42 protein-coding genes and 2 pseudogenes (1 of these 44 only partly in view) are annotated in these 57,671 nt (G+C 55.3%); 28 read left to right on the top strand and 16 right to left on the bottom strand.

Annotation, left to right across the window (positions count from 1 at the left end):
• Positions 1-107 precede the first annotated feature (107 nt).
• On the top strand, positions 108-1,733 hold the full coding sequence (locus tag BDD14_RS25850; protein ID WP_130422503.1) for a UvrD-helicase domain-containing protein: 1,626 nt from the start codon (positions 108-110) through the stop codon (positions 1,731-1,733).
• 211 nt (positions 1,734-1,944) lie between these two features.
• Entirely contained in the window at positions 1,945-2,628 is a 684-nt protein-coding gene (locus BDD14_RS32055; RefSeq protein ID WP_165420254.1) for a class I SAM-dependent methyltransferase, read from the top strand.
• 32 nt (positions 2,629-2,660) lie between these two features.
• Here BDD14_RS32055 and BDD14_RS25840 read toward each other — a convergent pair.
• Positions 2,661-3,821 (bottom strand): annotated as a pseudogene (locus BDD14_RS25840) (IS30 family transposase).
• 104 nt (positions 3,822-3,925) lie between these two features.
• Here BDD14_RS25840 and BDD14_RS25835 point away from each other — a divergent pair.
• Positions 3,926-4,726, top strand: coding sequence for a HEAT repeat domain-containing protein (locus tag BDD14_RS25835; RefSeq protein WP_130422499.1), 801 nt, complete (start codon positions 3,926-3,928; stop codon positions 4,724-4,726).
• A 184-nt stretch (positions 4,727-4,910) separates the two neighbouring features.
• Here the strand turns inward: BDD14_RS25835 and BDD14_RS25830 are convergent, their stop codons facing one another.
• Entirely contained in the window at positions 4,911-5,147 is a 237-nt protein-coding gene (locus tag BDD14_RS25830; RefSeq protein WP_130422497.1) for a hypothetical protein, read from the bottom strand.
• A 77-nt stretch (positions 5,148-5,224) separates the two neighbouring features.
• On the bottom strand, positions 5,225-5,704 hold the full coding sequence (locus BDD14_RS25825; protein WP_130422495.1) for a ubiquitin-activating E1 family protein: 480 nt from the start codon (positions 5,702-5,704) through the stop codon (positions 5,225-5,227).
• A gap of 16 nt (positions 5,705-5,720) precedes the next feature.
• Here BDD14_RS25825 and BDD14_RS25820 point away from each other — a divergent pair, with 16 nt between their 5' ends.
• Positions 5,721-6,143: a hypothetical protein gene (locus BDD14_RS25820; protein ID WP_242618207.1), complete on the top strand. Its 423-nt coding sequence runs from the start codon at positions 5,721-5,723 to the stop codon at positions 6,141-6,143.
• Between the two features lie 140 nt (positions 6,144-6,283).
• Entirely contained in the window at positions 6,284-7,000 is a 717-nt protein-coding gene (locus BDD14_RS25815) for a hypothetical protein (RefSeq protein ID WP_130422493.1), read from the top strand.
• 110 nt (positions 7,001-7,110) lie between these two features.
• On the opposite strand, the gene BDD14_RS25810 is transcribed toward BDD14_RS25815, so the two are convergent.
• Entirely contained in the window at positions 7,111-10,710 is a 3,600-nt protein-coding gene (locus BDD14_RS25810) for a two-component regulator propeller domain-containing protein (protein ID WP_130422491.1), read from the bottom strand.
• A 428-nt stretch (positions 10,711-11,138) separates the two neighbouring features.
• On the opposite strand from BDD14_RS25810, the gene BDD14_RS25805 reads away from it, so the two are divergent.
• The 3 genes from BDD14_RS25805 to BDD14_RS32615 all read left to right on the top strand — a co-directional run bounded on the left by BDD14_RS25805 (position 11,139) and on the right by BDD14_RS32615 (position 15,630).
• Complete coding sequence (locus BDD14_RS25805) at positions 11,139-14,600, top strand: TonB-dependent receptor (RefSeq protein WP_130422489.1); 3,462 nt, start codon at positions 11,139-11,141, stop codon at positions 14,598-14,600.
• Positions 14,601-14,851: 251 nt separating this feature from the next.
• Positions 14,852-15,235 (top strand): IS5 family transposase, encoded by a 384-nt coding sequence (locus BDD14_RS25800; RefSeq protein WP_130422487.1) that lies wholly within the window; start codon positions 14,852-14,854, stop codon positions 15,233-15,235.
• Positions 15,235-15,630 (top strand): hypothetical protein, encoded by a 396-nt coding sequence (locus tag BDD14_RS32615; RefSeq protein ID WP_207231834.1) that lies wholly within the window; start codon positions 15,235-15,237, stop codon positions 15,628-15,630. Before BDD14_RS25800 ends, BDD14_RS32615 begins: the two co-directional genes overlap by 1 nt.
• On the opposite strand, the gene BDD14_RS25790 is transcribed toward BDD14_RS32615, so the two are convergent.
• The 6 genes from BDD14_RS25790 to BDD14_RS25765 all read right to left on the bottom strand — a co-directional run bounded on the left by BDD14_RS25790 (position 15,622) and on the right by BDD14_RS25765 (position 25,661).
• A protein-coding gene (locus BDD14_RS25790) for an IS3 family transposase (RefSeq protein ID WP_130420958.1) occupies positions 15,622-16,826 on the bottom strand; the annotation gives its coding sequence in 2 pieces (ribosomal slippage) (positions 15,622-16,559 and positions 16,559-16,826; 1,206 coding nt in all). The two genes, BDD14_RS32615 and BDD14_RS25790, sit on opposite strands and share 9 nt — an antisense overlap.
• Before the next feature lie 291 nt (positions 16,827-17,117).
• Complete coding sequence (locus tag BDD14_RS25785) at positions 17,118-19,178, bottom strand: alpha/beta hydrolase (RefSeq protein ID WP_242618206.1); 2,061 nt, start codon at positions 19,176-19,178, stop codon at positions 17,118-17,120.
• Positions 19,179-19,471: 293 nt separating this feature from the next.
• The gene (locus BDD14_RS25780) at positions 19,472-22,690 is read right to left on the bottom strand and encodes a TonB-dependent receptor (protein ID WP_130422483.1); all 3,219 of its coding nucleotides are present in this window, start codon (positions 22,688-22,690) and stop codon (positions 19,472-19,474) included.
• A 236-nt stretch (positions 22,691-22,926) separates the two neighbouring features.
• Complete coding sequence (locus BDD14_RS34725) at positions 22,927-23,166, bottom strand: DDE-type integrase/transposase/recombinase (protein WP_207231833.1); 240 nt, start codon at positions 23,164-23,166, stop codon at positions 22,927-22,929.
• 273 nt (positions 23,167-23,439) lie between these two features.
• The gene (locus BDD14_RS25770; protein WP_130422481.1) at positions 23,440-24,474 is read right to left on the bottom strand and encodes a Gfo/Idh/MocA family protein; all 1,035 of its coding nucleotides are present in this window, start codon (positions 24,472-24,474) and stop codon (positions 23,440-23,442) included.
• 104 nt (positions 24,475-24,578) lie between these two features.
• Positions 24,579-25,661, bottom strand: a complete 1,083-nt coding sequence (locus BDD14_RS25765; protein WP_165420252.1) for a LacI family DNA-binding transcriptional regulator — start codon at positions 25,659-25,661, stop codon at positions 24,579-24,581.
• Positions 25,662-26,130: 469 nt separating this feature from the next.
• On the opposite strand from BDD14_RS25765, the gene BDD14_RS25760 reads away from it, so the two are divergent.
• The 4 genes and pseudogenes from BDD14_RS25760 to BDD14_RS33320 all read left to right on the top strand — a co-directional run.
• Positions 26,131-26,931 carry a glucosamine-6-phosphate deaminase gene (locus BDD14_RS25760; protein WP_130422477.1) on the top strand — a complete coding sequence of 267 codons (801 nt, stop codon included), beginning with the start codon at positions 26,131-26,133 and terminating at the stop codon, positions 26,929-26,931.
• A 152-nt stretch (positions 26,932-27,083) separates the two neighbouring features.
• A complete protein-coding gene (locus tag BDD14_RS25755) occupies positions 27,084-28,400 on the top strand; it encodes an MFS transporter (RefSeq protein WP_130422475.1) in 1,317 nt (438 codons plus the stop codon).
• A 204-nt stretch (positions 28,401-28,604) separates the two neighbouring features.
• Entirely contained in the window at positions 28,605-30,548 is a 1,944-nt protein-coding gene (locus tag BDD14_RS25750) for a PQQ-binding-like beta-propeller repeat protein (protein WP_130422473.1), read from the top strand.
• A gap of 666 nt (positions 30,549-31,214) precedes the next feature.
• A pseudogene (locus BDD14_RS33320) lies at positions 31,215-31,414 on the top strand (IS3 family transposase); the annotation flags it as partial.
• 138 nt (positions 31,415-31,552) lie between these two features.
• Here the strand turns inward: BDD14_RS33320 and BDD14_RS25745 are convergent.
• From BDD14_RS25745 to BDD14_RS34720, 4 genes are all read right to left on the bottom strand, one after another.
• The gene (locus BDD14_RS25745) at positions 31,553-32,965 is read right to left on the bottom strand and encodes a Gfo/Idh/MocA family oxidoreductase (RefSeq protein WP_130422471.1); all 1,413 of its coding nucleotides are present in this window, start codon (positions 32,963-32,965) and stop codon (positions 31,553-31,555) included.
• Positions 32,966-33,016: 51 nt separating this feature from the next.
• Positions 33,017-34,075, bottom strand: a complete 1,059-nt coding sequence (locus BDD14_RS25740) for a DUF6807 domain-containing protein (protein ID WP_130422469.1) — start codon at positions 34,073-34,075, stop codon at positions 33,017-33,019.
• 20 nt (positions 34,076-34,095) lie between these two features.
• Positions 34,096-35,010, bottom strand: coding sequence for an amidohydrolase family protein (locus BDD14_RS25735; RefSeq protein WP_130422467.1), 915 nt, complete (start codon positions 35,008-35,010; stop codon positions 34,096-34,098).
• A gap of 266 nt (positions 35,011-35,276) precedes the next feature.
• Entirely contained in the window at positions 35,277-35,534 is a 258-nt protein-coding gene (locus BDD14_RS34720; protein ID WP_423201772.1) for a DDE-type integrase/transposase/recombinase, read from the bottom strand.
• Here BDD14_RS34720 and BDD14_RS25725 point away from each other — a divergent pair.
• Entirely contained in the window at positions 35,514-35,795 is a 282-nt protein-coding gene (locus BDD14_RS25725) for a hypothetical protein (protein WP_130422465.1), read from the top strand. The two genes, BDD14_RS34720 and BDD14_RS25725, sit on opposite strands and share 21 nt — an antisense overlap.
• 629 nt (positions 35,796-36,424) lie before the next feature.
• Here BDD14_RS25725 and BDD14_RS25720 read toward each other — a convergent pair.
• Positions 36,425-36,934 carry a hypothetical protein gene (locus BDD14_RS25720; protein WP_242618205.1) on the bottom strand — a complete coding sequence of 170 codons (510 nt, stop codon included), beginning with the start codon at positions 36,932-36,934 and terminating at the stop codon, positions 36,425-36,427.
• 902 nt (positions 36,935-37,836) lie between these two features.
• Between BDD14_RS25720 and cynS the strand changes: the two genes are divergently transcribed.
• The 6 genes from cynS to BDD14_RS25685 all read left to right on the top strand — a co-directional run bounded on the left by cynS (position 37,837) and on the right by BDD14_RS25685 (position 48,270).
• Entirely contained in the window at positions 37,837-38,286 is a 450-nt protein-coding gene (gene cynS / locus BDD14_RS25715; protein ID WP_130422463.1) for a cyanase, read from the top strand.
• A gap of 1,043 nt (positions 38,287-39,329) precedes the next feature.
• Complete coding sequence (locus tag BDD14_RS25705) at positions 39,330-41,234, top strand: tyrosinase family protein (RefSeq protein WP_130422461.1); 1,905 nt, start codon at positions 39,330-39,332, stop codon at positions 41,232-41,234.
• 49 nt (positions 41,235-41,283) lie between these two features.
• On the top strand, positions 41,284-43,995 hold the full coding sequence (locus tag BDD14_RS25700) for a LodA/GoxA family CTQ-dependent oxidase (RefSeq protein WP_165420250.1): 2,712 nt from the start codon (positions 41,284-41,286) through the stop codon (positions 43,993-43,995).
• A gap of 44 nt (positions 43,996-44,039) precedes the next feature.
• Positions 44,040-44,471, top strand: coding sequence for a hypothetical protein (locus tag BDD14_RS25695; protein WP_130422457.1), 432 nt, complete (start codon positions 44,040-44,042; stop codon positions 44,469-44,471).
• A gap of 2 nt (positions 44,472-44,473) precedes the next feature.
• A complete protein-coding gene (locus BDD14_RS25690; RefSeq protein ID WP_130422455.1) occupies positions 44,474-45,607 on the top strand; it encodes a tryptophan 7-halogenase in 1,134 nt (377 codons plus the stop codon).
• 461 nt (positions 45,608-46,068) lie between these two features.
• A complete protein-coding gene (locus BDD14_RS25685) occupies positions 46,069-48,270 on the top strand; it encodes a multicopper oxidase family protein (protein ID WP_207231832.1) in 2,202 nt (733 codons plus the stop codon).
• Positions 48,271-48,966: 696 nt separating this feature from the next.
• Here the strand turns inward: BDD14_RS25685 and BDD14_RS25680 are convergent.
• A protein-coding gene (locus BDD14_RS25680) for an IS3 family transposase (RefSeq protein WP_130420958.1) occupies positions 48,967-50,171 on the bottom strand; the annotation gives its coding sequence in 2 pieces (ribosomal slippage) (positions 48,967-49,904 and positions 49,904-50,171; 1,206 coding nt in all).
• A gap of 162 nt (positions 50,172-50,333) precedes the next feature.
• Between BDD14_RS25680 and BDD14_RS34715 the strand changes: the two genes are divergently transcribed.
• The 9 genes from BDD14_RS34715 to BDD14_RS25635 all read left to right on the top strand — a co-directional run.
• Positions 50,334-50,753 carry a heavy metal-responsive transcriptional regulator gene (locus tag BDD14_RS34715; protein ID WP_130422453.1) on the top strand — a complete coding sequence of 140 codons (420 nt, stop codon included), beginning with the start codon at positions 50,334-50,336 and terminating at the stop codon, positions 50,751-50,753.
• Entirely contained in the window at positions 50,666-51,070 is a 405-nt protein-coding gene (locus BDD14_RS34710) for a DF family (seleno)protein (protein WP_423201771.1), read from the top strand. The genes BDD14_RS34715 and BDD14_RS34710 overlap by 88 nt, the downstream gene beginning before the upstream one ends.
• On the top strand, positions 51,067-51,420 hold the full coding sequence (locus tag BDD14_RS25665) for a mercuric ion transporter MerT (protein WP_130422449.1): 354 nt from the start codon (positions 51,067-51,069) through the stop codon (positions 51,418-51,420). Before BDD14_RS34710 ends, BDD14_RS25665 begins: the two co-directional genes overlap by 4 nt.
• 25 nt (positions 51,421-51,445) lie before the next feature.
• Positions 51,446-51,727 (top strand): mercury resistance system periplasmic binding protein MerP, encoded by a 282-nt coding sequence (gene merP, locus BDD14_RS25660; RefSeq protein WP_130422447.1) that lies wholly within the window; start codon positions 51,446-51,448, stop codon positions 51,725-51,727.
• A gap of 6 nt (positions 51,728-51,733) precedes the next feature.
• Entirely contained in the window at positions 51,734-52,423 is a 690-nt protein-coding gene (locus BDD14_RS25655) for an outer membrane beta-barrel protein (RefSeq protein WP_130422445.1), read from the top strand.
• Positions 52,424-52,666: 243 nt separating this feature from the next.
• Positions 52,667-53,047, top strand: a complete 381-nt coding sequence (locus BDD14_RS25650) for a hypothetical protein (protein ID WP_130422438.1) — start codon at positions 52,667-52,669, stop codon at positions 53,045-53,047.
• A gap of 172 nt (positions 53,048-53,219) precedes the next feature.
• Positions 53,220-54,443 (top strand): TolC family protein, encoded by a 1,224-nt coding sequence (locus tag BDD14_RS25645; protein WP_130422436.1) that lies wholly within the window; start codon positions 53,220-53,222, stop codon positions 54,441-54,443.
• Complete coding sequence (locus BDD14_RS25640; RefSeq protein ID WP_130422434.1) at positions 54,440-55,651, top strand: efflux RND transporter periplasmic adaptor subunit; 1,212 nt, start codon at positions 54,440-54,442, stop codon at positions 55,649-55,651. The genes BDD14_RS25645 and BDD14_RS25640 overlap by 4 nt, the downstream gene beginning before the upstream one ends.
• Positions 55,652-55,653: 2 nt before the next feature.
• A protein-coding gene (locus BDD14_RS25635; RefSeq protein WP_130422432.1) for an efflux RND transporter permease subunit crosses the window boundary here: on the top strand, positions 55,654-57,671 show its 5' portion. It continues 1,078 nt past the right edge of the window; only the first 2,018 of its 3,096 coding nucleotides appear in the window; the start codon lies at positions 55,654-55,656; the stop codon falls past the right edge of the window.

The raw sequence follows: 57,671 nt of genomic DNA, 5'->3' as shown, positions 1-57,671 counted from the left end.
AATATCGAGATCGGAGTATGTCTTTTGTTCAGCCCAATTGTTTCCCTTGATGCCAGGATGGAATGCAGTTTGGATATGCTTAGGGCAGGCAGTTACGCAACACGACCATGAGCCTTCACCCAACCAATATCCATCCCAGTCCGGAGCAGCAACGCGCACGGGAACTGTTCCTCAAGCAGGAAGGTCTCCGCATCGATGCCTACGCAGGAGCGGGCAAGACCACGACTCTCCGTCTGCTCGCGTCGAGTACGAACGGGCGCGGACTCTATCTGGCATTCAATCGAAGCATCGCAGAGAATGCCCGAGGAAAGTTCCCCACACGGGTAGCTTGCGCGACCAGTCATTCCCTTGCTCTCCGCGCCATAGCCCGGAGTTTCGGATATCCGGCGTGGAAGCTGACAGGGACTCTCACTCCAAATACAGTGGTGGAAGCGTTCCGAATGCCGGAGAACTTGATCTTCCATTCGGGACTGACGCTTTCGAAGTGGTCGTATTGCTCCGTACTGCTCGACGCGGTGAAGCGCTTCCTGCTGAGTAATGACGAACATCCGCAGCAGGCGCATATTCCACGCTACGGGTGTCTTGAAGCGCTCGATGCCGTGGGCTTAGCTCAGTTCACTGGCCAGGCAATCTCACACGTGCAGGCTTTGTGGGATGCCATGCGCCACAAGACCGCCGGTCTTCCGCTTGGTCACGATGGCTACCTGAAGCTTTGGGCACTCTCTCAACCGAAAGCGCGGGTCGATTACATCCTCGTCGATGAAGCACAGGACCTGAATCCTGTTCTGGTCGGCGTCCTGAAGCGGATGGACTGTCCTGTCGTGTATGTCGGAGACCCCTATCAACAAATCTATGAATGGCGGGGAGCGGTGAACGCAATGGCTCAGGTGTCGACACCTCACCATGTTCTCCTTTCCCAGTCGTACCGGTTCGGCCCCGCAATTGCCAGCGCTGCAACTGCAATTCTTCGTTCACTCGGAGCGAAGCATCCGGTGCGAGGATCGGAAGCGATCCAGTCCCATCTTGCTGTGGTCCATCCTCAGGTCATTCTGTCCCGCAGCAACGCCGGCGTTATCGGGAATATTCTGAAGTGCCTTTCCTCCAGGATGCCCTGTCATGTTCTTGGTGGAACCAGTGGCCTGGAAATGCTGTTGATCGATGTCCGTCGTGTCAAGCAGGGACAAGGGGGACAATCGCCTGAATTACTGGGATTTGCTACCTGGAAGGACGTTATGTCGTTAAGCACCCGCACCGAGGGGGAATACCTTCGCGGTCTGGTCAACCTCGTCCAGGAGTACGGGGAAGAAACGATGCTCAGGGCGATCGGCGGTTGTGTTCCCAACGAGGGGAATGCCCGGATCATCTGCTCAACGACACATAAAGCGAAAGGCAGAGAGTGGGGGTACGTCGAAATCGAACCCGATTTCCTCTCCACGCGTCCACCATCGACACGTTCCGATCACCAGGAATCCATCGCGGCGGAGCTGCGACTCCTCTATGTTGCCGTGACGCGCGCAAAGTATGCAGTCGACCTACCGCAGAGCCTGCTCAGGCGTTTCGGACTGAACCGAACGACGAGTGAGGTCGGCGGCGCTCCATCTGTGGCTGAGGCCATCGTCGACAACGCTCCCACCTCGGAAGATCCACGCCTGTCCGGTGTAGTGTCTCCTTATCATTCGCCGGCTAAGGGAGAGTCGCGAGAGATGACATCACTGCGGCGGATCTTCGGCTGAACGTGCCGCTACTCACCTGCTGGGGCAGGCTGAGGGCGGCGGTTCTATTCGAAGGTCGGACAGAATAGCGCAATAGAGTAGATAATTAGGGAATTCCAACACCGTACTCTTTGATATGCGCCGCTTTGAGCTTTTCGAGATCCACGATCATCGTTGGTGCCCCGCTATTTTGCGGAATCTATTCACTGATGCGCTCCAGGCCATCTGGATAATGTTCGACTCCTATCGGCCAATCGTTCCGCTGCTTCGTCAGGCATTAGAAGAATCTGGAACAAATCACGTGATCGACCTTTGCTCCGGTGCAGGCGGACCTTGGTTGCAATTGGCGCGCAATTTCGAGGAGGAACAGGCTTACAAGATAACCGTCCTGCTAACCGATCTTCACCCCAATACCGAAGGGTTTGAGCGGGCCAGTTCTGAATGTAAGTATGTGAACTTTTACGCACAGCCTGTCTCGGCGCTAGAGGTGCCTGCGCACTTCAGCGGATTCCGAACCATATTTTCCTCGTTTCATCATTTTTCACCCAACGATGCGCGAAGAATACTCTGTGATGCAGCAACGCAGCGCCAGGGAATTGCTATCTTTGAGGGCGCAAAGAGAGATATGAGAGTCATGCTCGCGATCTGCTTTCTTCCCATGGTCGCTCTGCTTATTACGCCAGCGATTCGGCCTTTCCGCTGGCCACGAATTATCTGGACCTATGTCATACCACTTGTTCCGTTCATGCTCTGGTTTGACGGCCTCATGTCATGCCTACGTGCTTACTCGAAGGATGAGCTATTCCAGATGTCAAAGCGGTTACGAGTGAAGGACTATCACTGGCAAGCGGGAACGAAGAGGAATGGCTTTGTACCGATTACTTATTTGATTGGCTATCCAAAGAGAACTGAGTAACGTTTCCGTAGTTGCCGATAACCCCGGCGGTCTCAATCGGTCGATGCAACACTGGCTTGAAGTTTACTCGCCGGGGTTTCAAAGCCCAAGGTCTTTCGGGGGCGTTGATTTAGGCGCAGAGCTACCTTGTCGAGATCGGCTTGAGAGTAACCGGACAAGTCGGTTTTTTAGGGAGGTACTGTCGCAGCAGCCCGTTCGTGTTTTCATTGGTGCCGCGCTGCCAGGGGCTCTGCGGATCACAGAAGTAGACTTTCACATTCGTGTCCACCGTGAAGCTCTTGTGTTTTGCCATCTCCAGCCCCCGGTCCCAGGTCAACGGGCGCCGCAAGGACGCGGGGAGCTTACGCACGTGCTTGCTCAGCGCGGCGACGACCGTCGCTGTGTCTTTGCTGGGCACTTTGACCAGGATGGTAAAACGCGAATGTCGTTCCACCAGGGTTGCGATATGACTGTTCTTGGTGCCGCCGAGCAGATCGCCCTCCCAATGACCGGGAATGGCGCGGTCTTCAATTTCTGCAGGCCTTTCCCGAATGGAGATGGCATCGACGATCCGACCTCGGGACTGTCCGCCAGCCCGCGAGTGCCGTGAGCGACGTAACAGCCGCTTGGACCGCAGGTGCTGAATCAGCTCTTTTTTCAACACTCCCCGTGGCCTGGATGAATAAGCTGCGGTAAATGGTTTCGTGGGACACGCGCATGCTCTCGTTCTTGGGATACCGTACCTTCAACCATCCCGAAACCTGTTCCGGCGACCAGTCCTGGATCAGTTTACTGGCAACGATCGTCCGCAGCTTCTCGTCGATGGCAAGAAGGCACACCTTGGGTCGCAGAGCCGACTCCCAGGCCTGATGATCGGCTTCATTGGCTCGATAGAGTGGACGCCCGCCATGACGCGCCACCTCCCGGCTCACTGTCGACGCAGCCCGCTGCAACCCTTTGGCTATCTCACGAATCGACGAACCGGAAGCAATTCCTCGTGAGATGTCTTCCCGCTCGGCCAGCGTCAGCGTTCGCAGCGAGCGTCGACGAGCATCAGGAACTATCCCGCCGCGCTGCGTCAACAAGAACCGAATGGAACCATGGCCTTTACCGAAGGCGCGGCCAATCTCATGCAACGACTCGCCCGACTTCCAACGGCGCCACATGTCGATCCGCTGCTCGGTGGAAAGCCTGTCCCGTTTTCCTTGTGCCATAAACACCACCTTTAGAAAATGAATTCATATCAGATGGTGTTGCATCGACCGGTTGAGACCGCCCCGTTTCCCGGGAACTTGTAGGATTGCTTTGGGCAAAGCTAATGACTTCTTACGACATGCAGCAACTCTTTAGTCAAACTCTTCTCGGTGATTACGATGACGAGGCGCCGTGGGATGCGGTTTCAGCGTTACAGCGCGACGGGAATCGCGAGATCTTCGAAACCGCTGCCTTGTGGCTCAAAGAAAGCGTGCCGTTGAAAAGAGCGCGAGCCGCCGCGATCATGGCTCAATTGCAGATGTTTAGCAATACAGAGCTGGCGCCGAAAGAACCGAAATGGCTTTTCCGTGATGAAACATTTCCGCTACTTGTTGAGATGCTAGAGCGCGAGGAAAACCCAATGGTCCTCGGTAGCGGAATCGCGGCTCTTGGTCACCTCTATAACGAGGCTGGCGTTCCCATCATAGTTAAGTACAAGGATCACCCTGATCGAGATGTCAGGTTCTCCATCGCATTTGCACTGGGACACTTTCCGAACCATTCATTGGCAGTCGCTACCCTCATTCCTCTGACTCGTGATGAAGATTCCGATGTTCGGGACTGGTCTGTCTTCGGATTGGGAGTTCTAGGCAGCCTAGATTCGCCAGAGATCCGAGAAGCCCTCCTGCAACGCCTCTCGGACTCCGACGAAGATGTTCGTGAAGAAGCTGCGGTCGGGCTTGGGAAACGCCAAGATCTTAGGCTTCTTCCCACGTTGAGGGGCATGTTAGCTATGCCGGAACTAAAAGTACGCGTGGCTGAAGCGACATCCGCAGTGTTGGGACTCACTGACGATCCAGAGGAATGGGAAGCCGAGGATTACAAGAAGGCTCTCGACGAGGCCTTTGGACCTGCGGCGAGTTAACGCACAGGCGCGTATCGCACGTTCCTCCAAAGTCGGGTTTTGACCAAGTTCACTTGGCGAGCACGGCCAGCGAGCCGAACTTGGCGATAAGCCGACCTAACGGGCGGAGCAAGATTTCGGCTTCAGCAATTCGGCTGAGTCAAGACGCTCTCGCCATCCTTTGAGCACCAGTTCGAGAGGGCGATCACTGCTGGTCAGACGCCGTTGGATTGAGGATTTTAACTGTCCCTTTAACAGGCTCTATGCTCAGCAACTCAGGTGGTGCTTTGAACACGTCATAGAGTGCCCAAGCGGTGAAATCCGACGCAACGCGCACCTGAGTTATGTTCCAAGGCTCCTTGCTTGCAGGCAGGTTAGGCGGAGTCTTTGCCCCATCGATCTCGAAGACGAGCGAACCGTCTGATTTGGTGTAGTGCCCCATACACATAGACCCTTTTCATGTGTGTATGTTAAGGTGTCGTAAAGACGGATACTTTCACATGTACATAACGCTCAACGCTAATATAACTGACGTTCCAGGGCTTCTACAGCAGAGCAGCTGGGTAGCGGCCCTTCGCCCTGCGGCGTATCCATGATCGAGGGGAAGAGTTCCGTGACGGTGCGGAGCCGGGTTCTGCTTTGGCGATTGAAGTCGTTCAACGGCTGACCCAGAACGAACTGGCCGTTACTCGCATTGTTGCCGATGTCCAACCAGTAGCGGACGTGCCGCCATGGGCCGCCCTTCGAATTGAAGGCTTCGTGCATCTCGGCGCGGGCTGCACGCGTATCAACACAACTGATGACCACGTTGATGGTGTTGTCGTAGCCAGAGCTATTGTTTTTGCGGTCTCTTGAGAAGAACACCTCCTCTGAGCGCCACGAGAGACCATGGAAGAGATTGACGCGGTTAACGAGGATGGTGGCTTTGTTGTGGCCGATATCGGCCACTCCGAAAGGTTGCCGCACACAGTTGGTGGGCGAGACGATATCGCCGTCCATTACCGTGACCGAGAAGATGGATCCGACGATACAGCAGCGAATCCGATGGCGCGAATGCCGCTCGACAGTTTCTTCGCACTACGATATTCCTGAGCCCTCGATTCAGACAGTTTGGGAGGCGATTGCCCTTCATACGACTCCCGGTGTGACACAGTACATGGACCCGGAGGTGGCCTTGCTGTTCACCGGGGTTGGGCTCGACGTTCTGGGAGAAGGATTTGATCAGTTCCCCAAAGATATCCGGGAAAAGATTGTTGCCGAGTATCCGCGTCACAGTTTCAAAGAAGGCATCGTTCAGGCTTTCTTCGGTGGTTTCGCCCACAAGCCGGAATCCATTTTTGGCACCGTGAAGGCCGACGTCTGCGAACGGTATATTAAGGGCTACAAGAGTCCGAACTTTTGCGACCTCATCGCCAACTCGCCTTTCCCCAATTCTTGATGCAATGACGCTGTTGCGCTAAGCAATATGGGCTGTCTGCTGATTTATTGGTCCTCTCGGAAGAGAATGCGGAGAGGATCCTAACAGCTCGAGTCGAGATACCATGTCCAGGTATGCAAACAGACAACTGGATCCACCAGATGGATTTTTTCCATACTGAGAGCGACAACTTTGAGCGTGATCTTCACGTCATCATCCTCGGATCGCTCCATGCGAGCGTGAACGCTCTTTCTGCAGACACAGAGGCCTACGCGAAAAAGCTCGAAACCCAGATCGAATCGGCCCACGAGGAATATCGTGACTATTTGATTGACCGTCAAGGCGAAGCATTTGGTGATCACGCCGAACAGGAACGGTTCCAGAGAAATATGGCGTTCGTGGCGATTGCGACGAGGTTGATTCATGCTCTACGCACGATGCTGAGATCCGCTGAAACCTTCTTCCCACGAAAGAAAAAATATGGCGATGGTAGCATGAGCGAGATTATGCGACTTTGGTCTGAAATAGGCGAACGATTCGGTATTGATATCGTTATGCACGCCGACAAGATCGCATTCGCAACGCCATTGAATGATGTTAGAAACCAGATCGTTCACGACGGCGGCGAAGCGAATCCTCAACTCCCCTTCGAGAGATGGACCCTCGAAGGGGGTGACGCCAGTTATCTCGATCTGAAGTTTTCGGATAAGTACCCTGAGTATGTGGACGGATCAGGTTTCCTCGCTGCAGTACGAGTTACTGAGGAACAGTTCAACAAGATCTTCGATGATTCGATCACACTCATCAAATGGCTGGCAGCAGAATTGCGCGCGTGCGAACTCGCCGCCGTGAAGGTCAACTCGGCGAGCTCGCCGTAGAACGCTCTAGTTGAGTAAACGGGCTAGAACCTATCTTATAAATGGCTGCACCCGATCTGGCGCGCTCTCGCACATAGTTTCCGAATCGCCCATAATAGTGGGCCAAAGCCTCACTCTGTATCACCGTGAGACGTACCGGTGGACACCGAATTAGGTTCGGTAGCGGCCACTTTCACTACCTCGGCTGCGGTCGGTAAAGTGAAATGAAACGCAGCGCCCCGTCCGTCGTTCGCCGTGGCCCACAAACGGCCGCCATGTGACTGGACGATGGAACGGCTGATCGCCAGACCCATGCCGGAGCCCTGCGGTTTGGTGGTAAAAAAGGCGTCGAAGATCTGGTCGGCTTTTTCGGCTGGCAGTCCCACGCCGGTGTCACTGACTGAGATCATCACTCGACCGTCCTGGCCCAGTTGCGACTTGACCGTAAGTACCCCGCCGGTCTCCTTCATCGCCTCGATGCCATTGAGCATGAGGTTGATGAGCACCTGCTGCACCTGCACGCGGTCTGCTGCAATTTTTGGAAGGTCGGCGGCCAGGTCCGTGCGTATTGAAACCGCATAGCGGTTGGCCTCGCCCCGCAGCAGCGAGGCCATTTCGTTGATGATCTCGTTCATCTCGACCAACTCACGTTTTGGAGGAGACTTCTTGTACAACGACTGCAAACGCTCGATGATGTCACCGGCACGTCTTCCGTCCGCGACAATACTGCTTGCTGCCTCGCGTATCTCGTCCAGATCGGGTCGGTCGCGCTTGAGCCATCGCAAGCAGGTGTGGGCATTTATGACGGTCGCAGCGATGGGCTGCTTAATTTCATGCGCCAACGACGAGGTGAGTTCGCCCAGCGTGGTGACGCGATTTATATGAGCAAGGTCCGCCTGAAGCTGTTCGGCGCGCTTGCGGTCCTCAATGTCGGTCTTGGTCCCGTACCACTTGAGGATCTTGCCTCCCCCATCCCGCAGCGGTACGGCGCGGACCAGGAACCACCGATACTCCCCGTCCGCCCGCCGGTAGCGCGCCTCACTTTCGAAGGGCTCGCCGCTCGCCACCGAGGCTCGCCACTTCTCCGCATGTCGTTTCACGTCCTTGGGGTGAACAGCTACTTCCCAGCCTGAGCCAGCTCCCTCCTCGAGGGAGAGACCCGTATATTCCTCCCAATGGTGATTGGAAAAGTCCACCCAGCCATCCGGTAGGGCGGTCCACGCAATCGCCGGAATGGTTTCGATTACATCGTGAAGCTTCTTTTCCTGACGCCGCAGTTGCCGAACCCGCAATCGGTACAGTGCCCAAAGCAACGCCAGGAAGCCGGCCACACAAAGCGCGCGGAACCAATTCGTCTGCCAGAACTCGGGAGCAATCGCAAAATCCAGCGTTTCCCCCTGCTCGTTCCACACACCGCTGTTATTGCACGCCATAACACGGAAGCGATAATTTCCCGGCGATAGATTCGAGTACTCCGCTCGACGTCGGTTGACCACCGCTCTCCAGTCCTTATCCTGGCCCTCGAGCATGAATCGGAAGTGCACCTTCTCCGGGTCAACCAGGCTCAGGGCCGTGTAGTCAATCTCGAGATTGCGAACGCCCGGAGGCAGGCGCAAACCGCGCGCAGCATCATATGTTTTGCCATCGGCAACGATCTGTTCGATGTGCACCGGGGGAGGAAGTTTGTTGAATGCAAGATGACGCGGATCGATGACGCTGACGTCGCCGAAAGGCAAGAACCACAATCTTCCATTCGGGGATTTCGTGACAAGCGGGCTATAGCCGCTCGTGAACGAATGGCTCCTCACTCCGTCGGAACTGTCGAAGACCGCGGTCAGAATCGTCCGCTTTGGATCGGCGGCCCAGGCGTCCAACTCAGGCCGGGCAATGCGCACCAGCCCGCAGGCCATATACAGCCACACCGAATGGGCGTCATCTTCCATCATCCAGTGAACCGTATCGCAGGGCAATCCGTTCGTGCTGTTCAGCGTGGTCACACGATTGTTCTTTACTCGGCTGAGCCCGCCTTCGGTCGAGACCCAGAGCGTACCGTCATGGTCGAATCGAAAGTCGCTGACATAGCCCGTACCAAGCCCATCGGCGGCTGTGTACGATGCGCGGACCTGCCCGTTAGAGAAATAGGCAATCCCCCCACCCAAATATCCAAGCCATAAAGCGTCCTGCACAGAATCTCGTAAAAGAGCAGTAGCCACGTCTTTGCGTCCGAGCGTGGCCCAGGGAATCCGTTCGACCACATTCGCTCGAAGCAGATGAAAAAGGCCATCCTCGTGGCTGATCCAGACCTCCCCCGCGCTGTCCCCGGCGATGGAATACACGATTCCCTCGGACACGGAGCTTATGGGAATAAACTGGTCAGACTCAAGAATGGCAACCCCGCGAACGGTTCCGACCCAGATCCGCCCGCGATGGTCCTCAAAGAGTGAGTCCACCGTATCATCCGGTAATCCACTGGCGGTTATCGCCCTTACAGTCCGCGTGGCACTCAACCCACTCTCCGCTATAAGTTCGCTTACGGAGGTATGGTTGCGTTCCAGAAGTTCCTCTTTTTGTTTGGCGCCACCGCGCACGGCCTGTGCGCTTCGTTTGCGGTAAACCGTGATCTGCCCGTTCTTCCATCTGTTCAAGCCATCACTTGAGCCGATCCAAACGCTGCCATCTCTCGCCGCTAGAACGGACGAAAGGCCTCGGCTGGACAAACCTTGCTTGACAGAGATCGAGGGGACGGCGAACTCGCGAAAGCGATCGAGGCCATCAACGGTCGCTGCCCAGATATTGCCTTCACGATCCTCAAAGAAACATGTAACCGCATCGCCTGACAGGCCGTCGGATCGTGTAAACAGATCCGTACTTCCCTGGTGCACATGCAACAGGCCTGCGTCAACCGACGCTCCGATCCACAGGCCACCATGGCGATCCCTAAGCAGAGTGTTAGCTCTGAACTGCTGCCCAGCAGGAAACGGATAAGCCTCAATTTTCCCGAGCCTCAGCTGTGTGATACCGCTATTCTGGGCAATCAGGAGTTCGCCGTCGTCGCCTTCGATCAGAGCGTTGATTCGGAGCGCAGGGTCTGGCATTGGATAGAGCTTAGGTGGACCACTCTTCCATCGCCACAGCCCGGTCATCCCTCCCGCCCAGAGATTGCCTCCGCTATCCTCATACAAGGAGGTCACTCCTGAGCCGAAACGGCCGTCCTCTCCGTAGCACTGGGTCTTTCCGGCCTGAATCGTGCAGAGTCTCCCGACAGGAGGCGCCCACATGCCCACCCATATCGTTCCTTCATGATCCTCAAGAAGCGCTTCAACACCCTGCCCATCCAGCTCCGGGTAGTGAGTCAGCCGGCCGTCCTTCCAACTTGCAAGCCCTTTAGTGGTGCCAATCCAGAGACGCCCGTCGCGCGCGGCGCGCAGGTTTCTAATATCGTTGCTGGGGAGACGCTCACCCTTTGGCGGCTGCCACTCGGTGTTCCGAACGCCATCGAAGCGAAGCAACCCGAATTCCGTGCCGAGCCAGAGATAACCGTCGGGCGTCTGAGCAATTGAAAAGATGACGCCTTTGGAAAATCCTTCGCTGACTTTCCAGGCGGTGTGCGCGTATTGACTGACGTCGAGAGATGGGTCTAAGGCTAAGACACAAGGGCAGTACGCCAGCAGGACGCCCAGGGCGATCGCGGCTCTTCTTAGTCCGTGCGCTCTCTCCATCGCGGCACACATCGTAATCTCTTACCGAGACGGCGGTTTGGTATTCCGGCCAATGAATCTCACGAATGGCTCTCCTTTAGAAGAGGTGTCGTCAAGTCTACCGCTAACAGCAACCGGCCGGAATCGGAGTTGATCGCGGGCCGCTTCGCAGGCCTGCACTTCAGGCGATAGTCGGCTGGTTGGCCACTCCGAGGCAGAGGGCTTCGTGATGCCGATAACGGTGAAGATGCGCTGGAAATCTGCCGTCCAGCAACAAGGCTTGATTCCGCATTGGCGTGATATTCTGTGCGCCATAAGAACCGCTGCCAGCGGACCCTCGTCAGCGAGTTGGTCGCGACGCCCTTTTTCAGCAGGTTTAGCGTCTAGCTCGCCGGCCTACCGTAGCAACAGGAGAGCCTGTCGGCGTGATCCCTGTGGCGATCTGCCCGGGGGGGTGGCTTATGAGGCGGAAGCTGTTCTGGGTGTTCACCGGAATCCTCTGCTGCTCGACAGTTGCGCTGTGCCAGGTCATCACGGGAAACATCGTTGGGCAGATCACGGATAAGTCTGGCGCTTTAGTTCCGAAGGTCGAGGTCATCATCCGTAATTCAGGCACCGGCGTATCGGTAACAGTGGAAGCGGATGATAGCGGGGCATACTCAGCACCCAACCTGCAGGCTGGGATCTACGATATCTCGCCCAGGAAGCAGGGCTTCAGGGTTGAGACGGTGAAAGGCATCCGGCTTCTGGCGCAGCAAACGGCGCGTCTGGATTTGAAGCTGCAGGTGGGCATCGTACCGCAGAGCATAGAGGTACATGCGCAACCGCAGCTGGTCAACACGGATAGCCAGACGATCAACAGCTCGATTAACCAGCGTCAATTGACGGATCTGCCGACGACCTCGCGGTCGATTGATGGCGTAATGATCCTGGCACCCGGCGTCACCGGCTTCGGTAACGTGAGCAACATCTCCAACCCTCAGATCTCGGGCAGTCATTACTGGGGCAGTACCAACTTCAACCTGAACGGCGTTAGCTTGAATGATTTCGGAAATGGGAGTGCGATGGGCACACACTCCTTCAACCAGGACCAGATCGGCGAGGCGAATCTGCCACCGCCGGACGCTCTCCAGGAATTCAGGGTCGACAGTGGCGGCTTGAACGCGGAATACAAGAACGTCGCTGCCGTTACGCTGGTTCTCAAGCAGGGAACGAACAACTACCACGGTAACGCTTACGAATTCGTAGAGAACACGAGCCTGAACGCGAACTATTTCATGCTGAACGCCACCGGGCAACCGCGGCCAGCATTCCATCGCAACCAGTTCGGCGCCGACTTTGGCGGGCCGATAAAGAAAAACCGGCTGTTCTTTTTCTTTTCGTATAGGGGCATCCGCCAGAGATCAAGCCAGGTCACCAGTTTGAAACTGCCGTCGCAAGCCATGCGCGCCGGAGATTTTTCGGCACTGTGCTCGACCTATGACGCCAACCGGGCTTGCAGCGACCCGAATGGTACGCAACTCTACAATCCTTGGACAGGGCAGCCGTTTGCACGGAATCAGATCCCCTCAGACATGATCACGTCGCAGGCGAAGACGTTGACGCCCTACCTGCCGGCGTTGACCATTCCTTCGCCAGCCCTGCCGAACGGCCCACCGAATTATATCGCTCCAGTCCCCAGCAAGTTTGACGTCAACGGCGTGGACTTTCGGCTGGATGCCCACTTGTCTTCCAGGGATTCCGTCTATGGAACAGTCCACCAATCCTTGGGCGATCCATGGAGTATAAGCTCCGGCACTCCGCCAGACTACGGCAACCAGGAAAGTCGGGGCTACACCCACTACTTGTTCAGCGCCACGGAGACCCACACGTTCAGCTCGACCACTGTAAACGACGTGCGCTGGGCGTGGACCGAGTGGAGGCAGAGCAACAACGGGCAGAATACGAACTTTAACCCGCAGTCGTTGTTCCCCCAGCTACCCGTCATCAATAACGGTGGTCTGCCGACCATGAACATCAGCGGTTACACAGGCATGTGGACAGATAGGGGCCTGGGCTATCCATACCCGGAGTACACCATCCAGATTTCCGACAACTTCTCGCACGTACGCGGGCGGCACACCTTCAAGTTCGGCATGGATGAACAGGGGTACAGGCAAAATGTTCGCCAGGGCGGCCCCAATTTGACCACTCCGCTCGGCAACCCGCTGGGAACTTTCAACTTCAGTGGGCAATGGACCGGCAACCAGGGCTGGCCCAGCCAGCCACGTTCACAAGGTAACGCCTTCGCCGACTTCCTGCTGGGCACGGCGGACTCGTCCAACTACGGCATCGCGCCGACCGATATACAGATCAGTTCACGCATTTGGGAGTTTTACGCGCAGGACACCTGGCAGGCGACGCCCAAACTAACCCTGAACTTCGGCCTGCGGTATATGTACCAGCAGCCCTGGCAGGTTCGCGACGATCGTGTGAGTTACCTGGACCTTAGGAACAACAAGCTCGCGCTGCCGCAGGATTCGCCCACGGTCACGCCGCCGCCGCATTCGTTTCCCGAGCTTCTCACGGCTTATCCGTTCGAGACGACGCAAAACGCTGGTTGGCCTAAGTCATACTACGTACCAGAGAAGAAGAACTTCGGACCGCGATTCGGCTTCGCGTACAGACCCTTTCCCGGCAACAACACAGTGCTGCGGGGCGGCTGGGGTATTTACTACGACACCCTGATTGCCTGGATTGGTCCGTACGAGAACATGTTCAACCCTCCATGGCAACTCGGTGCGACCTTCACCACGCAACTGCCTGGAAATCCAACCGCGCCATTCCTGCCGGACGTGACCTTCAGCAATCCGTTCCCTGCTGCTGTCGAGAATGCTCCTCCCGCGAATACGCTGGTGTATGCGACGGACCGATACATCCAAAATCCGATGCAGCAGCAGTGGAATCTCACCCTCGAACACCAGTTCGGTGAAGATTGGATGGCGCGTGCCACCTATGTCGGCTCGACGACGACGCACGGGTTGTTCTACGCGTCCGACATCAACAAACCGAATGTGCAACAGCCCAATGTGCCGCCGCAGCAGCAGGTGACGTACCAGCCGTGGAGTCAGGTGCTGTACACATACACAGGCGGCTATGGGAAGTTCAACCAGCTTCAACTGGAGTTGCTCAAGCGCTTCAGCAATGGCTTCCAACTACAGGCGGAGTACAACCTCACGAGCAGTCTGGATAACACTCCGATCGCCGGTGGACCGCAGAACCCGTGGAACCCCACGGCCGATTACGGAAACTCCGACGGCTTGCCACGCCAGACGCTTGTCTTCAACTATGTCTACGATCTGCCGGTGGGCCGCGGCAAAAAGCTGCTCGCCCAGAGCAGCCGGCTTGTGGACACACTGCTCGGCGACTGGACCGTATCGGGTATCAGCAAGTATCAGACAGGTGCGCCGTCCTCTGTGACCTTCCTGGTGCCCAGTGGTTACGTCGGGTGGCAAGGTGGACGCGCCGACCGAGTGGCGGGCGCGGACATCTACGCCGGGCAGCAGGATTCGCACGACGTAGTCAATGGCGTGCAGTGGTTTAACACAGCGGCGTTTGCGCCGCCCCAGCCCTGGCAGTATGGCAACTCGGAGCGCAACCTGCTATATGGACCGGGTCTATGGAATTGGGACATCGGCATACGAAAGTTCTTCAGCATTACCGAGACGAGTAAGCTCCAGTTCCGCGCAGACTTCTTAAATGCGTTCAACCACGCCAATCTCGATTTCGGACGCGAGTACCCACAGCAGGGCGGTGGCTCCACAACCGTAATCGCCGACACCCGAGACGGCGGCCTACCGAATCCAAGCTCCGGGAAAATATTCTCCGCCGGTACCCTGCCTGGTCCTCGCGTAATACAGCTGGGACTGAAGTTCGAATTTTGACGCCGTGTCAGACGATCTGGAATCGAGTCAGGCGCTGACAAACTACGGGAAAGTGGCTTCCTCAATCCGCTGTATCAGATCGGCGGCCCGCGCGGTCGATTCAACAGGCGTTCAAGCTTCAGTTTTAGATAGCAGACATGATGCCGCGGTCCACCGCCAGGCAGTCTCGCGCATGTTTCCGTGCGACATTCGGGAGGACACTCGGAAAATAATTGTAACGACTGTGGCGCACCACAAGGCATCAAACGGGTATGTGCCATGCACTTGATTTGACCGATGAACAGTGGAAGATCCTCGACCCGCTAATTCCAAAACCAAAGACAAGACCTGACCGCCGAGGGCGGCCTTGGAAAAGCCGCCGCTCCGTCATGAACGGGATCCTGTGGGTATTGAGGACCGGTGCGCCCTGGGCGGACCTCCCGGACCGATACCCCTCTTTCCAGACCTGCCATAGGCGATTTCAGCAGTGGGTTCGCTGGGGTGTTATGACAAAGATCATGACGGCCCTGGCCTTGAAGCTTACTGCTAAAGGCGGCATCGATGTGCATGAGGCGTTTATCGACGCGACTTTCGCTGCGGCAAAAAAAGGGGGCGCAAGGTCGGAAAAACGAAACGCGGCAAGGGAACAAAGATAATGGCAGTTGCAGATTGTAATGGGCTACCAGTGTCTGTTTGTATTGAAAGCGCAACACCGCATGAAGTGACGCTCGCGACCTCGACGTTATTACAGATGGTTGTTCCCGACCCTCCGCAGAACTTGATCGGCGACAACGCCTACGACTCCGACCGGCTCGACGCTGAGCTGAGCTTCTACGGTATTCAGTTGATCGCCCCACATCGTCGCAACCGCTTTCAAACCTCAGAGCAAGAGGGCGCCGAGATTGTATGCGCCACAATTGAATTCGGCGCCGGAATGCTGAATCCTCTCATCACTTCGTTCCCGGAACTGTTAGTACTTCCGCTTGATTCTCTTCCCGAACTTGCGCCGATGGCTTGCCCGATGTTTTGTACCAATGAGGAGTTAGTGTAGCGCGTTTATCTCTGAGTTCAGATAGCCGCCGTCTGGGGTGTGGAGAAGTGGGAAGCGCGTAGCGGTTTCCACTTCTCCATGCCCCTTGCTTGTTGCGATCATCCGGGCCGCCGGAGCTGGTGGTGTATATCCCAGCGAAGAGTGTGGTCTGACGGTGTTGTAGTGGACGCGCCAGCGTTCTGCCAGCACGCGAAGCTCTTTGATGGAGTAGAAGATCTCTCCGTTGAGGAACTCATCCCGCAGCTTCGAGTTGAAGCTCTCACAGTAGCCGTTCTCCCAGGGAGAGCCCGGTTCGATATACAGTGTCTTTGCTCCTGTGTTCGCCAGCCATTTGCGCAGGTCTTTGGCCACGAACTCGGGCCCATTGTCAGAACGTATGTGCTCGGGAACTCCTTTCCAGACCATGACGTCAGCCAGAGCGCTGATGACCTTGGCCGAACTCCAGCGCCGTTCGGCCCGTATCAGCAGGCACTCCCGGCTGTGCTCGTCGATCAGGTTGAGGATGCGCACACTGCGGCCATCGTGCGTTCGCGCACTCACGAAGTCGTAGCTCCAGACATGGTTCGAGTGTGTCGGCCTGAGCCGCACACACGAGCCATCGTTGAGCCATAACCGCCCTCTCGCCTTCTGCTTCTTTGGTACCTTCAGCCCTTCACGACGCCAGATGCGTTCGACTCGGTCCTTGCCGACCTGCCAGCCGGCTCGCTGGAGTAGCGCCGTGATCCGGCGATACCCATAGCGGCCATACTGGCTGGTAAGGGTAACAATGGCCCGAGTCAGAGCATCCTCGTCTTCACGCTGTGTCGGCCGGTAGCGCTGCGTGCCCCTGGGTTGCCCCAACAGAAGGCACGCATGCCGCTCACTGACTCCATGCTCGCAGGCACGGTTGACCGCATTGCGCCGTCGTTCAGGGCTTAGAAGTTTCCCGAGGCGATGTCCTTCAACACAAGCTTGTCCAGGCTCAACTCAGCGACCAACCGTTTCAGCTTCGCGTTCTCCTGCTCAAGCTCCTTCAACCGCTTCGCCTGATCCACCTGCAGACCGCCATACTCCTTGCGCCAACGGAAGTACGTCTGCTCCACGATTTCCGCTTCCTTGCACGCCTGCGCTGTCGTCTTCCCGTTCGCCACTGCCACTTCAATCTGACGGAGCAGGTTCACCACCTGCTCTGGCTGATACCTCTTACCTCGTGCCATATGCTCTCCTCGTTCCAGTGTGTCTCTTAGTCACTGGTACAAAGCAAGCCGGGCACTCCAATGCATGACTGCTGCATGAGGCAGGCTATGGAAGTATGGAAATCGCTGCGCGATTCCCACACTCCCACAGCCGCGACAACGACGGGAAATGTTCCCTCAACCCCACCGCTTATGGGATACGGATTCTGAGGGCAACGTCACCTCACTGCGACCACTTTACCTATTTGCACCAGAGCCCGGATTCGGTAGTTCATCTCCAGTAAGAGATTCCTCGAATTGCTAAGAGTCGCTTCAGCTATGTTTCAGCCAATCGACATACACCTCGCTATCGTTCTCCACTGTGGTCCGTGTGAGGAATCCTTTGAGGGCAGGCGATGCCGCAGATACCCTCTGCGAATAACATTCACGCACCGCGGACTCCGACAAAACTGCACCCTTCGCATCCACCGCGTCTATCATCCACACTGGGCGCGGATAGATCGCGGCTGTAATATCTGGGATATCGAAGTGTTGCAGAATGCCCGGCACAAACCAATCGAGAGCAAGTACATAGTCCTCTAAATCCACAACCGAATTATACGTAGCGAGTGTCTGGCTGGTGAGAATAGATCGAACACGTTCATCCAGCATCGTGGCCATCAGAGCTGCCAAGCCCGCGGACCCTTTCCCCAGAATTCGAATCTGCGACGCATCGACATCGGACCGCGACTTGAGATAATCCAGGGTCCGCAGGATATCCCAGACTCGCTGACCGATAACCGGGCTTCCCAGAACCAGGTTTGCCCATGCGAATCTGTCCTCAAGCTGCATCCCTCTATAAAATCTTGGTCCGCTCTTCGGAGGCCGAGGAGTGGAAAGCCCCATCCCGCGCATGTTGATCGCGCATATCGCGTTGCCATGGTTGAATATCTCATCGAGTAAACCCGGTTCGGCCACTGCCTCATCTGCCAGCCCGTCGCTTATATAGAGGACTGTTGGACGCACCGCCGCTCCCTCTTTCGGTCGAACAAACCAGCCCTCAATACGAATGCCAGGCTCGGATTCAAATTGAATCTCGTCGATGCGCAGTTTCCTTCCAAGATCTGAGGAGAGGGTGTGAGCATTAAGGGGAGTTCGTTGAGACGGAAGAGCCAACAACTTAGTGAGCTGCGCACGAACTTGCTCCCGAGCTGAAGATGGATCGGCGCCTTGAATGCTGAAAAGGCTAGGGGGCACGAATTCTTTGGCGCGGTCGCGATTGAGTTGGACGATGGACCGCCCCCCGAGTGACGTCAAAACCTGGCCGGTAGTTGTACAATTGAGCGCCGCATCTGGAGATGCATCGAAATCCGCCTCCTCCACGCCAGCATCGATCTTTTCAAACCACCGATTGAACCAGCCATACATCGCGCGACGCGAGAAGAAGTCGAGCTGATGTGGAAGGTGTCCCGCAACGAGTTCCACCTTGTTTTTGGCTCCAAGGATTCCATAGACTCGCAACAGTTCATCGTAATTTTCCTTGGTCGCTTCCTCATAGACAGGAGAATAGGTTTGCCCCTGGTCGTGAACCGTGTAACACATGAGGAGCGGCTTGGGAGCAAAGGCAGCCAGCAGGTCGCCCCGATCAAGACCTAACGGAAGGCTTCCCACCATGTTCTGTTCGGCATCAGCGATCGCTCCCGGCGGATCATAGTTCGGTCCTGCCATATTCTCGTAGTTTCCCTCAACTGCGACCGCTACCTGAATTCTAGGATCGAGAGCGGCCAAATACATTGTCATGGTAGCTCCTCCCGAATGACCAGCACAGCCTATGCGTTGCGGATCCACCTCGGAACGGCTGAGAAGATAGTCAAGAGATCGAATTCCGTCCCACACCCGGTATCGCGCGAAGGCGCTGCCAAGAAGAACCATCGGTCGTCCGGCCTGAAGATGCTCGGACGAGTAGCGAGAACGATTTGTATTACTCAGAAGATATTGCATTCTTTCGCCCTGACCGAATGGGTCATAGGCAAGCACGGCATAGCCCTTCCTGGCAAGGTTTTGAAAAGAGTATTGATAACTTCGGTATGCTTTCCCTTTGTCAGTATGTCCGAGTGGCGCTAATATCCCAGGATAGGGTGGTTTGCTCGTCGTTGGAAGATACAGGTTCGCCGTAACATATACCCCCGGCATACTCTCAAAGACAAGCTTTTCAATGCGATATCCGCTCCGATTGAGAACGCCCGTAGTGTGGACGTTTAACGGTGTTTCCTCGGGTCGGCCACCTAGAATATCCCAGAGCTGAGCGCGGACTGTGGCCGATCGATCCACGATCTGCTCTTTCGATTGAATCCTGGCCAAGATGGCCTTTCTGGAAGCCGCAGCCTGATTCATTTTCTTCGTGATGGAGTTAGGCCAGTCGTTCCAAAAATCCCTTCTGAATCGAGGAATTTGCTCTTCATCGCCAACCCCTCCCGACATCGACGTAAGGGCGGCGGACCAATTAAATCCAATAGCGGACTTGGCTGCAGCAGTTACATTTCCCACTAAGAAAGTTCGACGGGTCACCATATAGAAATAGAATGTTTAGCTTTCTGGACCATTCGAAGGTCCGATATTCGAGTCTCGCGCGAATAGCTAACTTCTAGCGCAGGAAGTAGGGTCATCACCAATGCGACCGACACAGCCTAAAAACTATACTTGAGAGCGAACTGAAGAATTCTCGGATCACTCGCCATCGAAATCGTTCCGTTGGCCTTCGAAGATACGGTTGCAGTCGGATTGGAGAAGTTGACCCTATTCGCCAGATTGAAGGATTCTGCTCTGAATTGTAGAAATTGTGTTTCAAAGGGCAGCTTGAACGTTCTCGCTATAGAGAGGTCCACGGCGGAGTATCCCGGTCCCACAAGAAAATCGCGCCCCGTATTGCCAAATGTGCCAACTGCGTTCATGGCGAAAGCGGCGGTATTGAAGAATTCTTTCGCCTTTTGGGCATGGCTGCGACCTCCCGGCAGATGCGGATTTCCAATAAGATCAGCCCGATCCAAGCCGATTCCACTCGTGGAATTGTCAACACCGGAAAGGACAGAGAACGGTTCTCCACTATGAAGATTCAGAATTCCATTTATCTCCCAGCTGCTCAAGACTCTGTTTGCGAACGCCCATCCGAGATGCGTTGACGGCAGGTCCCATACGAACGACCCCTTGACCTGGTTCGTGACATTGAACGTACAAGGGCCGTAATCATGCGATGGATTAGGCGTGGAATAGGCATCCGCATCAAAGAATGCTTCTTCGCTTTCATCCATACATTTTGACCAGCGGTAGCCCATCAGAAATGAGAGCCCGTGCGCCGTCTGCTTTTGCAATGAGACCGTCAGAGATTCGAAGTTGGCCACCCCAACATTCTGGCCGAGAGCGAGGCCCTGAAAACTCGCTCCCATGGGTCTGCGGATATTGTAATTTGCGACATTTTGCTGCTGTGTCTCAGCAGGATTGTAGATCGCCGCGTTGCCCTCGACCGAGCCAAATAGATGGTCTGAAGCTTGGCCCTCATACGCGAAGCGCATTATCGAGCCATGCAGGAGCTGCTGCTCCAGTGTGAGATTCCATTGTTCGATTGTGGGAGCTTTCATCCCAAGCGTGAAAGGATTGGCTGCCATCGGTATCTGAAAAGGCGTGTTTTTGGGGGCAGGACCAGGTGGCAAAGGAAACGGATTGACGTGCCCTTGATAAGGGTTTTCCATGCTGGCCGGATTCGTGAAGGTCACGTTGGTGTTGAATGGGCTGAAGTTAGGATTGATTGTATTAGCCGTCATCTGGTCCTGGTACATCCCAAAGCCGCCTCTCAGACTCGTCCTCCCATTTCCAAAGACATCGAGCGCAAAGCCCACCCTGGGATCAAAGAGGTGGTAGTTGGAGTCAACCACACGCGACGGGACCCTGGGATCGCCAGCCAATAACAGTCCCGGAGCAAGGGTGGGATACTGGGAGGAGTGAATGCCGGCCGCGTACGCAGCGGGACTGAAAATCGCCTCTTCATGATATGCCGAGTCGAAGACAGGAACAAAGGGATTCCATCTAACACCGAGCGTAAGCGTCAAGCGCGGGTTGGCCTTCCAGGTGTCGACAAAATAGAGGGCAGGGAGTGTTCTTGATGGAACGATGTAAAATGACGCCTGCTGGCTAAAGGTAGAGGGCTTGCCAAGCAGAAAGTCCAGCCCATTGTCTCCGGACAGCGCGCTGCTAAAGATGAAATTTCCCTCTCCGTGATAATCCTGACTCTTTACCACTTTACTTTGCAGGATGTCGCCCCCAAACTCCAAGGTGTGCGCTCCCTTAACCCAGGTCCACTGATTCCCTACTCCACCCTCTGTCGCAGGAAGGGCATAAACTCCGTCCCAGAACTTTGAGAAGTAATTGTTGATGGTGAGAAAAAAACTGCTTTGGCCCGGGCTCACCATATTAGGAATATTCGCCCCTAGGCCGGTCCAGCCGGTAAATCCGGGGGGCGACGTCCAGCTCCCTCCACGGCGACTCATAGCAGCTACGAATGTTGTCGTCAGATTTGGATTGAATATATACGTGGTATTCACAACCGCAAACTGACTTAGCCAGTTTTTGTTCTCAACTGCTGTCAGCAGGTTTCCTTGGGTTGAGGTTGACGGCTGCTGTAAACCATCATAGATATAGCTTGCGTACATGCGCAGATTCTGGTTAATGTTTTCATCCACGCGCACTACGAATTGCTTGTCGTTTTGGACCAGTCGAGATAGATACTGGACGATTCCGGTGCCTGGTGCACCAATCGGCACGAGAGCCAGAACTTTAGCGGCAATTGGGTCAAACAGTTTCGTTGGAATCTGATTTCCTGGAAAGGGCTGTCCGGTGGACGGATTGATCAACTGCTGTGAGTCGGATGAGAAGTCTCCGTTCCGCTCCGCGGCCGTCCACACAATTGCGGAGTTTATCGGATTCTGTCTAATCGTTGTCCCCTGATAGGAAAAGAACGCGAATGTCTTGTCTTTGCGAATAGGTCCGCCGAATGTACCGCCAAACTGATTCCGCTTCAGGCCATCCTGAACTGGCGAGAAGTAGTTTCGGCCGTTCAGGGCGCTGTTGCGCAGGAATTCGAAGAGCTGTCCGTGAAACTGATTTGTGCCGCCACGCGTTACAGCATTCATCACGCCACCACCGCGGCCTGCGAATTTCGCACTGTAGACACTGGTGTCGAAACTGAATTCCTGGATTGCATCCGGATTCGGAAACACGTTGGCGATCTGAGTTAGCACATCCTCATTCAATGCACCATCCAGGTAATAGGACGTAGAAGCACCACGTCCACCGCTCGCACCCGCATAGTTGTTGGCTTGGTCCGGACGCGATGCGTTCTGTTGATAGCCGCTGGAAGATGTTGGACCGACATCCGGGGCAAGCTGCATGAGCTGCAGTACGTTGCGGCCGTTGAGCGGCAACTGCTGCGTCATTTTGTTGTCAATGGAGGTGGAGACGGTCGGTGACTGAAGGTTAATCATCTCCGAAGCAGCCTCAACGATGACGCTCTGAGAAACGGCCCCAACGGGAAGCACGGCATTTACCGTCGCGCGCTGGCCAACAGTAACGATGAGGCCATTTTGTCCATACGATTGAAATCCGTCCTTGGAGAAAATCAGGCGATAGGTATCGGGCGCGAGCCCCGTAAGTGCGTAATCGCCTTGCCCGTCGGTTTCGGCATGAATTATCACGCCGGTCGTACTATCAGTCGCTGTCACGAGAGCGTTTGGAATCGCTGATCCAGTAGAGTCGGTAACTCTACCGGTAAGCGTTGCAGACGTGAGCTGTCCAAGCAAGACGGAAGGGAAAATAGTCGAAAAAACAAGTAGCAAAACGGCAAGGCGAAAGCTCATTTTGTCTCCAAAGCGATGTCTATCCGGTCCATCTGACTGATTGATATTCGTGACATTAGTACAGCAGACTATCTACGTCAAGAGAAAATTTTCATGAATTTAATTATTTATTTCCCATCCGAAAGCCTTACTTGATCAGGGCGCCAAGCTAAGTGGCACTCTTGAAGCATTGGCGGGGGAGAAATCGAAAAGGAAAATACAGGAGAATCGACCTTGCGCCTCGGGTCGACAACCGTCTATCCACGCGCGATGTACAGACCAAAAGTGACAGGAAAGGAAAGCCCAGGTACGCACCGCGGGCGAGGAGCTTTTGCGTAAGAGGCATTGACCGCTGCTAAATCCGGCTTCGGACTCAACCGGAAGTCGGCGGGATTCCATCGGCGGTCGACTGCGCAATACAGGTAAACCCAGCGACCACGGACCCTCGGGTACGTCTCGTCAAGACGCCACGGGCTATCGTTTGCGTGCGGAACCATTCCGGCCGGACATAGCGCTGCACCCAGCGCATGATCGGGGGGGTGTGCGCAACATGCACCCGCATTCAGCCATCATCTCGATCTGATCACGGAGGCTGAGTCTGTATCGTAGATACCAGTACACACAGGATAATGATCTCGCGATCAAAATGTCGTCCGCAAACAGCTCTTCAGGCCTTTCAGGTTGCCATTTAACGGGGCCTCAATGCCTCAATCCACTCTCTAAGCGGTTCCAGCCTGCTGTGCCCCAAAGCCACTCAAACTATGCGCGCCTCAGTCACTCCTAAATGCGACCGAAGCAATCTCCAGTTTCCGCTTTTCTAGACAAGAGCTGTAGATGCTTCTCACTAGTTGCAGCGCGCGGAACCCATCCGTCGCAGAGCACGATGGGGCACGCCCTGTCTTGCAAGCTTCTCCAAAATCCAAGAACTGCCGTTCGAAGGGCGCTAAAGAGATCGCCATCGGATCCGACGCCCCAGAGACACCCTGTCGTTCTATCGGGGCAGCACATCCAGAGTCATCCTGAACATCCCACGTCGTTAGTTTGTCGCCAGTGATGACGGCAGTCCCCTTCGTCCCGTGAATCTCGAGTCTCTCGGGGTACCCCGGCCACAACGACGTCGAAGCCTGAATTACACCCGTGGCTCCAGAGGAATAGTGAAGTAGAGCACTTATTGAGTCCTCGGATTCAATCCTATGTAGGGCCCCGAGCTGCCAATATGCAAAGACCTCGTCCACCGCGCCGATCAGGTATAAAAGCAGATCAATCTGATGGATTCCTTGATTGATCAGTGCCCCGCCACCCTCGCCGGCCCAACTTCCTTTGACCGGCCTGCTGTAGTATTCGGCGGATCGATACCACTTTACATAGGCGTCAGCCTGCAAAATCTTCCCCAACCGCCCATCGGATATGGCCTGCTTCAAAAACAGCACCGAGTCGTCGAAGCGATGCTGGCTCACAACTCCCAATTGAATACCGGCGTCACGAGCAAGAACGATCATCCGCTCGGCAGTCTCCAGGTTGATCGCGATCGGTTTTTGTACAAGAACATGTTTCTTATTTAGGGCGCACAGTTCGACAACCGGCAGCCGATAGCCTGGCAACGTACATACATCGACGTAGTCTACCTGCGGATGACGACAGAGTTGCTCAACCGTCGGGACAAATTCTGCGCCAGTCGCATCAGAAAATTTCTGCCCGGTAACAGCGGTGGCATTCGTGCACACTGTGATCTCATACCCAATATTCCTGTAGGCCTGTGCATGTTTGGAGGCGATCGCTCCTGTTCCGACTATTCCAACTCGCACTCCTTGCCTCCCTATTGCAGATACGCCGCTCGTGGGCCACCAAAGGAGAGCCTCCCGACACCTTTGGCCGGGAGATCCTTCTTCTGGGCCTTACGAGGGGATGTTCACCTGATCGTAACTCTTCGCGGCGCTTCGTCGAACGCCATGTGTTGAGTGGTAAAAATCGAGCGACACGAATCTCTCTTGATAAATTCCGTAGGGATTGTGACGCGCTGTGGGGCTTGATCTGGTTTGGCGACGCGATTGAGAATCATCTCCACCATTTGCTTTCCCAACTGCTCAGGAAATTCGCGAATCGTGGTTAGACTCGGATAGAGCAACGCGCCAATAGTGTCGTCACAACCCGCAACGCTGATGTCGTCGGGAATTCTCAGTCCACTGTCGCGTGATGCTTTATAAACACCGTGTGCCGTCTGATCGTTGCCAGCAAAGATTGCGGTGACGGGTTCGCCGTGGGCCAGCAAAGACTTGGTGCCGAGATATCCGATTTCGGTGTCATCTTCTGAGTCGATACTGCTGTGAACCGGAGCCAGGCCAGCCTCCTCCATCGCGCGGAGGTAACCCGCGAAGCATCGCGCAAACCACGGCAGGCGGATATTACCCACAAAACCGATGTGACGATGCCCCAGACTGATCAGATATCTGGTCATGTCCTGGCCGCCTTGCGTCTCGTCAGAAAAGATCACATCACTTTTGGAGTCCTGCGGCTCCCCGATGACGTTGTTTCCCAAGACTACATAGGGAATCCCCTTGTGGTCCAATAAGTCGATAAGATTTGCAGAATTTGTCCCAGCTAGAATCACTGCCCGAACAATGTCGCGGCGCTGCACCACCTTCGGCAGGTGCAACTCATCCCAATTAGCGTTCGGCGAATAATTGAAGGAGAGAAAAATCATGTCCCACCCATGCGTCGCGCAACACGTCTCTGCACCGTGCAGAACTCGCGAGTGAAACGCGTGCAGCATCGCGCGATTACTGAGGAGGAAGGCCAGGGCTTTGGTTTTATTACGTTGTGAAAGGTCGACATTTAGCATCGCCGCCGCATTCATGACAGTCTTTTGAATGTCTGGATCTACGCGACTGCTTCCGTTTAGCACCCGGGAAACGGTAGGAATGCTGACATTCGCCGCGGCTGCGATTTCTCGGAGTCCAGTTTTGATTTTTTGAGGTTTTATATTCTTCTTCATATCGACAGAACCTGCAGATTTACCTACAAGCATTTCGCACCAGCCTCAGGGATTATATACAATCTGAAAAATTTCTGGTCGAGAAGAAACAATTTAGCGAGTGCTCGTTTTTATCTGTCAATCGCTGGAAAACCTCTATTTGCCCAGCCGACCTCCCGATGGGCGATGCCGTCGACGCGGTTCCGGTGGGAGTCCGAACCGGACTTGGACACTAATCAGCATCATTTCGATCTATTTTCTTCTATTATTGTTGTTTTATCTCAATTGCAGGAAAATTTTCTTGACATCATCCGCGTGATCACGTATCAAAATTTAGGACTGGCCTAACGACGCTTTCTATATATGGGCACACCGGGAAAGCGAGGAATGGGCAGGCCCTTACTAAATGGTAGGTAACCAACCTAGCTCCTTTGGGAGCAAGACCGAGTCAATGATGTTGTACGACCTATCTTCGAGAGGAGTTTCTAGTATGGATATCAAAAGCGCGGAAGTTCAGCAGTTCAAGGTGGGGGCAATGAAGTTAGAGATCTACCCCACTCGCGAGTTGATGGGCGATGCAGCGGCTCGAGCCGCTGCAGAAGCATTAAAGGATCTGGGCCGAAGCAACGAGATTATCGCAGCAATTTTTGCCACGGGTGCCTCGCAGCTCGATACTCTGGAGTCACTGACGAAAATAGAGGGGTTGCCTTGGGACCAAGTACGCGGTTTCCACCTAGACGAGTACATAGGACTGCCGGTCGATCATTTGGCGTCTTTCCGTGGCTACCTTCGTAGGTACTTAACATCGAAGGTGCGGATGAAAGAATTCTTTGAGGTGGATGGGACCGCCTCCGATCCTGAGCAGGTGTGCCGCTTCTATGCCGAGAAACTTCGCTCCTCGGAACCGCAACTATGTTTGCTCGGGATTGGAGAAAACGGACACCTGGCCTTCAATGATCCCGGTGTTGCAGATTTTGATGACCCCGCAGATGTAAAAATTGTCCACTTGGACGCCGCATGCCGAAAGCAGCAGGCGGCGGAAGGTTGGTTCAACACTACCGAAGACGTTCCGGAGTTCGCTATCTCGCTCACGATTCCAACAATGCTTCGGGTTCCAAAACTGATTGTATCGGTACCTGGAAGCCGCAAGGCCGAAATTATGCGGAGGACTCTCGAGGAAGCTATCTCTACCGAGTGCCCCGCTACTATCCTCCGCACACATCCAGATGTCACCGTCTATCTGGACAGAGATTCCGCCGCTCAATTAGGTGAATTAATACCATACAGCTGAGAGCGAATGTCGCGCTAAGAGGGATGTTCCCCGTGTTAGTGAATAAGTCCACTGGGAAATGTTGCTTCCAGATTACGCTGTCCTGAAATGCTGTCTGCGCAAATAGGGCGCGGAGCACGCGTCCACGATTTTGTGCCAAGGGGTGACACAAGATGGCCACACGGGGCCTCAATCAGCAACCAATTCTTCCCGTACCGCAGAAAATGCGTGCGGGAAGAACACGATGGTGGATAGTATGGACACTCTTTTGTTCTACAGCTATCAATTACATCAGTCGCCAGACATTCTCCGTATTGTCGCCGGTGATAGCGGCGCAGTATCACCTTACTCATACGGATCTGGCAAAGATTATCGGCGCCTTTCAGCTCTCCTATGCCATTACCTGGCTGATCGGAGGTATCTTCCTGGATGCTGTGGGTACTCGGATCGGCTTGATTGCAGCGGTGGTCTGGTGGTCCCTGGTGAATATGTTGATGGGATTTGCCAGCTCTGTTTCGGGCTTTGTCGCTTTTCGATTCATGTTAGGCATTGGAGAAGGCCTGAACTGGCCAGGAGCCAGCAAGACCGTTGCGGAGTGGTTCCCCAGTGAGGAGCGCAGTGTAGCAGTAGCAATCTTTGACAGCGGCTCCAGTGTGGGAGGGGCCCTGGCGGCGCTGATCATACCGTGGATAGCCCTGGCATTTGGCTGGAGATGGTCGTTTGTCTTTTCGGGAGTGCTCGGCTTCCTTTGGCTATTTGCCTGGTTGCGTATCTACCATCCACTCGATCGTCACCCGCGCGTGAAGCCCCAAGAGGTCGCCCTCATCCGTGCAGGGCAGGAGATGGCTTCTCAGTCGCCGGATAAAGGCGTTCAGCGGTGGCTTCGCCTGGCGGGTAATCGCAATGTGTGGGGTATCGTACTGGGTCGTGCCCTTACTGATCCGATTTGGTGGTTCTATGTCTTCTGGTTGCCGCAGTATCTAAGTGATGCTCGTGGCTTTAGCCTGAAGCAAATCGCGATCTTTGCTTGGATGCCGTTTGTTGCCGCGGATCTGGGGAATTTCACAGGTGGGCTGATATCCGGTTACTGTATTCGTCGCGGAGTCTCTATCATTCGCGCTCGTACCTGGGTGTGTGCTGTGAGTTGTCTGCCGATCCTCGCAGGTATTCCCGCGGCCCGCGTCCACAGCGTTTACGCCGCCCTGGCGCTGATTTGCGTGGCCCTATGGGGTTACGCCAGTTGGTCCACCATGGGCTTGACCTTACCGTCAGACTTGTTTCCCCAGGATGTAGTCGCCACGGTAACAGGACTTAGTGGGCTCGCGGCTGGGATCGCTAGTGTCGCCTTTACCTTTATCGTAGGTATCACTGTCGATCGATTTTCCTATGGACCAGCATTTCTAGCGGCGGGCCTTTTGCCTCTGGTTGCCACCGCTTGTTTATTCTTATTCATTCGTAAGCCTGATGCGGGAGCTGTCAACCTGAACTAGGAAAGATCGACGCCGAGAACTCAGGTTTTCGAAATGAACGCCGTCGATTCCTGGGCTCTGGTGCAAATATTGATGTGTGCATGCCGAGGCAACTGGGCTCTGATGCATTAGCTTTTTGAGCCCCAATATAGTGCCGAATTTTTCCGTATCAAGACTCCGAAGGGTCTCAGCACTTCTCTATTTGCAATCAACAATAGTGAAAACGTGAATGTGACCTCGTGTCGCAATGCTAAAGATACTCACTTGGAAAGCACGGTACACACAAACAATATAAGCAGGCGTCTGCGCAAAGAAGTACTGGAGAGAACCCTCATGACCTTTAGGAAGTTGTCGCGTCGAATCGTGCCGAACGTACTTTTCTCCGCATTTCTATTGCCAGCTGTGGCGTTCGCTCAGGTAGATGTACTGACGCAACACAATGACAGTGCACGCACGGGCGCAAACCTGAGCGAGAGGGTTCTCACACCGGCCAACGTGAATAAGCAGCATTTTGGCATGCTGTTCAAGCGTGTCGTCGACGATCAGCTTTATACTCAACCTCTTCTCCTCACAAAGGTTAGAATCGGCGGGGGCTGGCATGATGTAGTTTATGTGACCACCGTGAACAATAGTGTGTATGCGTTCGATGCGCATGATGCGACTGCACTAGCTCCATTCTGGCACGTAAACTTTGGCACTCCGGCGAACCTTCATGATGCAGACTTCGGCTGCCTCGATATTAACGGCAATATGGGTATCATCGGCACGCCTGTCATCAACGCCGAAAAGAACACCTTGTATGTGGTGTCGCTGACAAAGGCTAATGGGAAGTTTGAGCAACGCTTGCACGCTCTCGATCCAGCGACTGGGGCTGACTTACCGAACAGCCCAACAGTTATTGAGGCACCGGGCTTCGATCCTCTGCTGCAAAATCAACGTCCAGCGCTTTTTCTTGCTGGGCGCGATATTTATATCGGATATGCTTCGCATTGCGACAAGGAGCCGTACCACGGGTACCTGCTCGGCTACGACGCGACCTCGCTCGCTCAGGTCGGCGTTTTCAATACTTCCCCAGGTGGCGACGGAGCAAGTATTTGGCAATCTGGCCAAGCACCTGCCGTAGATGACAAGGGCAATATCTATTTTGTAACTGGCAATGGTAGCTGGAATGGAACGACACAATTTAGCGAGAGCTTTATGAAACTCGACGCGCACATGAACTTACTGGACTGGTTTACGTCCACCAATCATTTCGATCTCGACAAGCATGACCTCGACCTGGACTCCGCAGGGGCAACACTGATTCCGGCCAAGCACCTGGTCGTGGGGGGAGGTAAAGAAGGAGTACTTTACCTCCTCAATACAGACAGCTTCGGCCACTTAGGAGACGAGAATGCTGTGCAGCATTTCCAGGTTACACGCTCACATATGCACAGCGTCGTGTATTGGAAGAGTGCAAAGCGAGGCTATCTACTATACCTCTGGGGTCAGCGGGACCAAGCCCGCGTATACAGGCTAGAGGGGGATAAAATCGATGAGACACCAGTGATGATCCGACCTGAGATAAACCAGGGCCATCCTGGCGCGATGCTATCTCTCTCTGCAAATGGCGACAAGGACGGAATCCTTTGGGCTGCAATCCATGCATCCGGCGATTCCTGGCATGAGTCTCGACCAGGCGTTCTCCACGCCTATGATGCCGACAATATCAGCCATGAGCTTTGGAATTCCCTCCAAAACCCAGAGAGAGATGACTGCAATAATTACTCGAAGATGGCACCTCCCACCGTAGCGAATGGAAAGGTGTACCTGGCCAGCTTCGGTAAGGAGAATATTGGGACTGGACAATTATGCGTTTATGGCTTACTGCCAAGCGGCTCTCCGCCTGATGCCCCTGTAAACGTACACGCTTCGATCAATGGCAGGTATGTCTCTGTTACGTGGACTCCCGCACCCGGAGCTGAAACCTATACGGTTGTGAGCACTCAAGGGTTGAATTCACAAACCGTTGCATCGGGGCTCACAGTGCCCGGCTTCATCGAACCAGCGGCAATCAAGGGAATGACGGAGTATACGGTGACGGCGTCCAATGCCAATGGCCAAAGCGCGCCCTCCGAGCCGGTCAGGGTGGCAATCAAGCAGGTACCCACGCCACGCATCATGCACTGATCGGGGCCGCCTCAGAAGACGGACCACACCATACGCTTTTATTTGGATCTGTGGCTGATCGTTTGTACGCAGGTCTGACAGACCGAGCTTAGCTCTGGGTCGCCACACATGCTGCCTAAAGCTTGAATGAATGCCTGGGCCATCAAGTTGAGCCCCGTATCCGGGCAAGCGCGAGTACAGGGTGGACATCACGCTGTGAGGCTCGATGAGTGAGATCTGGGTTGGCGTTGACCTTTCCAATGGCAGGTTAGACGTGGCGGTTCGGCCAGGAGATGCGGCTTGGAATCTCATACCCGAGCGGGTCGTGCTGGAAGCGACTGGTGGCTATGATACGACCTAGCTCGTTCTCTGGGAAAGCTGGCTGCCAGTGGCTGTCCTGAATCCGCGTAGGGTAAGAGATTTTTACGAGCAACGGGCAGGTTGGCGAAGTCCGATCCGATCGATACGAAGATCCTCGCCCATTTCGCGGAGGCAGTGAAACCGCCGTGCCGGGCCGCTAAGGATCCGCAACTGGATGAACTGGACAGCTCGTGACACGGCGGATGTGAGAAGCTGGCGTGGTGAATACGTCTGAGAGCAGATACCGTCGGCACCGTTTTCCAAGCGAAAGTGGTGGAGCAATGCTTATGGCTGTAATTTCGTTTTGCCTTGAGCTACCGGAACATCGCCGTGACCGAAACGCTGTTCGGATCGCTCAAGGTCGAGCGCCTGCACGGCGAGAAGTTCATGACCGTGCGTGCAGCCAAGATGCTGTGATGAACTGGATCCTCTGGTCTAACCAGGAACGGATGCATTCGACGATCGGCTACCAAAGTCCAGTTGGGTTCGAACAAGCCTGGCTGCAACTGCAGCTCGAAGCAGCCTGAAAAGCAGGTTGTGGAAGTATGAAATCGCTGCGCGATTCCCACACTCCCACAACCTCGACGACGACGGGATTATCCCCTCACCCCCTACGCATATGGGGTACGCATTCTGAGGGCAAGGTCAATCTGCAACTGTAGTAGTTAAACGTGCTCCGGTACGACAAACGGCGCCCGGTAGCCGCGGTCGCCGTCGCGCAGGAGCAGATTGGCCTCATTGTCACTCTTGACCATCTGTGTTTCCGGATCGAAATTCAGCGTTCTGCCGAGCCGGTAGGAAGCGTTCGCCAGATGCGCCAACCCGGAGGTCAAGTGTCCCTCCTCGATAGAAGCATTCAGGTCTTCCTTCTTACGACTGATCACGCAGGCAATAAAGTTCGCAAAATGGCATTCCTTATCTAAAGGCGCAGATGGACCTGGTTGCTGTTCTCGGCCCAGATAGGTCTTGTAACCTGATGCGTTGTCGATCGCCAGATATCCTTTAGGCCCGTAGAAAATGTTTCCGACTGAGTTGTAACTCCCTTCCTTCGGTCCTAGTCCACCTTGCGCCGTTTCGGCTGAGGCCGCCGAAGCCGCACGAGCGACCCCGATGCCCGCTTCGTGGTTGGTGATCCAATGGCGAACCTCGAACTCAAGGATGACTCGCTTACCTGCCGGTCGATCATATTCGAAGGCACAATTCAGCACATTGGGGGTCTGCTGGTCGTCGTCGAACATGACATGCCCGCCAACTGCCGAGATCCTATTGGGGAAGCCGAAGCCGGGTCCCAATCCCCATCGAGCGATGTCCAGTTGATGAATGCCCTGGTTGCCCAAATCTCCGTTGCCGTAGTCCCAGAACCAGTGCCAGTTATAGTGAAAATGATTCTTAGTAAATGGTTGGAGAGGCGCCGGTCCAGTCCACATGTTGTAATCTACTCCAGGAGGAACAGGAGATACGGGCGTATGGCCAATGGTATCTCTCCACTTGAAGCATAAGCCGCGGGATAAATAGATATCTCCCAGGACCGCGTCCTGTTGCATCTTGTGCATAGCATCTATCATCGCCGGCATGGAGCGGGATTGGGTTCCATGCTGCACGATTCGGTTGTATTTCTCCGTTGCACGAATCAATTGCTTACCCTCCCACAGGTTATGTGAGCAGGGCTTCTCTACATACACGTCTTTCCCGGCCTGCATTGCCCAGATGGCGATAAGCGCATGCCAGTGATGGGGTGTCGCAATAGATACAGCGTCGATTGACTTATCATCGAGCAGTTTTCGAATATCGGTATAGGTTTTTGGCTGAAAGCCCATCTTTCGCACCTGGGCCAGCCTTTCACTCATGACGCTGTCGTCGATGTCGCACAGCGCCGCAATTTCAACGTTGGGCAGAGCCCCATAGCCACGAATGTGGTTCTCTCCGCGTCCACGCAATCCGACAATTCCCACGCGAACACGATCATTTGCACCCAAAATTCTTCCCTGCACACCTAATGCATGGAGGCTGCTTGGAATCGCTGCCGCAGCGGCCACAATGGAGCCACTCTTCAGAAAATCTCGCCTACTCTCGTCCATTGTTGAACCTCCTCATTATGCTTGTGAATTAGTGCGTTCGACTGCAACCTGTTATGGATGGGCAACGTACTGGCTGTATTTCTCTGAGACTCCTGCATCCTTGTAGGTACCTTCGTGGATGAGGACACGGTAATGAAATTTAATAGATTCTCCAGCGGGAAGCGTGTAACTTCCGTTGTGCTTTGGGTCTGAATAGAAATAACTGAGACCAAAGGGATTCGCCGCTAACAGACCGTAACCGCGAGCGTGCCAATATGTCGGATGACGAAAGCTATCGGGGCTATCGAACACAGCGACGCCGAGTTTCTGACCATTAATGACACCGTCGACATTCACCCAATTGGCGCGTTTGCCCCACACCTGCGATTCCCCTTCGCCGCCTTCCGAATTAACCATGGTTCCGCCAGGGGCGTCCAACTCTGGAGCCAGACGAACAGCGAAGGTCCCCTCTTTGGTATCACCAAATTTCACCGGCTCCTTGCCAGCCTTGATTACAAACTCGCAATCGATAACGCGGGAATCCTTATCGCCACTGAATTTGTACTCCTGGGTCTCCTGGGCAAACGGCTTGCGATCTGGACCTTCAAGATCGAACGTGGCCCGGATGACTCCAGAAGAGGTACCGCTCCGCATCTCATCGATCTTGCGAAATACCATTCGGCCATATGGCGGGGGAGCCGAGTGTGTGTAATATTTGTTGAACGCTTCTTCGATCCAGAAAGAATAACCATTGATGTCGCCGTGTCCAAAATACATGGCGCGCTGATGGGGTTCGAAGCCCTTGTCGTGCTCGTGACCTGGGGGAATGTCATTTCCGACGGCTAACTGACGTGTGACGATAACTCCGTTCGCGTCGCGCAAAGGCTCCAGAAAAGCTTTGGAGATATTGGGATCGAAAGTGTAGGTTGTAAATGGTTTGCCACCGATTTGAACCTCAATATTATCTCCATGCCGGGTTAAACTCACCGGTTCTCCATATCCAAGGCTAGGGAGAATCGAGAGCGCTGTGACCAGAAACACAAAATCTGGATACCGTCTTTTACTTTGCACGGGTGCTATTCCTCGCGATGAAATTTTGTTATTGAAGGAATCAAGCTGCAGGTTGGACATGCTGTAGCGCTAACGAGCGCTCACTTTCCGGTATCTGCCGCAATTTCTTTTTGCTGCTCTTGCAAGATGCGCCACATCGTTCCCGAGAAGATCATGGATTGCACGGACGGAGTCACTCGGCAAGCATCAAGCATGGCGTGATAGCGCGCCTGGCTATCATCGAATTCTCCTAATTCTCCGAGAAACACGTCCGAACCGTAGACAAGTTTTTCAAATGCGTCGGGACCGCCGGAGGGCGTGTGTGGGCTAATCACCCCGCTCCACCAGAAGATCGAACGGAAGAACCCATAATCGTCTCTCTTCTTGATGAGGCTTGAACCCGAGAGATCGAAATAAAGGTTGGGATCCCAGCGTGCAATCTCCGCAGCCTCTGCATAATCCGGGTTTCCGAGATGTGCGCCAATAATGATGGTGTTAGGCCAACGCCGGGCGATTAAGTCAAGACGAGCAGCTCGCATGCGATCAAAGCTGATATCCGCCGGCTGAGCGGGATTCAGTCGCGCAACTGCACCTGTATGAAAAAGGAGAATCATGTGGTACTTTGCCGCGCGGTCGTAAATAGGCCAGTAGGACCGATCGTCGTAGTTCTTCAATGAGGAAGAAATCTCACCCAGTCCCCGGAACCCAGCTTCGTGGAACCGGTCGATCTCTTGGAGCACATCCGCATCATCCAGCTTGATGTCCGCGAAACCGATGAAGCGATTCGAGTGTTCCTTGATAAACGTGCTGGCCTCAGGAAAACCCTTCGGCGTTGTCAGCAATATGCCTATACCGTCTGCGGCGTCCAGTTTAGCAAGCAGCTTTTCGAGCACGCCCGGCTCACCGTTGTAGTGCTCATGTACGTCGATGAGCTTGGGTGGAGTCGTCTGGGCCACCATTGTTAGCGAAACTGATAATAAAATTGGCAGAGCTGTCCATTTGCAAAACCGCAGCATTGATCCCCTTCCCGAATCGTTTCGTCACTTTCTCCAGGTGATGAATCTGAATAGCTCCACTTCGAGGCAGAGCGAGAACAGAGACAGGAGAGGACCAGATCAACTTAGTGCAGATGATTTCTCGGTGTCAAGTAAATAGAGCGATATTTTCTGAAACTATGAGAAAAAAATACTCATTACGTGAAAAATATCTTGCCAGCAGCTTTCTTAGTGCTCTGGCGCAAATGGGGCTCTGTTGCATTAACTGGCGCACACGCGACTCGCCCTTACAGATGCTGCAGATCAGGCAGCAACATCGAACAGATTGTTGATGAATCTAATTTCGCCGGCGACCTTGGGCGGCAGAGGAGGCAATGGCGACGGCGGATCATACGCATGACTTCAAATCCCTTGATGGTGGCCGACGCTGTTCTCATCGTCTGAAAACCGCGGGTGGGACGGATCACCCGCTTGAGACCACCGTGATCTGCCTCAATGATGTTGTTTAGATATTTCGACGTGCGGTGCTTCGTGTCCTGTGGCAACTTGCCTTCGTGCTGCAGCGCGCCAATCGCCTTGGGATAGGAGCCAGTTTATCGGTTGTGATCGAATGCGGCGGCCAGTTGCGCATCGTCTTCAACCGGCCACATCCGTTACTGGGCGGCGAAGGCTCCTCGGTGACAGGCTCATGTTCGTTACGGCCGGCAGCTACACAGCGACCGGTACACACATGGACTACTCCAAAAGGCGTTGTCAACAGCGAGGCTAACAATGTCGCAGGCCTGGCGGCTTTAGGCACGACCTAGTTAGATATAGGCTCTACCGCGAGCGTAGGCGCGACTTGGCACATGCTCGTCTGGGTACGGTTTGGCGCCGACGCTTCTTCGATTGGATCGCTTCCGACCAGTTGGGCGCACATCAACCTGATAGGAGACTATCAGTGGCGAGGCAAGATAATCGCCCAAGCAGATTCAGGACACTCCGCATCCCCAAGCCCCTAGCGTGCTTATTGTACGTTTTCTGACGGGACCCTTGTTGTGAAATACCCAGGCAGTACAAGCTATTGTGGTCGGAGCAATCTCAGTGTGCTTGTCCACCGAGGAACAAGAATCCGCGGATCGCTCGGGCTTGACCACCCCGGTCATCTTCTGATCGGTCAACTTATACAGGAGTCAAAAGCACATGCGCACATTTCCAGAGAGGCATCGTTAACTTTGATATGCAAAATGGAGACACGTTCGAAAATAGCCTGCAGCGGTTGGAGATTTGGGTGGACATCAGCAGTATGAATAGGGGCGAAGTGCGAGGAATCGCTTCTGTCGGTTTCATGCTTCCGCACCAATCTTCGATAGTGGTCTCCGCCATCACGTTCCGCCTCAATCTAGATGTGAAAAACCCGGCACCCGTTCAGGCTTTCCGCAGAACAGTGATCTCGTCACCGCGATACAGCCGCGTTGACCAGGTCCATCACATCCGCCACAATCCGCGTCATCGGGTCGTACGCCACCACGTACCCGTCTGAATAACCATACTGATATCCAGGCGGCGGAGGCGGCACGCCCTGCCAGTACGATCGTGGTACGGGCTGGATCGTATACCCGCGTGGAAGCGCCTGCCCCCTTACAAACATGGGCCGCTTCTTCCCCTTCCAGTGGTCGGCGTCATGCCGATAATGGGAATAGAAGTGGCTGCGGTCGTTCTGCCGAAATCGCCAATCGTCATACTTCTTCGCTTGCCCTGGGGGAACATGACCGTACCCCTGCTTCTTTGCCTGGCCTGGCGGTATCCCACCATGACCGGGAGGAGGGTTGTAAGGATCGCGGCCGGGGGGACCTTGTGCAAAAACCACCGCCGCCGTGCCGATCAACAAAACGCTGGCAATTAGGAAGCGCGAGATGCGCACCTGCAAGGATACTTCCTTCCCCATCCCGTGGCCCGATTTCAACTTTTAACACTCCTTGACGACAAAAACCGCTATCAGATGGATCTTACGACAGAGGCGGTATCCTGCGGCTGACGTTGGAGTCAAACTTCACACTTCCCAATTCGATGACAATAGATGCTTGAATCACACGTTGTCGCATTTTGTCCAGTCCGAGTAATGCGTTTCAGCCCGGAGTAAGATGATGCGATGAAATCTCGATTCAGGAGAAAATGGGCCATTTGGAGAGTTGGTCAGCCGTACGATTCTTGAAGTTGCCACACCGCAACATCTGCACAGGACCGGTCATTGCTGGCGATGCAAGCGACGGAACTTGGAGAGGAGCCAGTCGGCCAGCTTCGCGGTGAGAGACTTGTTGGCTTCCCATTCCGCTTCGATCTCTTTCATGCGCTTGTTGTACTGGCGTGTTTCTCTCGCTCATTGACTGCGTTCCGGTGTCCTTCGACGGAGCGGGGGTCGTACGCGTCTCCAAAGCCGACGGGCTTGTGCTGCTTCTTCAAGCGTGAGGTGCGTGTCATGATTGGGATGAGTGTAGTCCATTCGTTCATTACCTGGGCTGGTAGTCCGGGGTTTTCCTGCAAACGAAGGATCGTTTCCGCAACTGGCTAGCATGTGCCGTTCTACGAGTAGACGGTTATCTGGCCAACTGGATAATTTCTGGCTTGCCCGTTCCTCGGGTCATTGGGCTCACATGACCTGATTTTGTTGGCAACCGAAGTAGATGCTCAAACGCCTCGCGACGGTACGCCAGTTGAGCTACGGGATTCGTTGTGTCTTCTGGCTGGCACAGGAGCATACTCCTACACTGTTAGCAAATAAGATTGATAGAAAACATCTGATAGGGCGGACCGGCGGCTCCCCCCATTTCAGTCAACGACACCAACCATCCGAAGGGGGAACCGATCATGCCTACCAGAGAAGAAGTCACAAACAAGATTCAAGATGAGAAGCGCAGCCGCGGTTTGAGTTGGAACAAGATTGCAGAAGGCATTGGCCCTGGTTCTCCAATTCTTTATACAGCGGCCCTACTCGGACAGATGACGCTTACAAAATCCGAAGCTGAAAATGCGGCGAAGCTGCTGGGCCTGAGCGAGGCAGAAGCTGCCATTCTGACCGAGTCGCCAAATCGCGGTTCGCTGACGACATTACCTCCGACGGACCCTCTTATTTATCGTTTCTACGAGCTCATGCAGACCTATGGAACCACATGGAAGGCGTTGATCGAGGAGGAGTTTGGTGACGGTATTATGAGCGCCATAGATTTCGAGATGCAGATCGAGCGTGAACCCAATGTCAAAGGCGATAGGGTCAAGATCGGCATGTCCGGCAAGTTCTTACCCTATAAACGTTACTAGGCGAGGGATCGATTCATCGGCTATCAGAATACGGCAACGGATCATGATCGAACTCACGGCATGGCTGAGTAAGCAGGAATGATGACTATTATGCCGACTGATCCAGAGGCTCTTACTCCCAAACCAGTATCCGGTACTTTGCAAGACAGAAACGCCGTCGAGACCCTTGTCAGCAGGTTTCTAGGGGAAAAAGCTCGCACAGTCCCCGCGTCCTTGCTGTTGAGGAACCTCTGGAGATCCAACTTGCCTATGGACCGTCAGACGCACGACGCGTCAAATCGATCTCCGTCACAATGCGGACACCACTGTCCGCAACGGCCTGCCTTGCGACAGCATCCACGCACTCATTTCGGACGATCGAGGCGACCTGTGGCTTTACGCACAGTGTGGCCTCATCGAGATCGCGGATGCCGAGCTGCAACGATGGTGGGGGCGACCTGAACGCAGGCTAAAAATGAGAGTTTTCGACGTGTGGGACGGAGTGCAGCCGGGCCAGGGTCATTTTGTCAGTCGTATCGCCGTTCTGCCGGGAGGGGGTTTCCTTCCGCGCTAACTCCGTAGAACGTCGTTCGCACCTTACAGTGGGTTCTGGACCGAAAGGGACAAGGCCACCTTGTGCGGAATTTACGCGAGCCTAAGAACTCTTCAACCGTTACATCGAAGACGGCACTGAAGTGATGTTTTAAAACGACAAGTAGAGTCGGTGCAGTTGTCCCGCGAAAAGAGGACAGATCCAGGTCCCCCCACCAAACAAGAGATGAAAACACCTCAGATAAAGCTCATTGTCTTGTGTACATATCCATGTTAGTGTTCCGTCACTGACTTCAAGCGATTTATTAACATCACCAGTCCTCTGGAACCTGATCGATTTGGTTTACTGAGTTCCCGCATGCTGAGCAACTTAATCGGGAGTGATATCGATGTCTGTCCTTGGAAGCAAGACCCGTTTGGACCGGATAAGAGAACTACTTAAAGAAGCATCCCATGGCGACGCTTCCTCTTATGCCGGACAAGAGCTATGGTCGTTACCCTATGACCGTTTGATGGCCACTCAACTCTGTGGTTCGCCGCTGATTGAGATCAAAAAAGGATCGCACAGCTGCTGTGGCGGTGGCGCAGCAACGAAGTCGTCTGCGTTGCTGCAGGGGCTACGTGGAGAAGCGCCGTTCGACGGTTCACAATTTCCTCGCCTTCCGTGGGGGCAATCCGCAATGGATGCCCAGCACATCAGCGAGATCGCGGACTGGATCGCAGATGGCGCACCAGAGTTCGATCCTGAAGGTCAGAGCTACGGCCTGAAAGAGAAGGACTGGAAGTCGGACACCACCCGCGTCGAGGTCGTCCCCGAAGCCTATAGCGATGTTGCCAAGGAATATGCAGAGTACTCCGGTCTGGTGAACGAGTACAAACACCAGAAGGGCGAGCTTCGCCAGCGTATGAACATCGACTGTATGACGCCTCCGCAACTGGAGAAGTTGCGCTACGTCTTCCGCGAGATGTACGCACTCAACAGCTGGCCGCAGGATGCCCGCAGCTACAACAATATGGCGCTGATTCACCAGAACCACTGCCAGCACGGATGGGAGCGCTTTCTTCCGTGGCATCGTATCTACCTGTACGAGTTCGAGCAGGTGATGCAAGATATCTGCCCAGGCGTTACCATGCCCTACTGGGACTGGACGATGCCGGCGTATATGCCCTCCAAGCCCCAAGATGGAGCAATCATTCCTCCATCGATGCAGGCCTTCCTGAACGAAGAATCGCTGGTATTTCTGAAGGGCCAAGGGATCCCAGTTAAGCCGCTTGAGGTTCTGGTAGGCAAGCGGTTTCCTTCACAGCAGAAGTTCTACGCAGAGGTAGAGAAGTTGATAGACCCGAAGTACACCGCCGGTGTCTATCGCAATCGCTTCACCGATGCGCTCCTCGATGCGAACTCGCTGTGGTATCCGCTGCGTTATCCAGCAGAGTTCCAGGACAGTCAGAAGAAACCGTCCACGATCAACAAGGTCATTCACTATCACTACCCTACCGCGGACGACATGGAGCAGATTATGAGCCTGCGCACATTTCGCGACTTCGGCGGCGGCAGCCTGTACAACGACGCGTACGGATTCATGGACCAGAACCCACACAACACGATGCACATCTGGACCGGTGGAATGAACTCCTACGTAGCCCCTACGCAACCGCCCGCGGACAGAAACAAGGCGGTCAAAGTAGCAGATCGTCAGTTCCATAAGCGGGCCGACCTGTACACCCAGCCGCCCAATGGCGACATGTTCAGTAATCTGACGGCTTCCTACGATCCAATCTTCTGGCCCATTCACGCCAACATCGATCGGTTGTGGAGCGATTGGCAGGAGATGCAGCCCCATGCGTTACCCGAGGATATGGATTCGGTAATGACGCCGTGGAGCTACACGATTCGCGACACGCTGAAGATGAGCCGCTTCGGCTATGAGTATGTGAAGAGCACTTGTCTGTTGCCAGTCGGAGCAGAGTCACCGGTGGAAGGGTTCGTCTCCAAACCGATCGATATCGAAGGCACGGTGCGGTCTTCGTTCGCGAAGGCGGAAGTCCGGCTGCATCGCGTTCCCCAACTCCCTCGCTCGTGTTTCGTGCGCGTCTTTCTAAACCTGCAAGACGCCAATGCGAATACACCTATCGACGATAGCCACTACGCAGGGTACCTTGCGATCTTCGGCCACGGAGATTGTATCGGTGGCCCTGGCCACTGCGAGGTCCCGCAGCGTGGCAAGTATGATCTGCGTCCTCGCAGTCACAATACGCCGCGCAACCATCGTGTGGATGTGACGAAGTGCGCCAAGCGGTTGTTTGCTGAAGGCGCCTCGTCGATCCAGATCACGCTTGTGGTGGTTGGTGCTGACTACCAGGAGGAGCACGAGCTGCTTCGACTGGACGGCGTATCTCTCAACTTCCTCGATTAGCGTTGCGGCTTTGAAGCGAAAGGAACGAATCGTGAGCGGGAACTCCTCTGTGCCGATATATCGAATCCACCCAGGAATTGGGATCGCAAGACTAGGCGATAGTCCCGACTCTTTCTGTATCTCACCTGAGACTCCGACGGCGCTGCCGATCGCTTGCAATGAGAGCGGCAATCCGTTATTGGCGGCAGACGGAAAGACGCCGGTAACGGTGAAGACGTTCAAGGACAAGGACGGTCGCATAAAGCGACAGGCCGCACGTTTTCAGGTCTATGTCTACGACGAGACATCGCCTGAAGGGCGGCCTCTGAAGATCGGAGATCCGATCAAAGGCGGTGGCAACCATGGCACGCTGGTAGACATTCAGTGGCGGGTATACCTGGCGAACAAGAAGTCAGCCTGGTACGAGTTCAAGCAACTGGAAGGCGAGCACGGCTATGCTGCGAACCATCCACTACGAAACCCCGCGATCACCGACCCCGATGCCCGCCAGTGTCTGATCATCGATCCAGGCCCGCAGGTCGTCGATGGAACGAGTCGCCGCAGAGCACGTTTCGACCGAACGGGTAATGGTCTCTATGCGCCTACGTTCCCGCCGGAGAAGCTGCAGCCTCGCCACATCGACACGCTCGGCGAGCTGCTCACGGACGACAGCGGTCGCTTGCTCGTGCTCGGCGGTCATGGACACTCAGGCACCTTCAATAAAGGCTTTAGTCAACCGCGCATTGACACCTACGCCAACAACGATGGTTGGTTCGATGACACCTCCGACGGTCCTGTCATGGCGCGATTGGTCATGTTTTCAACCGAGGTAGGCCGCACACGCTTTATCGATGTGGAGTATCCGGCATGGGTCGTCTCGGCCTATCCGGCCTACGTGCCCGAAATCCTCGACATGGTGACGCTGGACGATGTGCTCTACGACACAGCGGTCACGCAGTTTGCCTACAGGACCGACATCTATGGTGCGACGGGCACCTTTCAGCGCCCTCAGAAAATTGACGCCTCCGATGCAGGTGCCATCATCCACTGGAAGGCTGCAAACCTTGCATGGAACCCGGACTACAAGCCCTGGTTCTATCGCGATATCTGGTCGATCCTTTTTCGCGCAGACGAGTACACGTATCTGACTAACGTGCTGCAACAGTCGAACTATCCGCATAACCAGACCAAGCGAGGAAACTTCGACCTGTTGAAGCTTTCCATTCCTCCAAGCCTCAATGAGGTGGCGTATACCGGAGCATCGCAACGAGCAACCCGTGCGAACCAGAACGGCAGCCTCTTTTTGGAGGCGCTGGAACCCGTTCTGGCGCAGCTTGATCAGCAGGCGGCGAACACACCCTCTTCGGTGCGAAGGCCTCTGTTGGGCGGGTTTGTGCAACGTTCTGATATTCGCAAGCAATTGCGAGACGCAGTGTCAGCATTCGCGAGAGCGGTGAACGGTGACCTTCCCGAGGAAGACGGGGAGATCGACGTTGATGCCTACGTGGTTCACTGGCAGAACGCCTACACCGAGGGCCAGGAGACGGGCACTCCCGCCGCGGAAAAATATAAGGCTGTGTCCGACGAACTCCACACCGTCCTGCGAGCGGTGTTGCAGGAACTCTACCCCGATAAGCCTAAGCTCCAATTGCTCCAGCGCCGTGAAGGGACACAGAACGATGACTCGAAGCCAGGTGGAGATGAGCCGGTGGAAGCCGCGTTCGACCGCATGTATACGACGTTCCGTACCGGAAAGCTCCTGACCGACAAGCTCAAGCAACTGCGTCGCGAGTACACAACTGACCCATTTGTCTCGTATCGGATGTACTTGTATGACCTGCTGCGCAAGGAGGGTGAAGAGGATGTATTCCGCCTGGATGGGAAGCCAACGAGCCGCACACATCACCTGCCTCTGATGCCGCTGTTATGCGGGGATAACCCCATAAGCAACACCTTCACCTCGAAATTCCTGCGGCTCACGGACTACCAGCTCTATCTGCTACGGCAATGGTCGCGTGGCATGTTCGCGAACGAATTGCTGGAGGGGTGGACCCCGAAGGACAAGATCGATGCATGGCAGCCATATCTTGGCATTGAAAACCACACGGGTCGCCAGCTCGACCAGAATGTCCTCACTAACTTGGCTGGCGGGGCCTTTTGCCCAGGGGCGGAGGTGGGATGGATCATCCGTAATCCAGCGATCTACCTCAAGCCGTATCGTCTGAAGGCCGATCCCGATTTTTATAGCTTTCGGCAGACTGCAGCGAATGAGAGCAAGTATCAGGTTTCCGAAGAGGACTACGTCGCGGATGTTGGCGTGACACTCAGCCTCGAAAGCAACTACCAGACAGGGTTGCAGCCTGGCGATCTTACCAAGATGATGGCGCTGCCGTGGCAGGCGGACTTCAACGAGTGTTCGACGCAGACGATTGATGTGACCTATGAGGAGTGGAACATCATTGATCCATCGAACACACATGACGAATGGATGAAGCGCGAGCAGAAGCTATGGGAAACGCTGTGGTGGCCGGCTCATCGCCCAATGCAGGTCTACGAGGTGGTTGGCGATCCTTCGCCCTCACCGAACTACCAGTATCTGAGTTGGGCGCGCGGAGTCCCGCAGACCAACGCTGGCGATCTGAAGATGGTGACCGAGTGGTCGCGGCTTGGATTCGTGATTCGTAATCCTTATGCGGATCCCGCATTTCTCGACACCGCTTCACCCGATACGGGCGTGGGCCCTCCTAAGTACATCAGCGTAGAGCGCAACCAGGAAGACTAACCCGCAATTGTTCACATGTTCGAGATCTGAAACGAGGAGAAACGATGAGCAAAAACCCTTTTGTTGGCAAGTGGACCTATCGTAGCTTTCTGAACGAGCCCGTGCTAAATCCCGATCCCAAAGCACTCTTGAGTTCCCTGATGTTCGGCGACGGAACCATCGTCATTGACGATGGGCCGACGGAGCTTCTTACTGGAACTATCGGTGGAGATGGCTGGTCACTCAAGCTGCGAGGATCTCGCGGTTATGGCTCCCCGTCTGAGGTGCGCTTTCAGGGGAAAGGTGTCATCGGCGGTGCGGAGTGGATCTACGCGTATGTCGGCTGGCTTGTTCCGGCGTGGCCGACTAGTACGGACACCCTAGACCGCCCGGCTATCGTCGGCTCGGTGGTGCGGGTGATTCCGCACCCGGGCAGCAACGGGGCAACTAACCCGGCGGGCGTAGTCGCCTCTTTCTACGCGGTGCGTGCGGACTGAAGATGTTCGACGTAGCCATCATCGGGGGAGGTCCTGCCGGCTGTGGAGCAGCCATCGCACTGCAGCAGACCTTCCCTTCCCTGCGCGTGCTTGCGGTCGAGGCATCCGACTATTCGCGCCAGAGAGCCGGCGAGGTCCTTCCCCCGATGGCTCGTTCGCTACTGGAACATCTCGGTGTCCTGGGTCAGATGTCAGCAGAGTTGTGCGGGAGCGCGCGTGGAGTTGCTCACGCCTGGGGGGGACCTCGGTTGGAGGAGAGCAACTACTTCTTCCGCGCGACCGGCGAGGGCTGGCACCTGGAGCGAAATCGATTTGATGCAATGCTGGCAAACCAGGCGGCCACCTGTGGCGCGGAGGTATGGCGCAATCGGGTCCTTCAGGGCGCCGAGCGGTCCGATGGTATCTGGCAGTTGCAAATGAGTGACTTCGGCATTGAGGCTCGATGGGTGATCGACGCTACAGGACGCAATGCAGTCTTCGCTCGAATGCAAGGAGCCCGCTTCAACTCGCTGGATTCACTTATGGCTTTCTCGCGTCTGTTTCAGCACGATGATGAGATGGAAGCCCGAACGATCGTCGAAGCCTGTACCTACGGCTGGTGGTATTCAGCGCCCCTACCGGGACAGCGGCGCGTGGTGAGCATTCTTACGGACGCAGACCTGGGCCGAGGTCTGCATCTCTCCGATAGTTCGGCATGGCGACGTGCCTTGCAGTGCACCACGCATGTGCAGACGCTCGTGGCAGACACCGTTATGCAACCGGCTCCGCTGGTGCGGTCCGCGGCAACAGTCGCCCTCGATCGTGTTTACGGCGATGGGTGGCTGGCGACGGGAGACGCTTCGTGTGCCTTCGACCCGCTTTCGGGGCAAGGGATCACGCATGCATTGCGTTCTGGTATCCTTGCCGCCTTTGCTGTTGGGGACACGCTCTGCCATAACAGCTCCATCGCGCTCGAACGCTATGCGGCAATCCAGCAGAAGCAGCGGGTCAGCTTCGCACAGACCCACCGCGAACACTACTCACGCGAGCAGCGCTGGAGCAAAGAGCCTTTCTGGGCTCGCAGGCAAGACCCTGCAGCAGTTCCTCTCGACACACAGGCTTTAGATGACATCGGCGCTCTGGAAGGGACACATTGATGTGCCACAACCATGAGCCTGAAAGTCGTCCCAGGTGGTGGTCTTTGCGGACCGTTAGCAGTTGTCCACTCTTGTTGGCTCTAATGCCAAAGATTGGCTGCCCGCTCTGCTGGCCCGTACTGGGGGCGTTGCTTGGAGCAGCCGGACTGCCTCTGAGTTTGATCGATCCTGCCTGCTTGGGGCTCTCGACGCTATTGTTCGTTGCAGCGTGCGTATGTTGGCTGTTCCTCCCTGCACATCGGACGACCTGGTCGCTGCTTGCGGGCTCGTCCCTAGCAACCGTTGTGTATCGGGTCGCCGCGCCGGGACAGGGTTCGTTTGTTTTCGCAGCCAGCGCCGGCATTTTCGTATTCGGCGGTCATCTACTACTGAGGTTCGTAAAATCTTCTGCGAACCCAAAGCATATTTCTACAAACAAGCTAGATCCAAGTACCGGGGCCTACTGATCCAAGGAGAGCACAATGAATCGAGCCATGCTGGAATCCCTTGCCGTGACGTTATTGTTTGCAGCCAGCATTGCGGCCCAATCGCAGGTCCGTGAACTTGTGCAGCCTCCATTGTTGAAGCAAGAACCGCCGGCTGGCGTCAACAAGCTCGCCATGTTCAGTCTGATACCACCGAAGCCCTCCGGGTGCAACCCTGCAGCCAGCATCACGACCGATGGGAATGTAGTCTCCGTCAAGCTGGATGTGGTCCGGACGAACTTCACCATGTTCAATCCCGCCACAAATGTGGACGACAAAGTCGAACTTCGCTCGTATGGTGGCTGTCCCTCCGGCCCAACGATTGAAGTTGAACCAGGCTCTGTGCTGCGCGTGGGCATGCACAACAAACTCAATGCCGATGACCCGAGTTGCTATGACAATCCGCCTGCGGGTCTTGGGCTGCCCCCTGGCGTTGGGTGCTTCAACACAGTGAATCTGCATACGCACGGTCTGCATGTATCGCCCTCAGGCAACAGCGATAATGTGCTCCTCAACATTGCGCCACAGACCGACTTTCCCTATGAGATCAACATTCCAACTGATCATCCCGCAGGCACCTTCTGGTACCACGCGCACCGCCATGGCTCGACAGCCACACAAGTAGCGAGCGGTGAATCAGGTGTACTGATCGTTCGAGGTGATCGCGAGTACCAAGCGGGCAAGAAGGGAGAGATCGCTGACATCGACACGATCCTGCACGATAACTCGCAAAAAGCATACACCGAACAAGTGCTGTCCTTCCAGCAGATCCCTTATGGATGTTTCAAGGATGATCCGCACGCTCCAGGAGGGCCGTGGCAGCAACTGTTGACCAAAGATGGCTATTACACCGCCCAAAGCAAATCTACGGACAAGGTGTCCACGTCGCCCTGGATATGTCCTGCAAACACCTCCGATACTGCAGGAAACAAACTAACAAATGGCGTGGTCGAAAACTTTGGACTGCAGCTCTCGTCAGCTAGTATCTGGGACACGAATGGTCGCTTCACCAGCGTCAATGGTCAGGTGCAGCCCACGATGAAGATCGCGGCCGGCGAGATCCAGCGCTGGCGCTTTGTTCATGCCGGTATTCACGACACAATCAATCTGCAGATTGTAAAGTCAACGCCGCACGTTGGCGAGAAAGACCTAATTGCGGAATCGGCGCTTTCAGGCGACCGTTTGGACCAGGCAGCCACTGTGGCGAGAGACTGCGCTGCAACGGCAAAGACACTGGTGCCACAGCTGGTCATAGCGTCTGACGGGTTGACCTTAACGAAGATCCACACACTGACCGGAGTGAGCAAGTCAGCGGCGCAGGGGTCAAACTACTTGCAGCCCGGGTACCGGAGCGATATCTTGGTGGCCTTCCCCGAGGATGGTACGTATTGCCTTCTGGACCAGGCTGCGCCGGAGGGGATGCGCGTCAAAACGGGAGCGAACGGCATCCAGGGTGGCGGCGCGGGACCATCGAAATCGCAACTGCTCGCGTACATTCGCGTCGAAGGAGGGCATGCGATTCCGGGCGGCCTAGATGCCTCGGTGGCCTACATCGAGAAGGCACTTTACGATGGCAATCCCCAGCTGCCTGAGCCCGTCCGCAGCGGATTACTCAAGGGTGATATTAAGCCGTGGGCGCCTTTAGCTGATCTTGCCCAAACTCCTCCTGCCAAGACCGACGATGTGCAACAGGCGAACTTCACGATCAACGGTGATGGAGGCGGGAATGTCTACTTCCAGATCAACGGCAAGTCCTATGATCCAGATGTCGTGAACTTCAAGCGTCAGGTCAACACCATCGACGATTGGACGCTGACCTCCGTCGGCGAGCCGCACATCTTCCACATCCACGTGAACCCCTTCGAGATCATGGATGTCACCACTCAGCTGAAGGACGGTACGACGGTTTCTATCTTCGACAAGGATGGCAATTGCAGAACCGACCTGCCGAAGGACAAGCAGGAACTCGACACGCAATACTGCGGAATGTGGCATACCTACCATGACACTGTTTTCGTCGAAAACAACTATCAGGTCCACATGCGGACACTCTACGACAGATATATCGGGGAGTTCGTCATCCATTGCCATATCCTCGATCACGAAGACGGCGGCATGATGATGAACATTGAGATCGTCCCCGACCTGAAGGCGCCGGGTAATGGTCTGGGCATGGCCGGGATGAAACATGGTCATTAGCCAGGTACGATGGTGGAGGATAACCTGTGTAGGTTATTGATATAACGATGAAGAGCTAGTTCCTGAAGAGGAAAGACTTCCCGGTTTTCTCTGTGCGATGCCATCAGCCGGAGATGGAGTCTCCCACGAGTACCATATCCATATCATCCAGGTTGATATACTCGCGAAAATGACCAACATCCCAGGCCTCAGTACCGAGGATTTGCAGAGAGAACGAGCGTGCGCAAACCATGGCGCGAACTACTGGATTGAGCAAACCTCAAAGCAGCATTTGGAACGCTACGATTACTCAACGCGGCTGCGTCACAACCTGTATCACTTGCTGGCTCGGCTGTGGACCTGAGAATGATGACATAACGGGGAACGCTCTTGGCTTAACTGACGGAAAGGCAGCGTCAACTTAATAGTCAAGTTGAAGGGCCTATGTTGGATCGGAGTGGATCTCGAAGTAGGGCATCCGCCAGATACTAGAATTTCCGGGAGCAGCTAATCATACAAACCCGGCCGCACGAGACTTCCGGGCATCCTCCTACCGGGGAGGTGTCTTTTTCGAAGGCTTCGGAGTCTGTCGGGCCGCCTGGTTTGGGTGTTCGCGCTTATGGCGCGCAACGGCTTTGGCGATTTCTTCGGCCGAGAGCTTGCTGTGGCCCTCAGAATGCAAGACTGGCTTGCCCGATGTTTTGTACCAATGAGGAGTTAGTGTAGCGCGTTTATCTCTGAGTTCAGATAGCCGCCGTCTGGGGTGTGGAGAAGTGGGAAGCGCGTAGCGGTTTCCACTTCTCCATGCCCCTTGCTTGTTGCGATCATCCGGGCCGCCGGAGCTGGTGGTGTATATCCCAGCGAAGAGTGTGGTCTGACGGTGTTGTAGTGGACGCGCCAGCGTTCTGCCAGCACGCGAAGCTCTTTGATGGAGTAGAAGATCTCTCCGTTGAGGAACTCATCCCGCAGCTTCGAGTTGAAGCTCTCACAGTAGCCGTTCTCCCAGGGAGAGCCGGGTTCGATATACAGTGTCTTTGCTCCTGTGTTCGCCAGCCATTTGCGCAGGTCTTTGGCCACGAACTCGGGCCCATTGTCAGAACGTATGTGCTCGGGAACTCCTTTCCAGACCATGACGTCAGCCAGAGCGCTGATGACCTTGGCCGAACTCCAGCGCCGTTCGGCCCGTATCAGCAGGCACTCCCGGCTGTGCTCGTCGATCAGGTTGAGGATGCGCACACTGCGGCCATCGTGCGTTCGCGCACTCACGAAGTCGTAGCTCCAGACATGGTTCGAGTGTGTCGGCCTGAGCCGCACACACGAGCCATCGTTGAGCCATAACCGCCCTCTCGCCTTCTGCTTCTTTGGTACCTTCAGCCCTTCACGACGCCAGATGCGTTCGACTCGGTCCTTGCCGACCTGCCAGCCGGCTCGCTGGAGTAGCGCCGTGATCCGGCGATACCCATAGCGGCCATACTGGCTGGTAAGGGTAACAATGGCCCGAGTCAGAGCATCCTCGTCTTCACGCTGTGTCGGCCGGTAGCGCTGCGTGCCCCTGGGTTGCCCCAACAGAAGGCACGCATGCCGCTCACTGACTCCATGCTCGCAGGCACGGTTGACCGCATTGCGCCGTCGTTCAGGGCTTAGAAGTTTCCCGAGGCGATGTCCTTCAACACAAGCTTGTCCAGGCTCAACTCAGCGACCAACCGTTTCAGCTTCGCGTTCTCCTGCTCAAGCTCCTTCAACCGCTTCGCCTGATCCACCTGCAGACCGCCATACTCCTTGCGCCAACGGAAGTACGTCTGCTCCACGATTTCCGCTTCCTTGCACGCCTGCGCTGTCGTCTTCCCGTTCGCCACTGCCACTTCAATCTGACGGAGCAGGTTCACCACCTGCTCTGGCTGATACCTCTTACCTCGTGCCATATGCTCTCCTCGTTCCAGTGTGTCTCTTAGTCACTGGTACAAAGCAAGCCGGGCACTCCAAAGGGCCTGGTTTGGTTCGCTCTGAAGGTGTAGCTGCTAATTCCTCGACCGCTCCAGTTGTTCGCCTATTTGTTTTCGCATTTGACTCTGAGGCTGTCATCGATGCAGATTGGAAGGGTCGCCCAGAGCACAGGGCTGAGTGTTGACACGATCCGTTTCTATGAGAAGCAGAGCCTTATACCTCCGGCTCGGCGCACTGACGCAGGTTATCGGGTATACGACGAAAGCACCGTCGATAGGTTGCAGCTCATCGGTCGCGCACAGAGTCTCGGTTTTTCTCTCCAGGAAATCCGTGAGTTACTACTGATCGAAGACGGCGAACCGGGCGGATGTTCTCACGTGCGGGATCTGATTGCAGACAAAGTTAAAAAGGTGAAAGAGAAAATCGCAGGGCTCCGACAAATCGAGAAGCGGCTGGCAAAGGCTCAGGAGCAATGCAGCACAGCCCTCCAGAGGTCTTTCAGTGCGCAATGTCCCATTCTCCAGGAGTTGGAATCGGGACGAGAGAGAGGATCAAAGTGAAGGTCGAAGTTCTGTATTTCAAAGGCTGTCCCAACCACGAGCCCGCAGTTGAGCAGGTCCGGAAGGCACTGCGGAACGAAGGTCTCCCAATACTTGTGAACGAAGTGGAGATAACAGATCCAGCGATGGCGCAGGAGGTTGGCTTTCTGGGCTCGCCAAGTATTAGAATCGATGGGATTGACGTGGAGCCCGGTGCCCGGGAGATAAATACATTCGGGTTTGGTTGCCGCACGTACTCCGACGATGCGGGAAGGCGGTCCGGCCTGCCTCCTGTCGGCCTCATTCAACGGGCAGCGCGTGAAAGCAGAAGTGCGTGAACTCAAAACCAACAAGCAGTTTGGGGGTTCTTGCAGTCGGCGGTGTTGCCGCCGTCCTCGCATCTTCCTGCTGCCTGGGGCCACTTATTCTCGTAATGATGGGTTTCAGTGGTGCATGGATCGGAAGCCTATCGGCCTTGGAACCCTACCGCCCGTTGTTCCTGGGGTTTACCTTGATTGCCCTACTGCTGGCGGGTTTCCACATCTTCCGCCGAGCGAAGGATTGCGACGTAGACGGTACCTGCTCCACACCACGTACACGCCGCATCCAGAAATTTACCTTTTCAGTAGTCGCGCTGTTGGCTATCGTAGCATTCGCTTTTCCATACCTCGCACGCTTCTTCTACTAATCTCTTTGCTTTTGAAAGGACTCCTATGAAACTGCTGCATGGCGCGATCGCCACTGTTCTATTTGCCGTCTCTTCCCCACTCTGGGCCGCACCCAAGTCCGTGACCTTGGCCGTACCGGGGATGACCTGCCCGACCTGCCCCGTGACCATCAAGAAGGCATTGATGAAGGAACAAGGCGTTGCGAGTGTCACGGTTCGTTATGAGAAGAAAGAACTTATTGTGTCTTTCGATGATGCGAAGACAACACCGGATGCCATCATGAAATCGACTGCAGCAGTTGGCTTCCCTTCCCAGATCGCAAGATGAGCAGTCGTGACGCTCGATCCGCGGGTGATCATCCCTTATTCCATTCAGTACGGTATCGGGATTGAACGGCAGTTGACCGCAAACAGTTCGGTCGCCGCTAACTACGTCGGAACACGCGGGATCGACCTATTTCGTTCAGTCGACGTGAATGCCCCAGCACCGCCGACGTATGCAGCACGACCAAATCCAAACGTCGGCCAGCAAAGACAACTCCAATCGGATGGGTACCTCAAGAGCAACGCCTTGGAGTTGAGTTTTCGTGGAAGCCCTACCCGATTCTTGTCTGGTCAGGCACAGTACACACTTGGCAAGACCTACAACAACACGAGCGGAATCACGTATTTTCCCGCGAATAGCTATCTCCCCAGCGCCGATTGGAGCAGATCTGACAATGACCGTCGACATAAGTTCGACCTGCTGGGGATGATCTCAGCAGGTAAGTGGTTCGACTTCGGGACAGCTCTCTCGCTTTACTCTGGGAAGCCGGTTAATGTCACGACCGGCAACGACGACAACCATGACAGTCTGCCTCTGGATCGTCCGATCGGTGTGCCGCGAAACACCCTGCATGGGCCCGGATACATCAATCTGGATCTCAACCTCTCGCATACCGTCATTGCTGACGAAAGCTGGAAAGGGAGGACCAACTGCGACTCTGGCGGTCAACTCCTTCAACGTGTTGAATCACGAGAATGACACCACATACATTGGCGTGATTAGTTCGCCTTTTTACGGACGTCCAGTCGCGGCGCAGCCGCCAAGACGGATGCAGTTCGGTCTGCAGATCAAGTTTTAGTGGAGGGTTGCGGTGGCGTCGTACAACGGGACCCTTCTCCACGCGAACGGACACGAAGCATAAACTGGGTGATCGCTGGGCTTTGGCCCAGCAGTCAGCTTCCGGTCAATCAATAACTGATTGCTGTGGGCAGGGGTTACTATATGGGTGTGCGGTCTTGCATTTCCATCCTGATGAACTTGGTGCTGGCGCTTACGTTCTTGCAAGCGCCGTTTCTGCACGTTCATGGGCATGAGAGCACGGAACACCATCCGCACGCGTTCTTCCACACTCATTTTCCGCACCATCACTTCTCGGCCTCCAAGTCACCGGAGTTTCGCGGTCTTGACCCTGACGATGACGCTGTATTTCAGCAGTGGTTTTCGGCGACGATCAACGATATCTCTACTCCAGTCTTCATGCTCACTTCGATCTACACCCTTGTCCCTGTACGGTCATCGGAGCTATTTTTTGAGCCGAACATCCTGAGCGGTCACGATCCGCCGCGGCGATCCCGTTCCTCCCCACGTTCCCCTCCTGTCTAGTCCTGCCTCGCTGCTGCGCCACTAGCGCACGTCGTGTTCTGACGTGTGCGCATTTCACAGAACGTCACCTCCTCACATCCGGTCGATCTTCGTGAACTTGTTGTTGGCGCCTATTCCATCTGCTGCCGTATTCTCCGGCGGCTCTCAGCGAATCTTTTGCAGGACTTATCGTATGAATCGGTTGCTATTGTCTCTGTTTGCGGGATTGCTCCTGTTCGCAAGGATCTGTCACGGACAGACCGTTCTCTCAGCGCAGGACGCAGTCAGCTACGCACTTGAACACCGTCCAGAACTCCGGGCCGCGAGCAATCGGGTAACGGCATCGGAGCGGCTGCGCTCACAGGCTGGCCTGATTCCCAATCCGCGGTTTCTCTTCCGTAAAGAAGACCTTCGCACGCAAACCTCTCCCTTCGGAGAAAACTCGCAAACATACTGGGAGGGCGAACAGCGGCTGGAGACTTCCGGCAGGCGGGGAGGCCGCATCGCTGTCGCGCAGCAGGGGACGGAAGAGAGCCGCCTGCAGGCCGACCTTGCGCGTCGGCAGATCGTGCTGAACGTGCGCGAAAGCTACTGGAAGGCGAAGGCCGCACAGTCTCTCGCGGCGCTGTACAGCCAAGATTCGGACTACTTCCGGCAGGTGATCGAATTTCACGAGGCTCGTTTCCGCGAAGGAAAGATAGCAGAGGTTGACCTGCTGCGTGTCCGGCTGCAAGGAGAGCAGATCCGCGCTGCTGCAGCCAATGCAAGGCTCGACTCTGAGAAGGCCCTTCTGATGCTGGCGCAGGAGATGAACGCGGCGCCTAATAGTTCCTGGGTTCTCTCTGAAGACTTCGAGACGCTGGAAGATCCGAAGCCAGTCCCAGGAGGAACGGATGCTGCATCGCTACGCACCGAAGGGCAGCTTGCCCAACAAGCCATCGCCACAGCGGAAGCGCAGACCCGGCTCGCGAAGGCGAACGGCAGGCCCGACTTGCTCTTCACGGGTGGCTATAAACGCGATGTGGGCATCGACACTCCAATAGCCGGTGTTCAGTTCGATCTTCCGCTCTTCAATCGGAATCAAGGAGCGGTTGCGGCGGCCCATGCGGAAGAAGACGCTGCACGTGAGACTTACCAGGCGACGCGCAATCGGCTCGCCGCCGAACTGGCGTTAGCGCAGCGGGAATTCGAGATGCGCCGGGAACAATATCTTCAGACATTCAAGCCACTGCGAGGGCAAGCCATCGAGATCTCAAATATCAGCCGGGCTGCGTATCAGGCTGGAGGACTGGACTTGCTACGACTGCTCGATGCGGAACGCGCTCGTGTAGACGCAGAACTCAGCTATGTGCGTTCCCTCGAGGGCTTTCATCTCAGTGTTGCTGCACTCAACTATGCGGAGGGATTAGATCAATGAAAATGACCAGGAAAGCCGCATGGACATGTGTGGCTGCGTGCTGCCTTCTAAGCGGCTGCCATAAAGAGCAGGGCGATGCAAAGAACGAGACGAGTACTAAAGCGGAGAGGAAAGGATCTGCGGATGAGGTCACTCTATCGCCTCAGGTGCAGTCCGAAGAGAAGGTCCAGATTGCACCTGTGGAACTAGGCACCGCCGCCGCAACCCAACGCGCGAAGGGCCGTATTGTGCTTCCAGATAATGCAACATGGCGCGTGGGCGTTCTTGCAGAGGGTAGGGTTGAAAAGGTCTATTTCAATCTCGGCGACTCCGTGAAAAAGGGCCAGGTGCTTGCACGCATGCACAGTCACGATGTGCACGAGGCTCGGGCGGCTTACGCCAACGCCTTAGCCGAACGTTCCCGCCTACAGGCGGCCGAGGCTCTGGCGCAGAAGAATTACGACCGCAGTCAACGACTCTACACGCTCAAGGCGGAGTCGGTTTCCCAAACGGAAATGGCAAAACAGGAACTTGTGAACGCTCAAAGCGCGACCCGCGAAGCGGATAATATTGTGCGCCGCGAAGCGACCCACTTGGAAGAGACCCTCGGTCTGCGAGCTGACGCTTCTGCCGACAGTTCAGATGATGCTGACCTGATTCCCATCAAGGCTCCGGCAAGCGGTCGGATTCTGCAGAAGGCTGTCACGCCTGGGGCGACCATCTCGCCTTCCACGGATGCCTTCGTTATCGGGGATCTACGTCACCTTTGGATGTTGGCCTCGGTCGATACTACGACGCTGTCCAAGTTGCGTCTCGGGCAGACAGTAACCGTCACGCTGCCGGATGTTCCGGAGGCGACCTACGCTGGAAAGATCACGAACCTTGGTCAGGAGTTCGATCCGGTGACGAGGCTGATGCAGGTGCGCATCGAGGTCAGAAATCCGGATACCCGCCTTCGTCCTGAGATGCTGGCGAGCGCGGAGTTCATCACGGGAGATGGTATGCCCACTGTTCTTGTCCCGCAGGAGGCACTTCAGCAAGTAAATGGTGAGGATGTTGTCTTTGTTCGCTTGGCTTCGGATCTGTTCAGAGTGCAGACAGTCCAAATCGGTGAAAACGTACACGGCAAGGTACGCATCCTTCAAGGACTGAACCCAGGCGAGCAGGTCATCACCCACGGAAGCTTTATCGCGAAGTCACAGCTTCTCAAATCCTCGATCGGAGACTAGACATGTTGAATCGCATCATCGACGTCGCCCTCTCCGCACGCTGGATCGTGCTGATGCTTATCATCGCTCTTGTTGCAGCGGGTGGATATGCCCTTTACACCATGCCCGTTGAAGCTTTTCCTGACCTCACCAACAATCAGGTTACGGTCGTGACAGAAGCTCCTTCCATGCCACCGACTGAGGTGGAGCAGCTCGTCACCTATCCCATCGAGCAGGCGATGATGGGGATGCCGAAGCAGCAGGAGGTTCGTTCGCTCTCGAAGCTTGGTCTCTCCATCATCACGGTCGTTTTTGACGATTCCGTGTCGATGTACTTCGCGCGACAGATGGTCAACGAACGCTTACAGCAGGTAAGCGCCCAGTTGCCCAGAGGCATTCAGCCACAGCTGGGTCTTCCTGCAACTGCCTTCGGCGAACTTTACCAGTACACTCTCAGCGGCCCCATGACCCCCATGGAACTCAAGGATCTGCAGGAATGGCAGATCAAACGGCAGCTTCGTACCGTGCCAGGTGTAAGCGAAATCAATAATTGGGGCGGCGAGGTCAAGCAGTACCAGATCACCGTCGATCCCGCCTTGCTGACGCAGTACGGCCTGACATTGGGGGACGTCGCGCAGCGAGTCGCCGAGAACAACACAAACTTTGGCGGCGGCTATATCGAACACAATGATGAACAATACACTTTGCGCGGCGAGGGCCGGACGCAGAGCATCGAGGACATCGGAAACATCGTTCTGCTTTCAAGCCGCGGTGTCCCGGTCTTGTTAAACGATGTCGCTAAGGTGGGTATCGGGGCTGCGCCCCGCCTGGGCGCCGTACTCCGGAACGGCGAGACAATTTCCGGCATGGTCATCATGCTCAGGGGCGAGAATGGCAAGCGCGTCATTGCCGCCGTAAAGGAAAAGATCAAGGGCATGCGTCTCCCCGCAGACGTCAAGATCGTTCCTTTCTACGATCAGTCAACGGTAATCGACGGCACCATTCGAACGGTCAAGAAGAACCTCTTTGAAGGTTTCGTCCTCGTTACGGTCGTTCTTTTCCTCTTCCTTGGCAATGTGCGTGCTGCATTGATCACCGCCTCCATCATTCCGTTGGCGATGCTCATCGGGTTCATTAACATGCGGCTCTTCGGATTCAGCGCGAACCTGATGAGCCTTGGCGCGATCGACTTTGGGATGATTGTCGATGGCGCGGTGGTCATGATGGAAAACTCCATCCATCGCCTTGAGGAACGTCGGGATGGTGAATCCGGGGTAGTCGCCGTTCGCCGTGCTGCCCATGATGTCGCCCGGCCCATGACCTTCGGCGTCGTCATCATCATCGCCGTTTACCTGCCCATCTTCTTCCTGCAGGGACTCGAAGGTCGGATGTTCCGGCCCATGGCCTTCACCGTCTGCTCCGCTCTCTTCGGTGCTCTTCTTCTGGCGCTTGTTGCCATTCCGGTATTTACCTCGTTCGCGTTCGGCAAGGGGCTGCCGGCGAAGAGTGCACGGACCTCAGCAGGATGGATGGAAAGGCTTGCCGACCGGTACCAGCGTCTCCTCGCTACCGTCATCCGCTACCGCAAAGCAACCGTGGCAGTCGCACTGCTCATCCTCGTTGTGGCTCTCTGGTCGCTAACCGTCATTGGCACGGAGTTCATGCCGCAGCTCGACGAAGGCTCGATTCTGGTCGAGACGCGCAAGCTGCCCGGCATCTCTCTCACAGACTCAGTCGAAATCAGCAAGCGCATCGAACAAAAGCTCCGAGCATTTCCAGAGATCGCAGATGTGGTTATAAAAATCGGTCGCCCTGACTTTGCGACAGAAGCGATGGGCATCAACGAAGGCGATACCTACCTCCTGCTGCGTCCCATGGACGAGTGGCATCGCTTCCATAGCAAAGAAGAGCTGATTGACGCCGTCGACAAGGAGCTCGCAAAGATCCCCGGTCTCAGCTATAACTTCACGCAGCCGATGGCTATGCGTGTGGATGAGACGGTCTCGGGCGTGAAGGCGGACCTCGCCATCAAAATCTTCGG

Source organism: Edaphobacter modestus, assembly GCF_004217555.1.
GTDB lineage: Bacteria > Acidobacteriota > Terriglobia > Terriglobales > Acidobacteriaceae > Edaphobacter > Edaphobacter modestus.
This window is presented reverse-complemented; position numbering and strand designations above follow the sequence as displayed.

What these genes read in the sequence shown, in the direction of transcription:
- BDD14_RS25800 (WP_130422487.1), top strand. Translation starts at nt 14,852, where the DNA reads ATGTGCCATGCACTTGATTTGACCGATGAACAGTGGAAGATCCTCGAC.
- BDD14_RS25805 (WP_130422489.1), top strand. Translation starts at nt 11,139, where the DNA reads ATGAGGCGGAAGCTGTTCTGGGTGTTCACCGGAATCCTCTGCTGCTCG.
- BDD14_RS25820 (WP_242618207.1), top strand. Translation starts at nt 5,721, where the DNA reads ATGGATCCGACGATACAGCAGCGAATCCGATGGCGCGAATGCCGCTCG.
- BDD14_RS25760 (WP_130422477.1), top strand. Translation starts at nt 26,131, where the DNA reads ATGGATATCAAAAGCGCGGAAGTTCAGCAGTTCAAGGTGGGGGCAATG.
- BDD14_RS25815 (WP_130422493.1), top strand. Translation starts at nt 6,284, where the DNA reads ATGGATTTTTTCCATACTGAGAGCGACAACTTTGAGCGTGATCTTCAC.
- BDD14_RS32615 (WP_207231834.1), top strand. Translation starts at nt 15,235, where the DNA reads ATGGCAGTTGCAGATTGTAATGGGCTACCAGTGTCTGTTTGTATTGAA.
- BDD14_RS25850 (WP_130422503.1), top strand. Translation starts at nt 108, where the DNA reads ATGAGCCTTCACCCAACCAATATCCATCCCAGTCCGGAGCAGCAACGC.
- BDD14_RS25640 (WP_130422434.1), top strand. Translation starts at nt 54,440, where the DNA reads ATGAAAATGACCAGGAAAGCCGCATGGACATGTGTGGCTGCGTGCTGC.
- BDD14_RS34710 (WP_423201771.1), top strand. Translation starts at nt 50,666, where the DNA reads ATGCAGCACAGCCCTCCAGAGGTCTTTCAGTGCGCAATGTCCCATTCT.
- BDD14_RS25745 (WP_130422471.1), bottom strand. Translation starts at nt 32,965, where the DNA reads ATGGACGAGAGTAGGCGAGATTTTCTGAAGAGTGGCTCCATTGTGGCC.
- BDD14_RS34715 (WP_130422453.1), top strand. Translation starts at nt 50,334, where the DNA reads ATGCAGATTGGAAGGGTCGCCCAGAGCACAGGGCTGAGTGTTGACACG.
- BDD14_RS32055 (WP_165420254.1), top strand. Translation starts at nt 1,945, where the DNA reads ATGTTCGACTCCTATCGGCCAATCGTTCCGCTGCTTCGTCAGGCATTA.
- BDD14_RS25810 (WP_130422491.1), bottom strand. Translation starts at nt 10,710, where the DNA reads ATGTGTGCCGCGATGGAGAGAGCGCACGGACTAAGAAGAGCCGCGATC.
- BDD14_RS25740 (WP_130422469.1), bottom strand. Translation starts at nt 34,075, where the DNA reads ATGTCCAACCTGCAGCTTGATTCCTTCAATAACAAAATTTCATCGCGA.
- cynS (WP_130422463.1), top strand. Translation starts at nt 37,837, where the DNA reads ATGCCTACCAGAGAAGAAGTCACAAACAAGATTCAAGATGAGAAGCGC.
- merP (WP_130422447.1), top strand. Translation starts at nt 51,446, where the DNA reads ATGAAACTGCTGCATGGCGCGATCGCCACTGTTCTATTTGCCGTCTCT.
- BDD14_RS25780 (WP_130422483.1), bottom strand. Translation starts at nt 22,690, where the DNA reads ATGAGCTTTCGCCTTGCCGTTTTGCTACTTGTTTTTTCGACTATTTTC.
- BDD14_RS25835 (WP_130422499.1), top strand. Translation starts at nt 3,926, where the DNA reads ATGACTTCTTACGACATGCAGCAACTCTTTAGTCAAACTCTTCTCGGT.
- BDD14_RS34725 (WP_207231833.1), bottom strand. Translation starts at nt 23,166, where the DNA reads ATGGTTCCGCACGCAAACGATAGCCCGTGGCGTCTTGACGAGACGTAC.
- BDD14_RS25705 (WP_130422461.1), top strand. Translation starts at nt 39,330, where the DNA reads ATGGCCACTCAACTCTGTGGTTCGCCGCTGATTGAGATCAAAAAAGGA.
- BDD14_RS25645 (WP_130422436.1), top strand. Translation starts at nt 53,220, where the DNA reads ATGAATCGGTTGCTATTGTCTCTGTTTGCGGGATTGCTCCTGTTCGCA.
- BDD14_RS25695 (WP_130422457.1), top strand. Translation starts at nt 44,040, where the DNA reads ATGAGCAAAAACCCTTTTGTTGGCAAGTGGACCTATCGTAGCTTTCTG.
- BDD14_RS25755 (WP_130422475.1), top strand. Translation starts at nt 27,084, where the DNA reads ATGGCCACACGGGGCCTCAATCAGCAACCAATTCTTCCCGTACCGCAG.
- BDD14_RS25785 (WP_242618206.1), bottom strand. Translation starts at nt 19,178, where the DNA reads ATGAATCAGGCTGCGGCTTCCAGAAAGGCCATCTTGGCCAGGATTCAA.
- BDD14_RS25650 (WP_130422438.1), top strand. Translation starts at nt 52,667, where the DNA reads ATGGGTGTGCGGTCTTGCATTTCCATCCTGATGAACTTGGTGCTGGCG.
- BDD14_RS25825 (WP_130422495.1), bottom strand. Translation starts at nt 5,704, where the DNA reads ATGGACGGCGATATCGTCTCGCCCACCAACTGTGTGCGGCAACCTTTC.
- BDD14_RS25830 (WP_130422497.1), bottom strand. Translation starts at nt 5,147, where the DNA reads ATGGGGCACTACACCAAATCAGACGGTTCGCTCGTCTTCGAGATCGAT.
- BDD14_RS25690 (WP_130422455.1), top strand. Translation starts at nt 44,474, where the DNA reads ATGTTCGACGTAGCCATCATCGGGGGAGGTCCTGCCGGCTGTGGAGCA.
- BDD14_RS25735 (WP_130422467.1), bottom strand. Translation starts at nt 35,010, where the DNA reads ATGCTGCGGTTTTGCAAATGGACAGCTCTGCCAATTTTATTATCAGTT.
- BDD14_RS25685 (WP_207231832.1), top strand. Translation starts at nt 46,069, where the DNA reads ATGAATCGAGCCATGCTGGAATCCCTTGCCGTGACGTTATTGTTTGCA.
- BDD14_RS25765 (WP_165420252.1), bottom strand. Translation starts at nt 25,661, where the DNA reads ATGAAGAAGAATATAAAACCTCAAAAAATCAAAACTGGACTCCGAGAA.